This window comes from Saccharothrix mutabilis subsp. mutabilis (genome assembly GCF_039521145.1).
GTDB classification, from domain to species: domain Bacteria; phylum Actinomycetota; class Actinomycetes; order Mycobacteriales; family Pseudonocardiaceae; genus Actinosynnema; species Actinosynnema mutabilis.
Genome location: NZ_BAAABU010000026.1, coordinates 1 through 57,671 on the forward strand (window position 1 = coordinate 1; position 57,671 = coordinate 57,671).

Annotated in this window: 46 protein-coding genes and 1 pseudogene (1 of these 47 running past the window's edge); 16 read left to right on the forward strand and 31 right to left on the reverse strand. The window is 71.8% G+C overall.

Going from position 1 to position 57,671, the window contains the following annotated elements; genetic code table 11:
* Window positions 1–272 precede the first annotated feature (272 nt).
* Window positions 273–1,472 carry an MFS transporter gene (locus ABD126_RS33675; RefSeq protein ID WP_343938711.1) on the forward strand — a complete coding sequence of 400 codons (1,200 nt, stop codon included), beginning with the start codon at window positions 273–275 and terminating at the stop codon, window positions 1,470–1,472.
* A 238-nt stretch (window positions 1,473–1,710) separates the two neighbouring features.
* Here ABD126_RS33675 and ABD126_RS33680 read toward each other — a convergent pair whose 3' ends face one another.
* The 3 genes from ABD126_RS33680 to ABD126_RS33690 all read right to left on the reverse strand — a co-directional run bounded on the left by ABD126_RS33680 (window position 1,711) and on the right by ABD126_RS33690 (window position 5,262).
* Window positions 1,711–3,000, reverse strand: a complete 1,290-nt coding sequence (locus tag ABD126_RS33680) for a beta-propeller fold lactonase family protein (RefSeq protein WP_343938713.1) — start codon at window positions 2,998–3,000, stop codon at window positions 1,711–1,713.
* 121 nt (window positions 3,001–3,121) lie between these two features.
* Window positions 3,122–4,372: a hypothetical protein gene (locus ABD126_RS33685; protein ID WP_343938715.1), complete on the reverse strand. Its 1,251-nt coding sequence runs from the start codon at window positions 4,370–4,372 to the stop codon at window positions 3,122–3,124.
* A 29-nt stretch (window positions 4,373–4,401) separates the two neighbouring features.
* Entirely contained in the window at window positions 4,402–5,262 is an 861-nt protein-coding gene (locus tag ABD126_RS33690; RefSeq protein ID WP_343938717.1) for a glycosyltransferase, read from the reverse strand.
* 97 nt (window positions 5,263–5,359) lie between these two features.
* Here ABD126_RS33690 and ABD126_RS33695 point away from each other — a divergent pair, with 97 nt between their 5' ends.
* From ABD126_RS33695 to ABD126_RS33705, 3 genes are read left to right on the forward strand one after another with little or no spacing between them, the layout of a single operon-like run.
* Window positions 5,360–6,409: a glycosyltransferase family 2 protein gene (locus tag ABD126_RS33695; protein ID WP_343938719.1), complete on the forward strand. Its 1,050-nt coding sequence runs from the start codon at window positions 5,360–5,362 to the stop codon at window positions 6,407–6,409.
* Window positions 6,394–7,827, forward strand: coding sequence for a lipopolysaccharide biosynthesis protein (locus tag ABD126_RS33700; RefSeq protein WP_343938721.1), 1,434 nt, complete (start codon window positions 6,394–6,396; stop codon window positions 7,825–7,827). The genes ABD126_RS33695 and ABD126_RS33700 overlap by 16 nt, the downstream gene beginning before the upstream one ends.
* A gap of 2 nt (window positions 7,828–7,829) precedes the next feature.
* A complete protein-coding gene (locus ABD126_RS33705) occupies window positions 7,830–9,047 on the forward strand; it encodes a rhamnosyltransferase WsaF family glycosyltransferase (RefSeq protein ID WP_343938723.1) in 1,218 nt (405 codons plus the stop codon).
* Here the strand turns inward: ABD126_RS33705 and ABD126_RS33710 are convergent.
* Complete coding sequence (locus tag ABD126_RS33710; RefSeq protein WP_343938725.1) at window positions 9,044–9,997, reverse strand: TolB family protein; 954 nt, start codon at window positions 9,995–9,997, stop codon at window positions 9,044–9,046. The two genes, ABD126_RS33705 and ABD126_RS33710, sit on opposite strands and share 4 nt — an antisense overlap.
* 83 nt (window positions 9,998–10,080) lie before the next feature.
* On the opposite strand from ABD126_RS33710, the gene ABD126_RS33715 reads away from it, so the two are divergent.
* Complete coding sequence (locus ABD126_RS33715; protein ID WP_343938727.1) at window positions 10,081–11,199, forward strand: GumC domain-containing protein; 1,119 nt, start codon at window positions 10,081–10,083, stop codon at window positions 11,197–11,199.
* Entirely contained in the window at window positions 11,196–12,515 is a 1,320-nt protein-coding gene (locus ABD126_RS33720; RefSeq protein WP_343938729.1) for an O-antigen ligase family protein, read from the forward strand. Before ABD126_RS33715 ends, ABD126_RS33720 begins: the two co-directional genes overlap by 4 nt.
* 731 nt (window positions 12,516–13,246) lie before the next feature.
* Here the strand turns inward: ABD126_RS33720 and ABD126_RS33725 are convergent.
* The 9 genes from ABD126_RS33725 to ABD126_RS33765 form a co-directional block, all read right to left on the reverse strand.
* A complete protein-coding gene (locus ABD126_RS33725; protein WP_343938731.1) occupies window positions 13,247–13,804 on the reverse strand; it encodes an acyltransferase in 558 nt (185 codons plus the stop codon).
* Complete coding sequence (locus tag ABD126_RS33730; protein WP_343938897.1) at window positions 13,801–14,892, reverse strand: DegT/DnrJ/EryC1/StrS family aminotransferase; 1,092 nt, start codon at window positions 14,890–14,892, stop codon at window positions 13,801–13,803. The genes ABD126_RS33725 and ABD126_RS33730 overlap by 4 nt, the downstream gene beginning before the upstream one ends.
* Window positions 14,892–15,545 (reverse strand): NeuD/PglB/VioB family sugar acetyltransferase, encoded by a 654-nt coding sequence (locus ABD126_RS33735; protein WP_343938733.1) that lies wholly within the window; start codon window positions 15,543–15,545, stop codon window positions 14,892–14,894. The genes ABD126_RS33730 and ABD126_RS33735 overlap by 1 nt, the downstream gene beginning before the upstream one ends.
* 55 nt (window positions 15,546–15,600) lie before the next feature.
* Window positions 15,601–20,421 carry a DUF4082 domain-containing protein gene (locus ABD126_RS33740; protein WP_425542924.1) on the reverse strand — a complete coding sequence of 1,607 codons (4,821 nt, stop codon included), beginning with the start codon at window positions 20,419–20,421 and terminating at the stop codon, window positions 15,601–15,603.
* A gap of 239 nt (window positions 20,422–20,660) precedes the next feature.
* Complete coding sequence (locus tag ABD126_RS33745; protein ID WP_343938737.1) at window positions 20,661–21,776, reverse strand: DegT/DnrJ/EryC1/StrS family aminotransferase; 1,116 nt, start codon at window positions 21,774–21,776, stop codon at window positions 20,661–20,663.
* Window positions 21,773–22,747 carry an NAD-dependent epimerase/dehydratase family protein gene (locus ABD126_RS33750; protein WP_343938739.1) on the reverse strand — a complete coding sequence of 325 codons (975 nt, stop codon included), beginning with the start codon at window positions 22,745–22,747 and terminating at the stop codon, window positions 21,773–21,775. Before ABD126_RS33750 ends, ABD126_RS33745 begins: the two co-directional genes overlap by 4 nt.
* Entirely contained in the window at window positions 22,744–23,346 is a 603-nt protein-coding gene (rfbC, locus tag ABD126_RS33755) for a dTDP-4-dehydrorhamnose 3,5-epimerase (protein WP_343938741.1), read from the reverse strand. Before rfbC ends, ABD126_RS33750 begins: the two co-directional genes overlap by 4 nt.
* Window positions 23,343–24,404: a Gfo/Idh/MocA family protein gene (locus tag ABD126_RS33760; protein ID WP_343938743.1), complete on the reverse strand. Its 1,062-nt coding sequence runs from the start codon at window positions 24,402–24,404 to the stop codon at window positions 23,343–23,345. The genes rfbC and ABD126_RS33760 overlap by 4 nt, the downstream gene beginning before the upstream one ends.
* Before the next feature lie 50 nt (window positions 24,405–24,454).
* Complete coding sequence (locus ABD126_RS33765) at window positions 24,455–25,927, reverse strand: sugar transferase (RefSeq protein ID WP_343938745.1); 1,473 nt, start codon at window positions 25,925–25,927, stop codon at window positions 24,455–24,457.
* Window positions 25,928–26,521: 594 nt separating this feature from the next.
* Between ABD126_RS33765 and ABD126_RS33770 the strand changes: the two genes are divergently transcribed.
* Window positions 26,522–27,049, forward strand: coding sequence for a hypothetical protein (locus ABD126_RS33770; RefSeq protein WP_343938747.1), 528 nt, complete (start codon window positions 26,522–26,524; stop codon window positions 27,047–27,049).
* 179 nt (window positions 27,050–27,228) lie between these two features.
* Here the strand turns inward: ABD126_RS33770 and ABD126_RS33775 are convergent, their stop codons facing one another.
* Window positions 27,229–27,450: an RNA-binding S4 domain-containing protein gene (locus ABD126_RS33775; RefSeq protein WP_343938749.1), complete on the reverse strand. Its 222-nt coding sequence runs from the start codon at window positions 27,448–27,450 to the stop codon at window positions 27,229–27,231.
* A 186-nt stretch (window positions 27,451–27,636) separates the two neighbouring features.
* Here ABD126_RS33775 and ABD126_RS33780 point away from each other — a divergent pair, with 186 nt between their 5' ends.
* Entirely contained in the window at window positions 27,637–28,269 is a 633-nt protein-coding gene (locus ABD126_RS33780; RefSeq protein WP_343938751.1) for a DUF742 domain-containing protein, read from the forward strand.
* Here the strand turns inward: ABD126_RS33780 and mug are convergent.
* Genes mug through ABD126_RS33795 form a run of 3 tightly spaced genes read right to left on the reverse strand, consistent with a single transcriptional unit; the run spans window position 28,246 to window position 29,923 of the window.
* Window positions 28,246–28,755, reverse strand: a complete 510-nt coding sequence (mug, locus tag ABD126_RS33785) for a G/U mismatch-specific DNA glycosylase (RefSeq protein WP_343938753.1) — start codon at window positions 28,753–28,755, stop codon at window positions 28,246–28,248. The genes ABD126_RS33780 and mug overlap by 24 nt on opposite strands.
* A complete protein-coding gene (locus tag ABD126_RS33790; RefSeq protein WP_343938755.1) occupies window positions 28,752–29,357 on the reverse strand; it encodes a copper resistance CopC family protein in 606 nt (201 codons plus the stop codon). The genes mug and ABD126_RS33790 overlap by 4 nt, the downstream gene beginning before the upstream one ends.
* Before the next feature lie 11 nt (window positions 29,358–29,368).
* Complete coding sequence (locus ABD126_RS33795; RefSeq protein ID WP_343938757.1) at window positions 29,369–29,923, reverse strand: hypothetical protein; 555 nt, start codon at window positions 29,921–29,923, stop codon at window positions 29,369–29,371.
* Window positions 29,924–30,128: 205 nt separating this feature from the next.
* Between ABD126_RS33795 and ABD126_RS33800 the strand changes: the two genes are divergently transcribed.
* The 5 genes from ABD126_RS33800 to ABD126_RS33820 all read left to right on the forward strand — a co-directional run bounded on the left by ABD126_RS33800 (window position 30,129) and on the right by ABD126_RS33820 (window position 37,173).
* Window positions 30,129–30,857 (forward strand): response regulator transcription factor, encoded by a 729-nt coding sequence (locus ABD126_RS33800; protein ID WP_343938759.1) that lies wholly within the window; start codon window positions 30,129–30,131, stop codon window positions 30,855–30,857.
* Window positions 30,835–32,280, forward strand: coding sequence for a sensor histidine kinase (locus ABD126_RS33805; protein WP_343938761.1), 1,446 nt, complete (start codon window positions 30,835–30,837; stop codon window positions 32,278–32,280). Before ABD126_RS33800 ends, ABD126_RS33805 begins: the two co-directional genes overlap by 23 nt.
* 77 nt (window positions 32,281–32,357) lie before the next feature.
* Complete coding sequence (locus ABD126_RS33810; protein ID WP_343938763.1) at window positions 32,358–34,130, forward strand: ArnT family glycosyltransferase; 1,773 nt, start codon at window positions 32,358–32,360, stop codon at window positions 34,128–34,130.
* Complete coding sequence (locus ABD126_RS33815) at window positions 34,127–35,380, forward strand: bifunctional glycosyltransferase family 2/GtrA family protein (RefSeq protein ID WP_425542925.1); 1,254 nt, start codon at window positions 34,127–34,129, stop codon at window positions 35,378–35,380. Before ABD126_RS33810 ends, ABD126_RS33815 begins: the two co-directional genes overlap by 4 nt.
* A complete protein-coding gene (locus tag ABD126_RS33820; RefSeq protein WP_343938767.1) occupies window positions 35,377–37,173 on the forward strand; it encodes a glycosyltransferase family 39 protein in 1,797 nt (598 codons plus the stop codon). The genes ABD126_RS33815 and ABD126_RS33820 overlap by 4 nt, the downstream gene beginning before the upstream one ends.
* On the opposite strand, the gene ABD126_RS33825 is transcribed toward ABD126_RS33820, so the two are convergent.
* From ABD126_RS33825 to aspS, 4 genes are all read right to left on the reverse strand, one after another.
* Window positions 37,105–38,067, reverse strand: a complete 963-nt coding sequence (locus ABD126_RS33825; protein ID WP_343938769.1) for an SGNH/GDSL hydrolase family protein — start codon at window positions 38,065–38,067, stop codon at window positions 37,105–37,107. The two genes, ABD126_RS33820 and ABD126_RS33825, sit on opposite strands and share 69 nt — an antisense overlap.
* 135 nt (window positions 38,068–38,202) lie before the next feature.
* On the reverse strand, window positions 38,203–39,402 hold the full coding sequence (locus tag ABD126_RS33830) for a hypothetical protein (protein ID WP_343938771.1): 1,200 nt from the start codon (window positions 39,400–39,402) through the stop codon (window positions 38,203–38,205).
* Window positions 39,403–39,532: 130 nt separating this feature from the next.
* Entirely contained in the window at window positions 39,533–40,474 is a 942-nt protein-coding gene (locus tag ABD126_RS33835; RefSeq protein WP_343938773.1) for a DUF389 domain-containing protein, read from the reverse strand.
* A gap of 75 nt (window positions 40,475–40,549) precedes the next feature.
* Window positions 40,550–42,325 carry an aspartate--tRNA ligase gene (gene aspS, locus ABD126_RS33840; RefSeq protein ID WP_343938775.1) on the reverse strand — a complete coding sequence of 592 codons (1,776 nt, stop codon included), beginning with the start codon at window positions 42,323–42,325 and terminating at the stop codon, window positions 40,550–40,552.
* A gap of 284 nt (window positions 42,326–42,609) precedes the next feature.
* Between aspS and ABD126_RS33845 the strand changes: the two genes are divergently transcribed.
* The gene (locus ABD126_RS33845; RefSeq protein ID WP_343938777.1) at window positions 42,610–43,293 is read left to right on the forward strand and encodes a peptidylprolyl isomerase; all 684 of its coding nucleotides are present in this window, start codon (window positions 42,610–42,612) and stop codon (window positions 43,291–43,293) included.
* 293 nt (window positions 43,294–43,586) lie between these two features.
* Here ABD126_RS33845 and ABD126_RS33850 read toward each other — a convergent pair whose 3' ends face one another.
* The gene (locus tag ABD126_RS33850) at window positions 43,587–44,774 is read right to left on the reverse strand and encodes a S8 family peptidase (protein WP_343938779.1); all 1,188 of its coding nucleotides are present in this window, start codon (window positions 44,772–44,774) and stop codon (window positions 43,587–43,589) included.
* Between the two features lie 237 nt (window positions 44,775–45,011).
* Between ABD126_RS33850 and ABD126_RS33855 the strand changes: the two genes are divergently transcribed.
* Window positions 45,012–45,467, forward strand: coding sequence for a GNAT family N-acetyltransferase (locus tag ABD126_RS33855; RefSeq protein ID WP_343938781.1), 456 nt, complete (start codon window positions 45,012–45,014; stop codon window positions 45,465–45,467).
* Here ABD126_RS33855 and ABD126_RS33860 read toward each other — a convergent pair.
* From ABD126_RS33860 to ABD126_RS33870, 3 genes are all read right to left on the reverse strand, one after another.
* Window positions 45,453–46,565 (reverse strand): S8 family peptidase, encoded by a 1,113-nt coding sequence (locus ABD126_RS33860; protein ID WP_343938783.1) that lies wholly within the window; start codon window positions 46,563–46,565, stop codon window positions 45,453–45,455. The two genes, ABD126_RS33855 and ABD126_RS33860, sit on opposite strands and share 15 nt — an antisense overlap.
* Before the next feature lie 38 nt (window positions 46,566–46,603).
* Window positions 46,604–47,707 carry a S8 family peptidase gene (locus ABD126_RS33865; RefSeq protein ID WP_343938785.1) on the reverse strand — a complete coding sequence of 368 codons (1,104 nt, stop codon included), beginning with the start codon at window positions 47,705–47,707 and terminating at the stop codon, window positions 46,604–46,606.
* 69 nt (window positions 47,708–47,776) lie between these two features.
* Window positions 47,777–48,946, reverse strand: a complete 1,170-nt coding sequence (locus tag ABD126_RS33870) for a S8 family peptidase (RefSeq protein WP_343938787.1) — start codon at window positions 48,944–48,946, stop codon at window positions 47,777–47,779.
* Window positions 48,947–49,288: 342 nt separating this feature from the next.
* Here ABD126_RS33870 and ABD126_RS33875 point away from each other — a divergent pair, with 342 nt between their 5' ends.
* The gene (locus tag ABD126_RS33875) at window positions 49,289–50,251 is read left to right on the forward strand and encodes a hypothetical protein (protein ID WP_343938789.1); all 963 of its coding nucleotides are present in this window, start codon (window positions 49,289–49,291) and stop codon (window positions 50,249–50,251) included.
* Between the two features lies 1 nt (window position 50,252).
* On the opposite strand, the gene ABD126_RS33880 is transcribed toward ABD126_RS33875, so the two are convergent.
* The 6 genes and pseudogenes from ABD126_RS33880 to ABD126_RS33905 all read right to left on the reverse strand — a co-directional run.
* Complete coding sequence (locus ABD126_RS33880; RefSeq protein ID WP_343938791.1) at window positions 50,253–51,413, reverse strand: acyl-CoA dehydrogenase family protein; 1,161 nt, start codon at window positions 51,411–51,413, stop codon at window positions 50,253–50,255.
* Window positions 51,410–53,275 (reverse strand): acetyl/propionyl/methylcrotonyl-CoA carboxylase subunit alpha, encoded by a 1,866-nt coding sequence (locus ABD126_RS33885; protein WP_343938793.1) that lies wholly within the window; start codon window positions 53,273–53,275, stop codon window positions 51,410–51,412. The genes ABD126_RS33880 and ABD126_RS33885 overlap by 4 nt, the downstream gene beginning before the upstream one ends.
* An 8-nt stretch (window positions 53,276–53,283) precedes the next feature.
* On the reverse strand, window positions 53,284–54,879 hold the full coding sequence (locus ABD126_RS33890; protein WP_343938795.1) for an acyl-CoA carboxylase subunit beta: 1,596 nt from the start codon (window positions 54,877–54,879) through the stop codon (window positions 53,284–53,286).
* Window positions 54,876–56,030 carry an acyl-CoA dehydrogenase family protein gene (locus ABD126_RS33895; protein ID WP_343938797.1) on the reverse strand — a complete coding sequence of 385 codons (1,155 nt, stop codon included), beginning with the start codon at window positions 56,028–56,030 and terminating at the stop codon, window positions 54,876–54,878. Before ABD126_RS33895 ends, ABD126_RS33890 begins: the two co-directional genes overlap by 4 nt.
* Window positions 56,027–57,525: pseudogene (locus tag ABD126_RS33900) on the reverse strand (acyclic terpene utilization AtuA family protein). Before ABD126_RS33900 ends, ABD126_RS33895 begins: the two are co-directional and overlap by 4 nt.
* A gap of 56 nt (window positions 57,526–57,581) precedes the next feature.
* Window positions 57,582–57,671: the final stretch of a TIGR03084 family metal-binding protein gene (locus ABD126_RS33905; RefSeq protein WP_343938799.1), read on the reverse strand. 687 nt of this gene lie beyond the right edge of the window; the window shows 90 of its 777 coding nt (coding positions 688–777); its start codon lies off the right edge, out of view — the gene reads right to left on this strand; it ends in the stop codon at window positions 57,582–57,584.

The following is a 57,671-nucleotide window of genomic DNA, read 5'->3' on the forward strand; positions in this document are numbered from 1 at the left end:
TCGCAAAACTTTCGGCGTCACCCGGGGAAATCTGTGGTAGCCCTTCGGGCAGGTCATACGGTGGGGAACACGAAGGCCCCTTGTGGCTGGGAGCCCAGCCCGCCGCTGCGCGGCGGGACGCCGCGCTTCGCGCGAGCGGAAGACGCGTCGTTGGCGGTGGAGAGGGCGGGCGGCGGAGAGGCGAGGGTGGGCGGTGGAAAGGGTGGTGTGGCGATCAAGGCCACATCCGGCGCAACCCGGTAACGGCTACCAACGGTGACCGATAAGGGGGCATGTACGTCGCATCCGTCCGACCCACCAACCCCATCCGGGGCAAGGTCCCGGGCACCGTGGTGGCGTTGGGCACGGTCAGTCTGCTGACCGACGTCTCCGCCGAGATGGTGACCGCGTTCATGCCGGTCTACCTGGTCTTCACGCTCCAGATGAGCTACGCCCAGTTCGGCATCCTCGACGGTCTGTACACGGGTGCGACGGCCGTCCTCCGCCTGGTCGGCGGCCACGTCTCCGACAAGACCCACCGGCACAAGGCGGTCGCCGCGTGTGGTTACGGACTGTCCGCGGTCACCAAGTTGCTCTTCCCGCTCGTCGGCGCGAACGCGTTCGGCATCGGTGCGACCATGGCCGCCGACCGGGCCGGCAAAGGGCTTCGCACCGCTCCCCGCGACGCGCTGATCTCGCTCGCCACTCCCCCCGAGCGGCTCGGCGCGGCGTTCGGGGTGCACCGCACGATGGACACCATCGGCGCGCTTCTCGGGCCGCTCATCACCTTTCTGCTCCTGCACCAGATCGGGATGGTCGCGGGCCCGGTGTTCGTGGTCAGCGCGTGTTTCGCCGCGGTCGGGTTGATCGTGCTCGTCGCGTTCGTCCGGGAGAACCGCCGCGTCACGCGGCCCGGACCCCGGCCCTCTCTCAAGGCCGGGCTCGCGCTGCTCCGGCAGGCGGGCTACCGGAAGGTCGCCGTCGTCGCCGCCGTCCTCGGGTTGGCGACGCTGTCGGACGCGTTCGTGTTCATCCTCGTGCAGAAGTCCACCGACATCTCCCCCGGCCTGCTGCCCCTCCTGCCGCTCGGCACCGCCCTGGTCTTCCTGCTCGCGGCGACACCCGTCGGGTTGCTCGCCGACCGGGTCGGTCGGTGGCGGGTGTTCTTGGGTGGGCACGTGTTGTTGCTCGCCGTGTACGTCCTCCTGCTCACCCCTCGATCGGGGTACCTCGGGATGGGGATCGCGTTGGCGCTGCACGGCTTGTTCTACGCCGCGACCGACGGGGTTCTCTCCGCGCGCATCAGCACGCTCGTTCCCGAATCCTTGCGGGCTTCCGGGTTGTCGGTCATCCAGACGGGGCAGGCGCTCACCCGGCTGATCTCTTCCGTCGCGTTCGGCTTCCTGCTCCAGTTCGCGGCGTTCGGCACGGCGGTCTACAGCGCCATCGGTGCGCTCGTCCTTGCCCTGGTGGTTGCTTGGCGCATGGCCTGACCCCCACCCCTGAACCGATGTCGTGGACGCTTCACCGGGTTCGGGGAGGGACCAGCCACGAGAAGGTCGGCGACTGCGTGGGCTCGGCGCGGATGACCGTGACCCTAGTGCGCGGACCCCAGTGCGCGGACCCTAGTGCGCGACGGCCGCGAGGACGCGCCGCTGGAAGACCGGCTGTCCGGCCGCGAGATCCGGCTCGACCCGTGCCCCTAGAGCACGAGCCGAGCCGAACCACGGCCTACAGCAAGCCGATCGAGCCGTGCGCGACCGACGGGCCGTGGGTGATGTCACCCGGGTACGCCGCCGTGTAGCCCTGCAACAACGTCGCCAGCCCGACCAGCAGCGGCACGTTGGCGTCGCACGACGCGAAGCCGGACGCGTTGGTCACCGCCGTGCACAGCGCCTGGCCCTTGACCGTGCGGAACGCCACGGTCTTGCCCGCCACCGGCCTCCCGGTGTGCGACTCGGTCAACGTGGCGTCCATGCCGCGCACGGTGAACCCGAGCAGCCGCAGCTGGAGCGCGGCGTGCCCGCCGGCCAGCTTCGTCGGCGCGGGCGGCACGGCGTGGATGGCGATGCCGACCGGGTTGACGCCCACGGCGATCGTGTTGACCACCGACAGCGATGCAGTGTCCACAATGGACACGGAGTTGCCGTTGAAGTTCGTCACGTACGCCTTGGCGCCGTCCGGCGTGAGCGCCACGCTGATCGGCCGGTCACCCACCGGGACGGCCGCCACCGGCGCCATCGCGGGGATGTCCAGCACCGAAAGCGAGTCGGCCTCGCTGTTGGTCACGAACGCCCGCGTCCCGTCCGGCGAGACGGCCACGCCGTGCGGGATGAAGCTGACCGGGATCGTGCCGAGCACGGCGTGCGACGCGGTGTCCACGACCGCGACGTTGTTGGAGAACTTGTTGACCACCAGCAGCCGGCTGCCGTCGGGCGTCACCGCCACCGCGGTCGGCGTGTTGCCGGTCGAGATCTCGGCGACCTCGGCGTTGGTGAAGGTGTCCACGACGGACACCGTGCCCGCGCCGACCACGTCGTGCGCCACGAACAACTTCTTGCCGTCCGGCGTGATCGCGACGCCGTCCGCGTTCGGGCCGACGTCGATGGTCGCGGTGGCGGTCAGGGTCGCGGCGTCCACCACGGACACCGTGCCGCCGCGGTAGTTCGACACGTACACGTGGCCGCCGCTGGGCGACACCACCACGCCCGCCGGGCCGTCCCCGACCGGCACCGCGGCGTCGATGGTGTTGGTGGGCGTGTCGATGACCGTCAGCGTGTTGTTGCGGACGTTCGTCACATAGCCGCGCGCACCGTCGAACGCGACGCCGACCCCGTAAGGGGAATCGCCGCCCGCGTCGGACAGCGTGCTGGTCAGGGTGTCGGTCGCCGTGTCGAGGACGGACACGCCGCCCCCGTTGTTGGCGATGTAGCCCAGGACGCGGGTCGGCGCGGCCACGGCCGACGCGGACGGCACGAGCAGGGCGGCGCCCAGGGCTGCGGCGCCGCACAGCGCGGGCACCTTGCGAATCGGTCTGAGCCGTTCTGTTCCGGGCAACTTCGGCCTCCAAGTCGACTGGGATCCCGCATTGCCCCAATCGCCGTAGCGGCCCCGGCCGTTAGCCAGACCCGGAAGCCCGTTCCTAGAACCGGTACACGTGCACCTGGTAGGGCGCGAAGTCGTCCACGATCTTCCCGTTCTCGATGGGCACAGTGCGGTTCTCGTCCACGACGGTCGCCGTCCCCGACCGCACCGGCACGCTGATCTCCACCCGGGCCGCGCCGCTGCGCGGGACCGAGGTGTTGCCGTCGGTCTGCGCGATCACCCACTTGGCGTCTTGGGCCTGCTTGTGCAGCACCGACACCGGGATGCCGTTGTCGCTCTTGGCCGTCACGCCCGGCAGGCTCGCCGCGTTGAGCACCGGCGCGAGCGCCTGAAGCCGCGCGTTGACCGCCTTGACCTTGGCGGTGATCTCCGGTCGGGTCAGCACGCTGGAGTACTCGCCCTTGCCCTCGGTGTAGAAGCTGTGCGCGAAGTAGTTGATGCCGGTGGCCCCGTGGAGGATCGTGTTCCACACGGCGGACTCCACCTGGTCGGGCTCGATGGTCTCGCCGTGCGTGTGCGGGTGGCCGGTCTCGACGAACCCGTACAGCGGCTTGTCCGGGCCGCACCACTTGCGCATGGTGTCGATGACCTCGCCGTAGCTGAACGCGCCCACGCGGTCACCGCGGTCGGGGTGGGTCCACCCGTAGTAGTCCGCCGACGCGATGTCCGCCGCCGAGCAGTAGGTCTTCATGTCCTCTTCGTAGGACTTCTCGACGTACCCGTAGCCGACGCTGCCGCCGGGGGTGCCCATCCACACGCCGAAGTTGATGTAGGTGGGCCGGGACGGGTCCATGGCGCGGGTCTCGTTGGACTTGGCGAGGATCGCCGAGGGCTGCATCTCGGGGTGGAACACGTCGCCGTAGACCTTGTTCATGTCCGGTTCGTCGGCCACCAGGTAGCCGACGTAGTTGTGCTCGTGCCCCTGGTCGCCGAGCACGGCGTCCACGCGCTTGGGATCGACGTAGACCCGCCAGTCGGTCTGGATCAGCCCCTCCCGGCGCAGGTACCACCACTCGTCCTCCCACAGCCCGAGCCCGGTGCCGATGCCGATGCCGGGGTAGGCCTTGCCGAGCTTCACGCCGTTCTCGACGCCCGACGGGTCCTGCATCCACACGGTGATCGGGAACACGTTCGCATCGCCGGTCGGGTTCGGGCCGTTGGCCCACTTCTTGTAGTAGTCGACCACCGGGGCGGGTGGGGCCTGCGGCTGCGGCGGTGCGGCTTCGGCCTCGCACGCGACGGCGGTGAGCAGCAGAGCGGCCAACGCGAGGTGACGGGCACGAGCCATGTCGGTTGCCTTTGTTCAGCGAGCCGGGGTCAGCTCGACGAGGTGGCGCGGCCACGTGCGGCCAGCACCTGCTTGGCCTTCTCGAAGCCACCGGGTCCGAGGACGCGCATGGCTGTCGTCTTGGCCAAGTATCGGGCGGTGTCCCGGGCCACCCGCAAGGGATGTCCCACGAACCGGTCACGGACCAGCACGCGGCGGTCGGGCTCGGGCACGTCGTCCAGCGCTGCGCCGAACGCGGCGCGGTGCGGGGTCGGGGACACGAGCCGGCCCCGGGTGCGGTTGCTCACGTTCCCGCCGTGCACGACCTGGAGCCAGCCCGGCGCGCCGCCCACCGACACCACCTCGGCGTGCCGGTGCAACCGGTTGTGCCAGTCGGCCCAGCACGTGATCGGCGCGTCCCACGACTCCCGCACCGAGGCGAACGCGTTGTCGGCGTCGTGGTGGGCGTACAGCCCGGTCGGGCTCTTGACCAGGCCGTTCGCCAGGTACAGCGCGGTGCGCGGCGCGGTCGTGCGGACGGCTTGGAGGCGGGCGACGAAGTCCGCGGCCAGGCCGTCGTCGTTGTCGAGGTTGGTGGTCAGCAGGGCGTCGCCCCTGGTCGGGAAGAGCTTGGCGATGTCCTCCAGGAGCTCCTCGCGGCTGACCTGCTCGCGGAACACGGGCGTGTAGGTCCCGCCGTGCTCGCGGATGCGGTCCTTGAGCCACTCGGGGCTCTCGGGGTCGAAGTAGATGATCCACTTGAAGTTCGCGGACGTCTGCGCGCGCACCGACGGCAGGCAGTACCGCTCGAACAGCCCGACGCGCTCGGTCAACCACCCCTCCCGCGCCCGGACGACGCTCTCCGCGCCGACCGAGGGCAGGTTGAAGCGCGTCAGCACAACGTGGTCCATCGGAAGACCCCTTCCCGTCGACCGGTACATCGGGATCCGGGGCCGACCGTTATCGCCGCCGAGTTAACGATCCGTGCCCGGCCGCGATGTGTAGGACGTGACTGAAGCCCCGACACGACCCACGGTCGACGTCGTCATCCCCTGCTACAACTACGCGAGGTTCCTGCGGGCCTGTGTGCGCAGCGTGCTGGACCAGCCCGGCGTGGACGTGCGGGTGCTGATCATCGACGACACGTCGAGCGACGAGACGCCGCAGGTCATGGCGGAGCTGATGAAGGACCCGCGGGTCGAGGGCCGCCGCCACGAGGTCAACAAGGGCCACATCGCGACCTACAACGAGGGCCTGCTCGAATGGGCCAAGGCCGACTACACGGTGCTGCTGTCCGCTGACGACCTGTTGGCGCCGGGCGCGCTCGCCCGCGCCGCCGCGGTCTTCGAGGCGAACCCGAACGTCGGCATGGTCTACGGGCGGGTTGTCTACTACTCCGACCACGACGACCTGCCGAAGATCGTGACCCCGCCGGCGGGCACGACCGTGTGGTCCGGTGTGGACTGGATCGAGAACCGGTGCCGCACCGGGCAGAACGTGCTGTCCTCCCCCGAGGCCGTGGTGCGCACGTCGGTGCAGCAACGGGTCGGCGGCTACCGGCCGGACCTGCCGCACGCCGGCGACCTGGAGATGTGGATGCGCATCGCCGCCGTGTCGGACATCGGCTACGTGCGCGGCAAGCCCGCCGCGTACTACCGGGTGCACCAGCAGAGCATGTTCCGCACGCAGTTCTCGTCGGTGTTCGCCGACCTGGAGCAACGGCAGGCGGTGTTCGACCGGTTCTTCTCCGAGCACCCCGACCTGCCGCCGCGCCTGAAGCACCTGGCCAACCGGTCGATCGCGAAGGACGCCCTGTGGCGGGCCGTGCGCGCCTACGACCGGGACAAGCTGGCCGAGATCCCGGTCGAGGAGCTGGTGGAGTTCGCCCGGTCGGTCTACCCGCACGCCGAGCGGCTGCCGGAGTACCGGGCGCTCAAGCGGCGCAAGGCGCTGGGCGCGAAGCTGTGCAGCCGCACCCAGGTCTTCGTCGGCGCGCACCTGGTCAAGCGCGGTCGCGGCCTGGTCGGCAAGCAGGTCTGGAAGTGGCGCGGCCAGTGACCACGCTGGAGCGCAAGGTCAGCTCGGCGATCCGGTGGAGCGCGATCAACAGCCTGCTCCAACGGGTCTCCCAGGTCGGTGTCGGCGTCCTGCTGGCGCGGCTGATCGCGCCCGAGCAGTTCGGCGTGTTCGCGGTCGCCCTGGTGGTGCTCAACATCGTGATGAGCGTCAGCGAGATGGGCGTGAGCGTCGCGCTGGTGCGCACGGACGAGCCGGTGCACGAGATCGCGCCGACGGTGACCACGCTGTCGATCCTGTCCGGTTGCCTGTTGTGCGGCATTTGCGTGCTCGGCGCGCCGTTCTTCGCCGACGCGATGGGCACACCGCAGGCCACGGGCGTGATCCAGCTCATGTCGGTGGCGTTGGTCATCGCGGGCGCTTCGGCCGTGCCGGGCGCGTTGCTGCAACGGGAGTTGCGGCAGGACCACAAGTTCGCGGCCGACACGTCGGCGTTCGTCGTCGGCACGACCGTCGTGGTGGTGCTGGCCGTGCTCGGGTTCGGGGCGTGGAGCCTGGCGTGGTCGCGCATCGCGACCAACCTGACCGCGGCCGTGGTGATGTTCGCGTTCACCAAGGAGCGCTACCGGCCGGGGTTCGACCGGCGGCGGGCGCGCGAGGTGCTGGGGTTCGGGCTGCCGCTGGCCGGGGCGTCGCTGCTGATCTTCGGCGTGCTGAACGCGGACAGCATCATCGTGGGCAGCGTGCTGGGCACCGTGCCGCTGGGCTTCTACCTGCTGGCGACGAACCTCGCGAACTGGCCGGTGGGCGCGTTCTCACAGCCGGTGCGCAGCGTGTCGCTGGCGGCGTTCTCCAAGCTGCGCGACGACCCGGAGGCGTTCCAACGGGCGTTCGGGCGCGCTCTGGGGTTGTTGGCGCTGTTCACCGTGCCCGCGTGCGTGCTGTTGGCGTCGTTGGCTGACCCGTTGGTGCGCACGGTCTACGGCGAGCGGTGGGCTCCCGCGGCGGCGGCCTTGGCGGCTCTGGTGTTGCTGGGCGCGCTGCGGGTGGCGCTGGAGCTGGGGTACGACTACCTGGCCAGTGCCGGGCGGTCGCGGGCCATCCTGGTGATCCACGTGGTGTGGTTGGCCGCTTTGGTGCCGTTGCTGGCGCTGGGCGCGCACCTGGACGGCATCCGCGGTGTCGCTTTGGCGCAGAGCGTCGTGGTGCTGGTCTTCATCATGCCCGCTTACCTGATCGCGTTCCGGCCCTACGGGGTTCGGGCGCGGGCGTTGGGCGTGGCCGTGGCCCGGCCGGTGGTCGGCGGTGTCGTGATGGTGGCCGTGGCGCTGGGCGTGCAGTGGTTCGTCGCGGACCCGTTGTGGCGCTTGATCGTTGGTGGCGCGCTGTCGCTGTTGGCCTACACGGCCGTCGTCTTCCCGCTGCGCCACGAGGCGCTCGGCCTGCTGCGGAGGGGTTAGCCGTGAAGCCTGTCCAGGTGTTCCGACGTCGGGCGCACCAGGTGTCGCGCATCGTGCGGGACCAGGGGTTGCGCACGCTGAGCGCGCGGGCGTTGCGCACGGCGGCCAAGCGGCTGGGCGCGGACGCGGAGGTCTTCCCGGTGCGCCTGGAGGACGTGCGGGCGGCGGACGTGTCCGCGCGCAAGCCCGTCGTGGTGCCGCCGGTGCCGGCGGACGGGTCGCTGACCATCAACTGGATCAGCACGCCGCCCGCGCCGGGGTCCGGCGGCCACACCACGATGTTCCGGTTGATCCAGCACCTGGAGTCGCTGGGCCACACGTGCCGGCTGTACCTGTACGACGTGTACGGCAGCCGCGCGGTGGACCACGAGCCGGTGATCCGCGCGGCGTACCCGGGGTTCCGGGGCGGGGTGTTCGACGTCACGGAGGGGATGGCCGACGCGCACGCGGTCTTCGCCACGGCGTGGATGACCGCCTACCCGGCGTTCAACGACCCCTGCGCCGGCAAGCGGTTCTACCTGGTGCAGGACTACGAGCCGTGGTTCTTCCCGGTCGGCGGGCTGTCCGCGCTGGCGGAGAACACCTACCGGATGGGCTTCCACGGCTTCACCGCGGGCCGGTTCCTGGCGGAGAAGCTGCGGACCGACGTGGGCATGCCGGCGGACTGGTTCGACTTCGGCTGCGACGCCGACCGGTACCACCTGCGCGAGGACGCGGCGCGCGACGGCGTCGTGTTCTACGCGCGGCGGCTCGCGCCCCGGCGGGCGATCGAGATCGGCTTGCTGGCGCTGGAGGTCTTCGCCGAGCGGCACCCGGACGTGGTGATCCACACCTACGGCGAGAAGATCGGGTCGTTGGGGCCGAGGCACGTGGACCACGGCCTGGTCACGCCGGACGAGCTGAACGCCGTCTACAACCGTTGCTACGCCGGGTTGACGCTGTCGATGACCAACGTCTCGTTGGTGCCGCACGAGATGCTCGCGGCGGGGTGCATCCCCGTGGTCAACGAGGCCGGCCACAACCGGGTCGTGCTGGACAACGACCACGTGCGCTACGCGCCGGCGACCCCGCACGACCTGGCCCGGACGTTGTCCGATGTGGTCACCACGCCGGACTTCGACGCGGTGGCCCGAGCCGCGTCGGCGAGCGTGTCGGGCCGGTCCTGGGACGCGGCCGGGCACGAGCTGGAGAAGGTGCTGCGCCGCGAGCTGCTCGTCTAGATCGGCGAGGGCGAGGTGGCGTCCTTGATGATCAGGGTGGCGCTGCTCCGGCCGTCCGCGGGGACCGTGTGGATGGAGGCCAGCTTGGCGTCCTTGGGCACCGCGGAGAACGCCAGTCGGTCGTCGCCGAGCCAGGTGGCCTGGTCGTCCACGCCCGCCGTGCCGGGCAGGCGGCGTTCCTCGCCGGTGGCCAGGTCCAGGACGGCCAGGTCCCAGGGGCCCAGGCGGCCGATGCGCTTCTTGTAGGCCACCTTGGTGCCGTCGGGCGACAGGGACGGGCACTCGGCGTCGCGGCGCAGTGACGTGACGCGACGGTCCCGGAGGTCGCCCTTGACCAGCCAGGTGAAGCCGCCGGAGGCGAGGGTGGCGTAGAAGGTCCGGTCGTCGGCGGCGACGGTCAGGCCCCAGTAGTTGACGTCCTGGGCGGTGTGGGGCTTGCCCTCCACCTCGGCGGCGAAGCCCTCCAGGGACTCGACCACCTCGCCGGTCCGCAGGTCGAAGTAGCCGGTGCGGGTGGAGAAGCCGCCCGGGACCAGGTAGGAGTCGCCGGTCACGAACGACGTCCACGACACGACCTGGCCGGAGGCCGACACCTTGGCCCGGCTCGGCACGCCCGGCAGCGGCACGGTGCGGACCACGGCGCCGTCGCGGGAGATCTCCGCCGCGTAGGTGGGTCCGGGACCGGCCAGGCGCAGGCACACCGTGGTGCCGCCCGCCCGGTACACGCGCTGGCAGGCCAGGTCGGTGCCGTTGCGGGTGTCCGGGGCGGCCAGGGCGACCTGCTCCACGCGGCTGCGGCCGTCGGCCAGCTCCACGAACATCAGGTCGGCGTCCACCGCGGCCGTCGGCGCCGCGGGTTGCCCCCGGACGACCGTCGTCACGTACACCACGCCGGCCCCGACGACCAGTACGATGGCCAGGACGGCGAGCACCACGCGACGCGAGCCCAAAGTCCATCACCACCTGTAACGACCGGGCCGGAGTCGGCCGATTTCTACAGTAACAAGACCCTGCGGCACGCGACTCAGGGTGGATGCGGATCGGGGAGCGGATGGACTTCTGGGGTGCCGTGCGGACGCTGCGGAGGCGGTGGTACATCGCCGTGCCGTCGGCGTTCATCGCTGTCGCGGTGGCCATGGGCATCTTCATCTCGATCCCGACCCGCTACCAGTCCTCCGGCGTGATGGTGCTGACCACGCCGGCGGCCGGCGGCACGTTCTCGGAGAAGGTCACGCCGGAAGAGGCGGTGAAGATCAACCCGCTGCTGGCCTTCGACGGCAGCCTGGCCACGACCTCGCAGATCCTGTCCCAGATCCTGGCCGACCCGAAGACCCGCGAGAAGCTGGGCATCGTCAAGGACTCGCCGCTGAACTACACCGCGACCGGCGGCGGCCAGAACGGCCCGTTCCTGTTCGTCACGGCGGACAGCGACACCCCCGAGGCGGCCGAGAAAATGGTCACCACGGTGCTGGAGTTCGCCACGAAGGAACTGGACGACCAGCAACGCAAGCTCAAGGCGCCGGAGTCGACGTTCATCACCTCGCAGGTGATCGTGAACCCGACCGAGGCGGAGGCGCAGATCGGCGGGAAGGTGCGCTACGCGGGCGCGGCGTTCGTGCTGCTGATGCTGCTGACGACCGCGGCGACCTTCGGCTCGGACAGCATCCTGAACCACCTCCGCCGCCGCCGCGAAGCGGCAGCGAAGGCCGCCGGCGGCGGCGACGCCGACCCGAAGGCCGACGACGACGCCAAGCCCACCGACGAGCCCCGCCCCGAACCGCCCGCCCGCCCGACCGCCACGCCCGCCACCGCCCCCGCCGCCAACCCTGCTCCGCCCAGTGGGCCGGGTCCCGTCGGCGCACCGGGCCCGGCCGGCGCGCCCGGTTCCACTGGCGCACCGGGTCCCGGGTCCAACGGTCAACAGCGCCCGGTGGTCGGCGGTCAGCCCGCCACGCACCCCGGCCCCGGCCAGCCGGTGCCCAACGGCGCGCAGCGGCGCCCTCCGGGCCCGCCCGTGCACCGGCCCACGGCCAGTGAGCAGACGGTCAAGGTGCAAGCCCCCAAGGCCCAGCCGACCGCCAGCGAGAAGACGGTGAAGATCGCCGTGCCGCCGCCCAAACCGGCATGGCCGACCAACGACGACGGCTCTTGACCGCCCAGCAGACGCACGTCCGGCAGCGTGTGGACGGGGCCACGCTCGTCTGCGTCTACCTCCTCGCCCTGCTGATCATCCCGGCTCGCCTGGTGCTGTCGTTCGTGCCGATGACCCTGCCGCCGGCGCTCGTGGTGGCGTTGCTGCTGGGCGTGCTGTGGCTGTCGGCCCAGATGGTGGACACGCTCGGCATGGGCAAGGGCCGCAACATCGTCCGGTTCGCCATCGGGCTCTACCTGGCCGCGCACCTCGCGACCTACGCCGTGGCGACGCGGCGGTGGTTGCCGACCGACGAGCTGACCGTGGCGGACTCCAGCATCGTGCGGATCACCGCCACCATCGCGCTCGCGGTGTTCATCTGCGACGCCGTGCGCACCAAGGAGCGGCTGGACAAGGTCCTCAAGCTCATCCTCGCGTGCGCGGCGGTGATCGCGTTCGTCGGCCTGGTGCAGTTCGGGCTCGGGGTGGACCTGGCGAGTTACGTCAGCCTCCCCGGACTGCGGGCGCAGGAGAACGGCTACGCGGTCATGGAGTCGCGGTCGATCTTCCGCCGGCCCACCGGCACCACCAACCACCCCATCGAGTACGGCCTGATCTGCGCGATGGCCGTGCCCCTGGGCGCGCACTACGTCTTCCGGGCGAGGGACGAGGGCACGCCGTACGTGCGGTGGCTGGCGTGCCTGGCCCTGGTCGGCCTGGGCGCGATGACCGCCTTGTCGCGCACGGCGATCCTCGGCATGACGGTCGCCGGGGTCATCATGGTGATCACCCTCCCCCGCCGGCAGCGCGTCACGGCGGCGATCGTGGGCGGCGGGTTCTTCCTGGGCGCGGCCGTCGCGGTGCCGGGGCTGTTCGGCACGCTGCGCGGCATGTTCTCCAACATCGAGGACGACCCGAGCGTGAAGGCGCGGACGGCGGACTACGCGGCGGCGGCCGAGCAGATCGACCTGAACCCGTGGCTGGGCAGGGGTTTCGGGACCTTCCTGCCGACGAAGTACACGATCCTGGACAACCAGTTCCTGCTGACGTTGATCGAGAACGGGTACCTGGGGCTGTTCGCGCTGATCGGGATGTTCCTGGCGGCGGCGTACGCGGTGGTGCGGGTCCGGATGATCAGCAAGGACGAGCACCTGCGCGGGTTGGCGGCGTGCGCGCTGTCGGCCGTGCTGGCAGGCGGGATCGCGTCGATCACGTTCGACCTGTTGGGGTTCGGCGTGGCGACCGGGCTGGTCTTCGCCTACATCGGACTGGCGGGAGCGATGCTGCGAATCGCCCGCGAGCAACGAGCGAACGAGACCCGATCCCCCGCACCCTGAGCACCACCGCACCCCTGAGCACTCAGCCGCGCAGCGGCACGCTTTTCGCCGCGCAGCGGCACGCTTTTCGCCGCGCAGCGGCGGTTTTGGGTTGGGCTCCCAGCCACAAGGGGCCTTCGTGTTCCCCACCGTATGACCTGCCCGAAGGGCTACCACACTTTCCCGGGGTCGGGCCAAAAAGTTCGCGAGGAACGAGCGAAGTTTTTCGACCGACCCCGGGAAAGTGTGGTTGGCTCCGCCAGGTCATGCGGTGGGGAACGCGCAGGCCCTTCCCCCCACTGGAGGCCTCCCGGCCGCTTTTAAGCTTTAGAGCGCTTCGCGCAACGCGCGAAGCGCTCCCAAGCGCGAAGCGCGTTCATCCCTAGTTAGCGCGGAGCGCGTCGCGTGAAGACCCGCGAAGCGTGGGCTTGAGAGCGACAGCGTGAGTTCAAAGAGTAAAAGAGCCTCGCCGGCGGGCGAGCCACCGAAGATGGACACAACTGCCAAAGCGGGGGCTTCTTGCTTGTGCCATCTCCGCATGACCCGGCAAAGCCGACCACATTTTCCCGGGGTTGGTCGAAAAACTTTTGCTCGTTCCTCGCAAAACTTTTTGGCCCAACCCCGGGAAAATGCGGTAGCCCTTCGGGCGGGCCATACGGAGATGACACAAGCAAGAAGCCCGGCTTGGGTTGTGTCCCCTTCGGTGGACTGCCCGCTGGCGGCTTCGCCGCTTTGGGGCGCGCTGTGCGCGGTCAGGCTGGGGTTAGGCCCTTGTCGCCCTCGGCGTACTGGTTGCCGCATTCCGGACACCTCAGGGTGGCGTCCAAGCGGTGGCCGCAGGCGCAGACCCAGCCCTTGTGGACGGCCGGGTTGCCGGCTACGAACGAGTGTGCCGCCACGTCTCGGGTGACGACCGCGCCCGCGGCGGCGAAGGCGTACTCACCGATCTCCACGCCGCACACCACGACGGTGCCCGCACCCAGCGAAGCACCGCGTCTGACCACAGTGGACAGCAGGTCGTCCCCGGTCTTGCGGATCGCCGCGCGCGGACGCAGGTCGTTGGTGAACAACACGTTCGGGCCCAGGAAGACCTCGTCCTCGCACACCACGCCGTCGAAGACCAGCGTTCCGTTCTTCACCGTCACCCGGTCGCCCAGGACGGCCCGGCCCTCGATGAAAGCGCCGTCGCAGATGTTGCAGTCGCGGCCGACCCTGGCTCCCGGCAGGACGTGCGCGAAAGCCCACACGCGCGTGCCCTCGCCGACGTCGTCGCTCTCGCACAAACCCTTCGGGTGGACGTGGACGGTCATCGGACGGCCTCCGCCAGCGCTTCCACGACGCGCTCCTGCTGAGCGGGCGTGATCTCCGGGAACAACGGCAGGGACAGGATCTCACCCGCGACGGCCTCGCTCACCGGGAAGTCGCCGCGCGCGTGGCCCAGGGAGTCGAACGCGCCGGTCAGGTGCACGGGGGTCGGGTAGTGGATGCCCGCGCCGATGCCGGCCGCGTGCAACGCCGCCAGGACCCGGTCCCGCTCGGCCACCCGCACCACGTACAGGTGCCACACCGGCAGGTTCCCCTCCAGGACCTCCGGGAGCACCACCCCGGGGACGTCGGCGAGCAGCCGCGAGTAGCGGTCGGCCGCCGCGCGGCGGCGGGTGTTCCACGCCTCCAAGCGGCGGAGCTTGGCCGAGAGCACCACCGCCTGGAGGGTGTCCAGGCGGCTGTTGAAGCCCAGGACCGTGTGCTCGTACTTGCGGGGCGAGCCGTGTTCGCGCAGCAGCCGCACGGCGGTGGCCAGGGTGTCCGAGGACGTCAGGACCGCGCCGCCGTCGCCGTACGCGCCCAGGTTCTTGCCGGGGTAGAAGCTCGTCGCGGCGATGTCGCCCAGACCGCCCACGGCCACGTCGAACCGCCGTGCGCCCTGCGCCTGGGCCGCGTCCTCCACGATCGGCAGGCCGAAGGACCGCAGCTCCTCGACGGGCGCGGCCTGGCCGTACAGGTGCACCGGCAGGATCGCCTTGGTGCGCGGGGTGAGGGCGTCGCCGACCAGCTTCGGGTCGATCAAGCCGGTCGACGCCACGCAGTCCACCAGCACGGGCGTCGCGCCGGTGCGGGCCACGGCCTCGGCGGTCGCGATGAAGGTGTTCGCGGGCAGCACGCACTCGTCGCCCGGCCCGACCTCCAGGGCGCGCAGCGCCAGCTCGATCGCGTCGGTGCCGTTGCCGACGGCCACGCAGTGCGCGACCTCCTGGTAGGCGGCGAACTCCGCCTCGAACTCGGCGACCTGCGGACCGCCGATGAACGCGGTGTTCTTCAGCACCCGCGCCCAGCCCTCGGCGACCTCGTCGGCGACCTGCTCGTGCTGGGCACGCAGGTCCACCAGCGGGATGTCGATCACGAACCGTTCCCCTCTCGCAGTCTCCGGGCGGGGTTCCCCACCCAGACCTCACCAGCGGGCACGTCCGTGAGCACCACCGAACCCATGCCCACGACCGCCCCCGCGCCGATCGTCACGCCTTCCCGGACGCAGGAACCCTGCCCCAGGTAGGCGCTCTCGCCCACGCGCACGGCCCCGCCCAGCGCCGCGCGGCCGGCGAACGTGACGCCGTCGCCCACCTCGTCGTCGTGGGTGACCAGCACGTGCGGCATCGCGACGACGTGCGCCCCCAAGCGCAGCGGTGTCGTCACGACGGTCCCGGCGAGCAGGACCGTGCCGGGCCCGAGGGCCGCGCCCTCGGGCACCGACGCCGCCGGGTGCACGACGGTGGCGTACCGGTCCTCCGGCAACGCCAACCGCCGCACGACGTTCATCCGCCCCAACGGCCGGCGCGCGCTGGCGATGCACACCAGCACGGCCGCGTCGGGCATCTCGTGCACCACCTCCGACCCGCCCAGCACGGGCAGACCGTCGAGGTCCGCGCCGTGCCGGGCCGGGTCGTCGTCCAGCGCCCCCACGGGCTTCCACTCCCCCGGCAGGAGCCGGACCGCGGCGAGCACCTCGCGCGCGAGCCCGCCCCCGCCGACCAGCAGCAGTGGCCGTGGCGTCATGTCGTTCCCCTCGGTGCGGAGCCGGCCGGGCCCGGTGTGGACCCGGCCGGCGGTCTCAGCTCGTCGTGAAGACGACGTCGACCCAGTAGTGGTTGCCCTGGTAGCTGTTCGTCGGGAACCCGCTGCCCACCGCGTACAGGCCGTTGGGCGCGCCCTCGGCGGTGGCCGGCGCCGACAGCGGCGGCGAGGTCGCGGTGTAGCCCGCGAAGTAGCCGTGGTTCACCGAGTAGCGGCCGTTGGGCACGGTGTAGGAGGCCACGTACGTGGTCCCCGCCGTGACGTTCAGCGGCGTGTCGAACGTCAACGTCTGCCACCCGGTCGCGGTCTCGTTCACGAACGTCCCGGTCTTGAGCGCCACGCCGTCCGCCGACCAGATCGTGCCGGTGTGGGTGCCGGTGTTGCCCGCGCCCTTGTAGAACTTCACGCCGGTGATCTGGCCGTTGACCGAAGGCGTGAACCGCACGCCCATCTCGTACGCGCCGCCGTCGTCCGCCGACGGCACCGTGGGCACCGTCGCCGAGCTGAACAGCGAGCACGGGCAGGTCTGCGTGGAGGTCACCGTGAACGACCAGGTGACCGGCGCGGCCATGATGTTGCCACCGGTGTCGGCCGCCCGCACGCTCGCGGTGTACCGGGTGCCGGCCGCCAGCGGCGCGGCGGGGGTCCACAGCAGCGTCCGCTGGTCGCCGGAGCGGGTCACGGCGCCGTCCAGCTTCGCGCCGCCCGGGTCGCTGACCGTGAACTGCGAGTTGGTCGTGTCGACCGGCTCGTCGAAGGACGCGGTCACCTGGGTGGTGCGCGAGACGTCCACCGCGTCGGTCAGCGGCGTGTGCCCGGAGTGCGCGGGCGGGCTGGTGTCGCTGTTGGGCGTGTAGACCACGTCCACCCAGTAGTTGTTGCCCTGGTAGGACATCGTCGGGAACCCGCCGCCCGGCATGAACACGCCGTTGGGGTTGCCGTCGCCGGTCTGCGGCGCGGTCAGCGGCGGCGCGTTGACCCCGGTGGCCTGGAAGTAGCCCTGGTCGATCGAGTAGCGGCCGTTCGGCGCGTAGTACGACGCCGTGTAGACCAAGCCCGGCGAGACGGTGACCGGTGTGGTGAAGGTCAGGGTCTGCCAGCCCGAGGCGCTCTCCCCGCTGAACGTGCCGGTCGCGAGCCGCACGCCCGCGGAGGACCACAGCGACCCGGAGTGCGTGCCGGTGTTGCCCTCGCCCTTGTAGAAGCGGACGCCGGTGATCTGGCCGCTCTGCGTGGGGCTGAACCGCACGCCCAGCTCGTAGGACCCGCTGTCGTCGGCCGACGTGGTGGTCGGCACGGTCGCCGTGCTGAACAGCGAGCACGGGCAGGTCGCGGTGGTGGACGTGGTGAACGACCACACCGCCGTGGAGGTCATCGCGTTGCCGTTGACGTCGGCGAGCAGGACGCTGGCCGTGTAGCGGGTGTTCGGCTTCAGGGCGCCGTTCGGCGTCCACGTCACGGTCTTCTGGTCACCCGAGAGCTGGACGGCGCCGTGGAGCTTCCCGCCACCCGGGTCGGACAGCCAGATCTGGGTCGAGGCCGGGTCCATCGCCTCGGAGAAGCCCAGCGACAGCGACGAGTTCAGGCCCACGCCGGTCGCGTCCGGCCCCGGCGTGCGGGTGTCCAGCGTCGGCGGCGTGGTGTCGCCGTTGAGGCCGTTCTTGTAGATGACGTCGACCCAGTAGTTGGCCGCGTTGTGGGACGACGTCGGGAACCCGCCGCCGCTGCCGTAGCGGTAGACGCCGTTGGGGCCGTCGGTGCCGTTGGACAGCGCCCGCATCGCGCCGTAGCTCGCGCTCTGCCCGTTGAAGTAGCCGGGCGTCACCGAGTAGTGGCCGTTGGGCGCGTAGTACGACACGACGTAGGTGGTGTTGGCCTGCACGACCACCGGCGAGCTGAAGTTGAGCGTCTGCCAGCCCGAGGAGGTCTCGTTGCTGAACGTGCCGGTGGCCAGCAGCAGACCGGTGGAGGACCACAGCGAGCCCTTGTGGGTGCCGGTGTTGCCCGCGCCCTTGTAGAAGCGGACGCCCAGCACCTCGCCCTTGCCGTTGAACCGGACCTTCACGCCCAGCTCGACGGGGTTGTTGTCGTCGGCGCTGTTGGTGGCGGGTGCGGCGAAGTCGTCCCACACCGTGCACGGGCACGTGGCGGGCCGGTTGTAGCCGGTGGTGAAGGACCAGTTGTGCTGCACGGTCTCGTTGCCCGCGGCGTCCTTGACCTTCACCGAGGCGGTGTAGGTGGTGCCGGTGGCCAGGGCCGCGTTCGGGGTGAACTGGGCGGTCTTGCCGTGGCCGGTGACCGAGGACGTGCCGGCGACCGCGCCGCCGGGGCCGGTCAGGGTGAACTGGAGCGTGCTCGGGTTGACCGCCTCGTCGTAGGTCGCGGTCAGCGTCGGGTTGAGGGTGACGCTGTTCGCGCTGGACAGCGGGTTGGTGCCGACCAGTTCGGGCGCGCGGGTGTCGGGGCCGGGGTCCGGCGCCCACACCACGTCCACCCAGTAGTTGCTGTCCTGCGAGCTGCGGTCCGGGAAGCCCGGCCCGGAGCGGAACACGCCGTTCGCGCCGGACACGCCGCCGGTCTGCGGCGCGGTCAGCGGCTCCAGGTAGCGCGAGGAGCGGCTGAAGTACTCGGTGTCCACCGAGAAGTGCCCGGTCGGCGACAGGTAGGACACGACGTAGGTGGTGTTGCCGGTGACCGCCACGGGCACCGGGAACAGCAACGTCTGCCAGCCCGACGCCGTCTCGTTGACGAACGTGCCGGTCGCGAGCTGCTGACCGGTGGCGGTCCACAGGGTGCCGGTGTGCGTGCCGGTGTTGTTCGGCCCCTTGTAGAACTTGACGCCGCGGACGTAGCCGTCGGTGTTGGCGCGCCACTTGACGCCCAGCTCCAGGGCGGAGCCGTCGAGGATGTCCGGCGTCTTCGGGGTGTCGTTGTTCGTCCACAGGCCGCACGGGCAGGTCCGGGCGTTGACGCCGGGCGAGGCCGTGGCGGGCGAGGACAGGTTCAGCGAGTCGTCCACCGCGCGGACCCGCAGCTGGGCCGGGCCGGACGCGGACGGGGTGTAGGTGTGGGTCCAGGCGGTCTGCCCGGCCTGCCAGGTCGCCGGGTGCCAGCGCACGCCGCCGTCGGTGGAGACCTCGACGCCGGTGACGCGGCCGGCGGCGTCGGTGACGGTGCCGGCGAACGTGTACGGCTGGCCGACCGTGGACGTCGGCGGGACGGTGGTGTAGGTGACGACCGGCGGGGCGGTGTCGGTGGAGGCGGTCGCCTGCACCAGGCCCGGCATCAGGGTCGTGGCCTGCACGCCCATGTCGGCCAGGAAGTTCACCGTCGCCTGCTGCATCCGGATGTCGGAGGTCGGCGTGTTGGTGAGGAACGCGTGCTCGTCGTCCACGCCCCACGCCCACTGCACCGTGCCCGCGCCGAACACCAGCGCGCCGGAGGAGTGCTTGTAGTAGGTGATGGCGTGGGTCTTGGTGTCGGGCGTGTAGTAGTCGCCGTGGTTCTGCAACACGTACGGGCCGTCGAGCATCGCGACCGTGGTGCGGGAGAACTGGCCGACGCCCGGAGGCTGGTAGCCGTTGTCCTCGACCGTGTTCCACTCGTAGCCCAGCGTGCCCGGCTGGAACGTGTAGGTGGTGCCGCTGCTCATGTTCTGCAACGAGGTGTGCCGCCACAGCCGCATCCGGCCGTACTCGGCCGGGACCTGCAAGGAGTCGTCGCGGCGGCCGTTGACGGTGAAGATGTTGCCCAGCAACGCGTTCTCCGGCCGGCCGCCGTCCTGCGGCGGGCTGTAGCGCGGGTCGCGCCAGGTGCCGGTCCAGTCGTTGAGGCCGTCGTTCTGGGTGCCCTTGGTCTCCTTGTAGCACGCGACGGTGCGCCAGTCGGTCTGGGAGGAGTCGATGCTCTTCTCCCAGCGGGTCTTCCAGAAGATCTCGTTGCCGGTGAGGAACGCCAGGTGCACGCCCGCGTCCCGGGCGGCCTCGACGTTGGCGCGCTGCTCGTTGGACCAGTACTCGTCGTGGCCGACGGCCATGAACACCTTGTGGTTCTTGATGAGGTGGCCGCGGCGCGCGCTGTCGACGTCGGTGGTGTAGCTCAGGTCGTAGCCGTTGCGCTCCAGGAAGCGCAGCATCGGGTACTCGGCGTTGAAGATGAAGTTCTCGTCGCCGTCGCCGCCGGTGTACGGGCGGTTGTAGCTGACCTTGTAGGCCTGGCCGCCCTGGCCGGGGCCGTCGCCGAAGTACAGCGAGTTGCCGCCGTAGCGGTTGTAGGCCACCCAGGTGGAGTCCGAGGTCTGGAACAGGATCTTCGACGTGCTGGTGTCGTCGCGCACGACGAACGCGATCTCGTTCTTCAGCTGGTTGTCGTTGCGCGTGACGCGGGCGTAGTAGATGCCCGACACCGCGTCGGCGGGGACGTTCCAGGTGACCGAGACGGCCCAGTTGCCGCAGTCGATGAGCGCGCTGGGGGTGTCGCGCAGGCACGGCGGCTGGTTCTGCGGGGTGTTGCGCGAGACCGAGCCGATCTGCCGCGCGCCGACACCGCCGTACCAGCCGAGCCGGAAGATGTCGATGGTGTACGAGGAGGCGTTGGTCAGCATCTTGAACGCGACCTGGCCGCCCGGCGTGGTGCTGATGTCGGTGGTGTAGCCCAGGATCGAGTCGTCCCGGGAGGTCACCTGCCAGTCCGGCGTGCCGGGTTTGGTGTTCTCGCACGCGACTTTGTTGACCACCGGGACGTCACAGGGCGCGGCGTTGGCCACTGTGGCGTTGAGGAGGACAAGGGGGGTGACACAACCGGTCACCATGAGCACAGCACACAGGGTCCTGACAAGACGTCTCACCGGCGACGCCATCGAGCACTCAACTCCTCGAACGCACTCCGTAGTGCGGCAGTCACTACTCCCCGTAGTGCAACCTTGTTGCTCCGAAGGTCGCCATTCACAGTGAACCTGTTACTACAGTGGAGATCTCAATTGGATGACATCGCGCAGTCGGAACCCGTAGTCACTGTGCGTAGTCAGTCGAGACATGGCGGTACCCGGTGGCCGGGCCCTGCCCCCGACCACCGGGTTCCGCGAACGTCCGCTCCGCGCTAGGCGGTGGCGGCGTTCAACGCGGCGACGACCTCGTCCTGCTCCTCGTCGGTCAGCCCGACGAAGTGCGGCAGCAGGATGTGGTCCGCCGCGACCCTTTCCGTCACCGGGAGCGACGGGGTCGCGTCGCCGGCGTGGTAGACGGGTTCGAGGTGGCACGCGGTGATGCGCCTGGTCGCGACACCGCGCTGGGCCATCGCGTTCATGACGTCGATGCGGGTGTGGTGCTTCAGCCGCACCAGGTACGACTGGTAGACGTGCCCGAAGCCCGCCGGTTCGTAGGGCAGGACCAGGGAGCCGTTGCCCGCCAGCAGCTCGTCGTAGCGGGCGGCCAGGGCGCGGCGCACCTTCACCACGTGGTCCAGCTTGCCCAGCTGCACCACGCCGACCGCGGCCTGGATGTCGGTCATCTTGTAGTTGAAGCCGACCTCGTCGTAGCTCTCCGCGATCACCGCGGTGGACGTGTGCCGGGCCAGCGTGGAGATCGAGGCCGCGTGCGCGCGCAACGCCTTGAGCTTCGCCGCCACCTCGGCGTCGTCCGTGGTCACCACGCCGCCCTCGCCGGTGGTGAGGATCTTGCGGGCGTCGAAGGAGAACACGGTGATGTCGCTGATGGTGCCCAGGCGGACACCGTCGATGGTCGCGCCGTAGGCCGGCGCGGCGTCCTCGACCAGGTGCAGGCCGTGCTTGCGCGCGATCGCCTTGAGGGCGTGCAGGTCCGCGGGCAGGCCGATCTGGCTCGCGGGCATGATCGCCTTGGTGCGCGGCGTGATCAGCGTCTCGACGTGCGCGGGGTCGATGTTGTAGGTGCGCTCGTCGATGTCGGCGAACACCGGCGTGGCGCCGGTGTAGCGGATGGAGTTCGGCGTCGCGATGAACGTGAACGACGGGCAGATCACCTCGTCGCCGGGGCCGATGCCCAGCGCCGCCAGCGCGAGGTGCAGGCCGGTGGTCGCGCTGTTGACGGCCACCGCGTGCTTCGCGCCGACCTGCTCGGCCACCAGCTCCTCGAACTTCGCCGCGCGCGGGCCGACCGACAGCCACCCGGACAGCACCGCTTCCGCGGCGGCGTCGGCCTCTTCCTGGCCGACGTACAGGCGGGTGATGGGGATCATGCCTTCGCTCCCTGGAGTTCGTTCTGCCACCACGACACGAGGTCGCGCAGTCCGTCGTGCAGCGACACGCTCGCCTCGAAGCCGAGCTTCTCGCGGGCGGCCTCGGTGCTCGCGAGCCGGCGCGGCACGGCGTTGACCTTGCGCTCGGGGCCGTGCTCGGGGCGCAGGTCGGTGCGGCCCATGACCTCCAGCAACGCGTCGGCGAGCTGGGCGAGGCTGGTCTCCACGCCGGAGGCCACGTTGAACACCTCGTCGGAGACGTCGCTCTTGGCCGCCAGCACGTTGGCGCGCGCGATGTCGGTGCTGTAGACGAAGTCCATGGTCTGGCTGCCGTCGCCCAGGATCAGCGGCGGGGTGCCGGCGGCGATGCGCTCCATCCAGCGGACCAGGACCTCGGTGTAGACGCCGAAGACGTCCATGCGCGGCCCGTAGACGTTGAAGTAGCGCAGGGCCACGTAGTCCAGGCCGTACATCTCGTTGAAGCTGCGCAGCAGGCCCTCGTTGTAGACCTTCGCCGCGCCGTAGAGGGTGCGGTTGGCGTAGGCGTGGTGGTTCTCCTCGGTGGGGAACACCTCCGCCAAGCCGTAGACCGACGCCGAGGACGCGGCGACGACCTTGGTCACGTTCGCCTGCACGGCGGCCTCCAGCACGTTGAACGTGCCGGTCGCCAGCACGTCGTGCGCCAGCCGGGGCTCTTCCGCGCACTGCGTGATGCGGATGGCGGCCTGGTGGAACACCAGGTCGACGCCGTCCATGGTGGACCGCACGGCGTCGAGGTCGCGCAGGTCGCCTTCCACGAACTTCACCGCGCCCGCCTTGATGGGGCCGGCGAGGTTCTCCAGCCGGCCGCGCACCAGGTTGTCCAGCACGACGATCTCGGCGACGCCCTCGTCGAGCAGGTGGTCGGCGATGGTCGAGCCGATCAGGCCCGCCCCGCCGGTGATCAGGACACGTGCGTCACGCAGGTTCACGCCTGGGCTCCAAAGGTGAAGGCCGGGTTCTCCAGGTACCGGGCCAGCGACGGGTTGGTGCTGTCCTTGGCCGACAGGATCGGGTCGGTGATCGGCCAGGCCACGCCGACGTCCGGGTCGTCCCAGGCCAGCAGGCCCTCGGCCAGCGGGTTGTGGAAGCCGGTGGTCTTGTACTGCACCTCGGCCACGTCCGAGAGCACCGCGAAGCCGTGCGCGAACTCCGGCCCGATCAGCAGCTGGGTGCGGTTCTGGGCGGTCAGCTCGATGCCGTACCACTTGCCGAACGTCGGCGAGCCGACCCGCAGGTCCACCACGACGTCGAAGATCGCGCCGACCGTGCAGCGGACCAGGCGGTGCTGCGGGGCCAGGGCGTTCTGGAAGTGGAACCCGCGCAGGACGCCCTTGCTGGAGCGGGAGTGGTTGTCCTGCACGAAGTCCAGCGACAGGCCGTGCTGCTCCCAGCGGCGCTTGCTGTAGGACTCGAAGAAGAACCCCCGCTCGTCCTCGAACCACTCGGGCTGGATGACGAAGACGCCCTCTAGCTCGGTGGGTGTCACCGTCATGTCCATGCCCTGCTTCGGGGCCGCTACCCCAGTCATGCAACCGCCTCTTCCAGTTCCGCGGGACGGACGTCCCGCACCGTGACGAACTCGCCGCCGGCGGCCAGGCTCGCCGACGCCGCTTCCAGGATCGCGAGCACCCGCAGGCCCGACCAGCCGTCGGTCAGCGGCGCGCGCTTCTCGGTGATCGCCGCGGCGAACTCCGCCATGACGCCGCGCAGCGCCTCCCGCTCGGGCAGGGCGGGCGCGACGGTGTCCCCGCGCCGGTAGGAGATGATGGCCTGGGTCCGCTCCTCGTCACCCTCGATGACGTCCGCGCCCCGGTCGTGCACCGAGATCCGCTGCACCACGTTCAGGTCGTCCCAGACCACCGTGCGGCGCGAGCCGCCCACGATCATGGTGCGGATCTTGGTCGGGGACAGCCAGTTCACGTGCACGTGGGCCATCACGCCGTCGGTCAGTTCGAGGGTGAGGTGGCCGACGCACGCGCGGCCGGCGCCGATCGGGTCCGAGCCGTGCGCCGAGACGCGGCGGACGGCGACGCCGTCGGGCAGGACCGCGTCGAAGATCGACAGGTCGTGCGGGGCGAGGTCCCAGAACACGTCCACGTCCGGCTGCACGAGGCCCAGGTTGACCCGCACCGAGTCCAGGTACTGGACGGTGCCGATCTCGCCGCTGCGCACCAGGTGCCGCAGGTGCTGCACGGTCGGCGTGTAGACGAAGGTGTGGTCGAGCATGAGGGTCAGGCCGCGGGCCTCCGCCTCCTCGACCAGCTCCAGCCCGGCGGCGTACCCGGCGGCGAGGGGCTTCTCCACCAGCACGTGCTTGCCCGCCCGCAGCGCGGCCAGCGCGACCGGCAGGTGGGTGGCGGCGGGGGTGGCGATGGCCACCGCGTCCACCGCCGGGTCGGCCAGCACGTCGTCCAGGGAGCCGGACACCCGCACCGTCGAGTAGTCGCCGAGCACGCGGCGGGCCCGCTCGGTGTCCAGGTCGCACAGGTACCGCAGCTTCAGCCCGGGGGTGGCCTGGGCGTTGCGCACGAGGTTCGGCCCCCAGTACCCGGCGCCGATGACGGCGATGCCGATCGGCTGGTCCATCTCCAACTCCTTGTCGCCGCCTCCGCTGGGAGACGTACGTCGGCGGTTCATCAGTAGGCCCCGTGGCCGCCGAAGACGGCCCGGAAGGTCTTCCACAGGATCAGCGCGTCGAGGGCGAGCGACCAGTCCTCGACGTAGCGCAGGTCGAGCCGGACGGACTCGTCCCAGCTCAGGTCGCTGCGGCCGGAGACCTGCCACAGGCCGGTCAGACCCGGCTTGACCAGCAGGCGCCGCCGCATCGCGGGCCCGTACTTCGCGCTCTCCTCCGGCAGCGGCGGGCGCGGCCCGACCAGCGACATCGAGCCCGCCAGCACGTTGAACAGCTGGGGCAGCTCGTCGAGGGAGTAGCGGCGCAGGAACCGGCCGACGGTGGTGACCCGGGGGTCGCGGCGCATCTTGAACAGCACGCCCGCGCCCTCGTTGACCTGTTGCAGCTGGTCGCGCAGCGCGTCGGCGTTGGTGACCATCGTCCGGAACTTGATGATGGTGAAGTGCGCGCCGTCCTTGCCGACGCGGCGCTGCTTGTAGAGCACCGGACCGCGGGTGTCGACCATGACCGCGACCGCGCAGGCCAGCAGGACCGGGGCGAACAGGACGAGCAGGACGAGCGACCCGACCCGGTCCACGGTCGCCTTGACCACGCGGCGGAAGCCGGTGAACGACGGTTCGCTGACCCGCAGCAGCGGCATGCCCAGCACGCCGGTGACGTGCAGCCGGGGCCCGGCGAAGTCCATCAGGGCGGGGGCGACGACCATCTCGGTGCCGGTGCCCTCCAGGTCCCAGGCCAGTTGCTGGAGCCGCCGCGGCGTCCAGTAGGCGTCCGGGGTGACCGCGACGATCCGGTAACCCCCGCGCCGCACCTGCTCGGCGACCTCGGCGAACCGGCCGACGACGGCGATGCCGTCCAACTCGGCGCCCAGGTCGACGCGACCGTCCACAGTGCACACCGCGTCCACGCGCCACCCCAGGTGCGGGGCGCGCCGGGTGCGGCTGATCAGGTCCTTGACGGTGTCGACGTTGCCGGCGGCGAGCACCGGCAGCAGGCACCTGCCCTCGCCGCGGGCGCGGTGCAGCGGGCGGCGCAGCAGGTAGCGGGTGGGGAAGGCGACCAGCGCGATGGCCGGGCCGACCACGAACACCCACAGCCGCGCCTGCGGCAGCCCGGCGGCCAGCGCGCCCAGGCCCAGTGCGACGACCGAGGCGAACAGGCCGCGGCCGAGCCGGCGGAACTCCTCGGCGCCCTGGCCGAGCACCGACGCGTTCCAGACGCGGTTGAGGTAGAGCGAGCCCAGGACGACGGCGACGGTCACCGCTTCCAGGGCCAGCAGCGGGAGTGGGCCGAACGAGTTCGCCGACAGCAGCAGACCCGCCAGCACCACGACCAGGACGGTGCAGACGGTGTCGGCGGCGATCACGCCGTACCGGTACGCGGGCTCCCAGCTGCCGACCGTCGGGTGGGTCGTGCGGTTGGTCGCCGGATCCGCCGCCGGTCTGCGGCGCGTGGATCTGACCTGCTCTCTCATCGCTCTCGCTCCCCGGTTGGGCCGGTTCGGACGTGCAACATCGCAGGGCATCCCCGACGAACCCGCGTGTGGTGTGTTCGCAAATGTGCCTCCGGCGCTTTCCGCGTCTCGGCAAACCGTCATTCGCTGAACCGGGCCGGCGCGTTACACACGCAGTTGCGACGGATTCCGGCGCACTCCCCCGGGACCGGGCACGCGACGGGTCCGCGAGGTGACGACGGGTCACCACCGCTTCGTTGCGGAAAGCCTGCGAGCGCTCCCGGAAATAGGTCCACTGTGGCCGGTGGTGCGGTGGACGTGCCGGTCTCCCCAGGTCGCGCGCACGCGCGGGCACATCCATCGATCGCGGGGCGGCGCGCGTTACAGGACCTTTTCGACTTCGGTCGAAGCACGGCGCGAACAGTCCAAAAAGGGTCGAAAGACCCCAACCGTCCTGGGCTGTCCGGTGGCGGCACGCGGTCACCCATTCACAGACCGGAAGCAGCTATTCGGCGCAACGGCCCGGCCACTTCCCGTCACGGGCCGTCGGGAAATTCAACGGCCGGCCGGCGAACGGGCGTGACCCACTTCACCGGGCGCGCCACAATGTGGGACGTGGAAGTCGCGTTGGCGGCCGGCGCGGCGCTCGGGGCGCTGCACGCCGGCTGGGCGTGGCGCGCCCGGCTGTACCCGCGGTCGGCGCGCGGCCGGCTGGCGGCCGTGATCGACTTCACGTGGAGCCTGCCGAACACGGCGGCCGGCGTGGTGTTCCTGGTCTACGCGCTGGCCAGGGGCAACGAGATCGACTACGAGTTCAGCCGGCACCGCGGTGTCCTGGGCCTGCGCGAGGGCGTGATCAGGGGCTTCGCCACCACCGTCGGCCCGGTCCAGGCGGGCGTGGCGCTCGGGGTGGACGAGCACGAGGCGGTGCACGTCCTGCAAGCCCGCCTCTTCGGCCCGCTGTACCTGCCGCTGGTGGCGGCGAACTGGGTGCTGGCCACGGTCCTGCCGTACTGGCTGCTGTACCACGACCGGCGGAGGGCCCCGATCGACAGCGTGACGGCGTACTTCCAGCGCGGCGTGTACCCGCACTGCTGGCACGAGGAGTGGGCGTACCGGGTCCAGGGCACGCCACCGGCCTGACGAGCCGTCTTTGTCGTACCCCGGTGGGACGATGGAGACGGGGGCCGGAGGCCGGCACTGGACGCAAGCGCACCGCGCGGTGGACGCGGCAACGGAACGGACGCGGCAACGGGACGGGCGCGCGGGCGCAGCGGCGGGGCGGGCCGGTGCCCGGTGCGGCGGAACCGCGTGTGGGCCGTTCAGGCGTTGGCGACCAGGCGGACCTTGTCCGGGCCGACCGCCACCACGTCGCCGCCGTGCAGTTGCTTGCCCCGCTGGACCTCGACGCGGCCGTTGACCGTGACCTCGCCGTCCTCCACCAACTCCCGCGCGTGCGCGCCGTTCTCCGCCAGGCCCGCCAGCTTCAGGAACTGCCCCAGCCTGATCATGTCGTCGGAGATCTCCACCTCGCGGATGCGCATCGTGCCATCATCGCCCAACCCGTCACCGCCGGCTGCACGTGCATCCGGTAACCAGGTCTGCACGAGGTTGAAACACGGCCGACACGAGCCGGCCGCCCGGAGGTCTACGGTTCCCGAGGTGTGAGCACCGCCGGCTCTGACTCCCCCGACGCGGCCCCCGGGCGCCGCCGGTCCCCGCGCGGTGAAGTGGGCACGACCGGGGCCCGGTTCGGGTCGCCCGCCCTGCGTCGGAGCCTGGAGGAACAGCCGGTCGAAGCGCCACCGCCGCCCCGGAAGCGCCGGTCCCCGCGCGGGGAGGTCGGGGCCACCGGGGCGCGGTTCGGGTCGGCCGCCCTGCGCCGCAGCCTCGAAGAGGAGCCGACCGAGCCCGAGCAGCCGGAGGAGCCGACCGCGCCCGAGCGGCCGGAGGAGCCGCACGAGCCGGCACAGACCGCGCCGTTCACCGGGCACTTCGAGGACGAAGAGGTCCCCGCGCTCGAGTGGAGCGGGCCGCTCGTCCGCCCCTACGCCTGGACCCGCGGTCGCACCTCCTCCCAGCACGACCTGCGCATCGAGACCCTGGTCTCCCTCGAAGAGCACGGCATCGCCAAGGCCGTGCGCGACACCACCCCCGAGCAACGCGCCATCGTCGAGCTGTGCGCCGCCACCCGGTCGGTCGCGGAGGTCTCCGCCCTGCTCACCCTGCCGCTCGGCGTCGTCCGCGTCCTGCTCGGCGACCTGATCGACATGGGGGTCGTGGCCGTGACGTCCGTCAACGCCGCCGCGGGCCCCGACCTCGCGCTGATGCAACGCGTCCTACACGGCCTCCGCAACCTCTGACCGCAACCGCCGGAACACCTCCGCCAGGTCGTCCAACCGGTAGTGCGCGTTCAACCCCGAAGGGTTCGGCAGCACCCACAGCCGCGACGACGCGATCGGCTCCGGCTGCGGCCCGACGACGGCCCGGGGCCGGCCGAACGCCGTCCGGTACGCGGTGATCCCCACGACCGCCACCACCCGGGGCGCGTGCTCGGCCGCCAACGACGTCAGCCGGACCCCGCCCGCCCGCAGCTCCTCGGCGGTCAGCTCGTCGGCCTTGGCCGTCGGCCGGTCGGACAGGTTCGTGATGCCCAGGCCGAACTCCAGCAGCTCCTCCTGCTCGGCCGGCGACAACCGGCGCGGCGTGAAGCCGGACAGGTGCAGCGCCGGCCAGAAGCGGTTGCCGGGGCGCGCGAAGTGGTGGCCCGTCGCGGCCGACAGCAGGCCCGGGTTGATCCCGCAGAACAGCACGTCCAGGCCGGGTCGGACGAGGTCGGGCAGGTTCACCCCGACCGGCCCCGCAGCCGCAGCGCCAACGCCACCCCGGCCGCGACGACCACCAGCGCGCCGACGACCCACCCCCAGACCGGGAACCCGCCCTCCTCGGCGGGCACGGCTCCGGCCGTCGACGACGTGGTGGCCACCGGGCCGGCCGTCCCGGTCGGCGTGACCGACGACGAGGTGGCGGCGGGCGGCGCGGAGGTCGCCGGCGCGGCGGAGGTCGTCACCGCGGGCGGCGCGGGCGGCGCGCCGGCCAGCGTGAACGTGGTCTTGCCGCTGACGAAGTCGCCGTCGAGGCTCTCCACCTGCCAGCTCACCACGTACTGCCCGGCGGGCGACGCGCCCGGCGTCACCGGCACGGCCAGCGTCGCGCCGGACGCGGACACCTCCCCCACGGTCCACGCGGTGCCGTCGGGCGCGGTCACGGTGACGGTGGCGCTCTCGGCCGGCACCGGCTCGCTGAACGTCAGCGTCAACCGGGTCGGCGGTTGGGGCAGGCTCGCCCCGTTGGCCGGGTCGCTGCCGATCAGTTCGGTGTGCGCCCACGCCGCGGGTGCGGCGGCGAGCAGGCCCAGTGCCACGAGTGCCGAGAGCGCCAGTCGCTTCATGCCTGACAGTTCTACCGGGTCGGCGGCGCCTGCTGCCCGTCGCCCGGCCGCTGACCCGGCTGTCCCGGCGTGCCCGCGCGCCTGCCGGCGTCGGCCTGGAAGTCGCCCGTCATGATCGACTTGGCCACCCCGTCCTGGGCGACCACCATCACCTTGTCGCCGGCGGCGAGGCTCCCGGTGTCCCCCTTGGCCCCGCTGACCTCGGTCTTGTCGTCCAGCTCGTAGGTCCGGCTGAACCCGTCGGCGCTCTTGACCGTGACGGAACCGTCGGCGACCGCGGTGATCTCGCCGGACTGGAACTCGCCGTGCGCGGTGTCACCGAACGGGCCGGGCCCGCCCATGATCCGCAGCCCGCCGCCGGGACCGCCGTAGCCGCGCGGCCCGCCCATCATCTGGGCCGCCTCGGAGTTGCTCGCCGCGTAGATGACCCCTCCGCCCACGGCGGCGATGCCGACGGCGATCGCGACCGCGACCAGGGTCTTGCGGCCGGACCAGCGCGGTCCGGGAGCATCGGCCCGGGGCGGCGGGTCCTCGCCCCAGGTCGGGTTCTCGGTTTCGGTAGTCATGGCGCCCACCGTGTCGGCGGAGCCTGTGCGTGGGCTGTGCGCGCGTTGGGTGTCGGCTGTGGCTTGCGCGAGGGCGGCTTGTGCGGCAGCGGCTTGTGCGGCGGCGACCCTGTGCGGCGCGGCGGCGGCTTGTGCGGCGGCGGTTCACAGGTGGTACACAGGGTCGGCACAGGGTGGGCTCAACCACCCGGCGGACGATCGGACCATGCGTGCGGTGACTTCCCCCGAGATCCGTCGACCGGACGGCAGCCCGGTGCGGGTGCTGGTGGTCGACGACGAGTCGACGTTGGCCGAGCTGATGTCGATGGCGCTGCGCATGGAGAAGTGGGAGGTCCGCACCGCGCTGGACGGGACCGCGGCGGTGCGGGTGGCCCGCGAGTTCCGGCCGGACGTGGTCGTGCTGGACGTGATGCTGCCCGACTTCGACGGGCTGGAGGTGCTGCGCCGGCTGCGCGCGGACGCGCCCGCCCTGCCGGTGCTGTTCCTGACCGCGAAGGACGCCGTCGAGGACCGGATCGCGGGCCTCACGGCGGGCGGCGACGACTACGTGACCAAGCCGTTCAGCCTGGAGGAGGTCGTGCTGCGGCTGCGCGGGCTGCTGCGCCGGACCGGGATCGCGGCGGCGTCGGCCGGGACGGAGCTGGTCGTGGGCGACCTGGTGCTGGACGAGGAGACCCGCGAGGTGCGCCGGGGCGGGCGGGCCGTCGAGCTGACCGCGACCGAGTTCGAGCTGCTGCGGTTCCTGATGCGCAACCCGAAGCGCGTGCTGAGCAAGGCGCAGATCCTCGACCGGGTGTGGAGCTACGACTTCGGCGGGCAGGCCAACATCGTGGAGCTCTACATCTCGTACCTGCGCAAGAAGATCGACGCCGGGCGCGCCCCGATGATCCACACGATGCGGGGCGCGGGGTATGTCCTCAAGCCTGCACCCTGAGCGGTGGCCGCTGCGCACCCGGCTCATCGTGGAGCAGGTGGTGCTGATCGCGGTCGTGTGCGCCGGGATCGGCCTGGTGACGGGGTTCGCGTTGCGGGACTTCCTGATCGGCAAGCTGGACGACGACCTGCGCGACGCGGCCGGCCGGGTGGAGCGGGTGCACGGGCTCCCCGTGCCGGGCCCGCTGCCCGGTCCGCCGAAGAACCCCCTGGACGGGCCGGGTTTCGGGCAGGGCACGGTCGTCCTGATCACCTACGGCGACCTGGTCCAGGACGCCGACCGGTTGCTGGGCCGGGAGACCGAGAACCTGCCGACCGACGAGCAGGACGCCCTGCTGGCCGTGCCCGCCGACGCCCAGCCGCGCACGACGGCGCTGGGCGAGTCGGGGGACTACCGCGTGCTGTCGTTCCGGGCGCGGGACGGGGCGAAGATCGTCACGGCGCTGCCCATGGCGCAGGTGGACGACATCGTCTTCCAGATGGGCCTGATCCTGGGCGGGGTGGCGCTGGCGGGTCTGGTGGCGGTGAGCATCGCCGGCGCGCTGATCATCCGGAAGACGTTGCGGCCCTTGGAACGCGTGGCGGCGACCGCGTCGAGGGTGGCGGAGTTGCCGTTGCACGAGGGGAAGGTGGCGCTCGCCGAACGCGTGCCGGAGGAGGACGCCGACCCGCACACCGAGGTCGGCCAGGTGGGGCTGGCGCTGAACAAGATGCTGGGGCACGTGGGCAGCGCCTTGGAAGCACGGCACGAGAGCGAGACCCGGGTGCGGCAGTTCGTCGCGGACGCGAGCCACGAGCTGCGCACGCCGCTGGCCGCGATCCGGGGCTACGCGGAGCTGACCCGCCGGTCGCCCGACGAGGTGCCCGAGCAGGTCGCGCACGCCATGCGGCGGGTGGAGTCCGAGGCCGTGCGGATGACGTCGTTGGTGGAGGACCTGCTCCTGTTGGCGCGCTTGGACGCCGGGCGTCCCCTGGCGCGGGAGCGGGTGGACCTGTCGCGGGTGGTGGTGGACGCGGTGAGCGACGCCCGCATCGCCGGCCCGGACCACGACTGGCGCCTGGAACTGCCCGCGTCGCCGGTGGTCGTGCGGGGTGACGAGCACAAGCTCCAGCAGGTCCTGGTCAACCTGCTGTCCAACGCCCGGACCCACACCCCGCCCGGCACCACCGTGACCACGGCCCTGTCGGTGCGGGGTTCGCGCGCTTCCCTGAGGGTCACCGACGACGGTCCCGGCATCCCGGCGCAGTTGCAGCCGGAGGTCTTCGAACGCTTCGCCCGCGGTGACACGTCCCGGTCGAGGGCGGCCGGCAGCACCGGCCTCGGCCTGTCCATCGTCGCCGCGGTGGTGGCCGCCCACCAGGGCGAGGTGGCGGTGGACTCCCGGCCCGGCCGGACCCGCTTCACGGTGCTCCTGCCCCGCTGACCCGGCACCCCTTGGTGCACAGCCGGTTCACAGGATCGGCACATGGGGTGCCCAGGGTTCGTGGGCAGGGTCGCCGTATGCGAGCGCGACTTCCCCTGTTGCTGTTGCTGGCCGGAACGGCCGTCCTGTACCTGTGGCGGCTCGGCGACTCCGGCTGGGCGAACGCCTACTACTCGGCCGCCGCCCAGGCCGGTGCGGAGAGCTGGCGGGCGTGGTTCTTCGGGGCCACCGACCCCGCCGGGTCGATCACGGTGGACAAGACGCCGGCCTCGGTGTGGGTCATGGGTCTTTCCGCCCGGCTCTTCGGGGTGAACGCCTGGAGCATCCTGGTGCCGCAAGCCTTGATGGGCGTGGCCGGCGTGTGGTTGTTGCACGCCACCGTGAAGCGCACGGCCGGGGAGGCGGCCGGCCTGGTCGCGGGCGCGGTGCTGGCGTTGACGCCGGTCGCCGTGTTGATGTTCCGGTTCAACAACCCCGACGCCCTGCTGGTGCTGCTGCTGGTCGCCGGCGCGTACTGCGCGGTGCGGGCGACGGAGACGGCGTCCTGGCGGTGGCTGGCGCTGGCCGGCGTGGCGGTCGGGTTCGGGTTCCTCACCAAGATGTTGCAGGCGTTCCTGGTGCTCCCGGCGTTCGGGCTGGTCTACCTGCTCGCCGCGCCCGCCGGGTGGGGGCGCAAGGCCGTGCACCTGCTCGGCGCGGCGGCGGCCGTGGTGGTCGCGGGCGGCTGGTGGGTGGCGGCGGTCGAGCTGGTCCCCGACCGGCCCTACATCGGGGGGTCGCAGCACGACAGCGTGCTCGAACTGACCCTCGGCTACAACGGTCTCGGCCGCCTGACCGGTGAGGAGATCGGCAGCGTCGGCGGCGGGCGCGGGTGGGGGTCCACCGGGTGGAGCCGCCTGCTGGGCGCGGAGATGGGCGGTCAGATCGCCTGGCTGCTGCCCACCGCGCTGGTGCTGCTCGTCGCCGGGCTGTGGGCGGGACGGCGGCGGGAACGCGTCGGGCTCGGGCTGTGGGGCGGCTGGCTCGTCGTCACGGCGGCGGTGTTCAGCTTCATGAACGGGATCATCCACGCCTACTACACGGTCGCGCTGGCCCCGGCGATCGGCGCGATCATCGGCACCGGCGCGGTGGTGCTCTGGCGCCGGCGGCACGAACCCGTTGCGGCGGCGGCACTGTCGGGAGCCTTGGCGGTCACGGCCCTCCAGTGCTACCTGCTGTTGCTGGGCTGGTCGCCCGCCCTGGCCACGGTCGTGCTCGTGCTCGGCCTGCTGGGCGCGGTCGGGTTGTTCCTGTCCGCCGCCGCGCCGCCGGCGCTGGTGGCGCCGGTCGCGGTGGTGGCGGCGTTGCTCGGGCCGGGCGCGTACTCGGTGGCGACGGCCGCGACGCCGCACTCCGGCGCGATCCCCAGCGCCGGACCGGCCGACGGCCGCGGCGGCGGGGTGGTCATGTTCAACGGCGGCGGCCCCACCCCCGGCGGCATGGGCACGTTGCTCAGCGCTCCCACGCCCGGACCGAACCTGGTGGAACTGCTGCGCGGCAACAGCGGCCGGTACACCTGGGCGGCGGCTGCGGTCGGGTCGAACAACGCGGCGGGCTTCCAGCTGGGCAGCGGCGTGCCGGTGATGGCGGTCGGCGGGTTCAACGGCACCGACCCGGCGCCGACGCTGGAGCAGTTCCAACAACTGGTCCACAGTGGACGGGTCCACTACTTCCTCGGCGGCGCGGGGATGCCCGCCGAGACCGGCAGCGACGCCTCCGAGCGCATCGCCGAGTGGGTCGAGGCGACCTTCCAAGCCACCACGGTCGACGACGTCACCGTCTACGACCTCACAGCGGGGGCACAGGGATGACACACGAACCACCCAGCACCGCGCCCGAGGGTGGGGCCATGACACTCGCGACGCTCACGACGACCCCCGTGCTCGACGTGGTGGTCCCCGTGCACAACGAAGAACGCGACCTCGCCCCGTGCGTGCGCAAGCTGCACGCGGACCTCACCCAGACCTTCCCGTACCGGTTCCGCATCACCATCGCCAACAACGCCAGCACGGACGGCACCCGCGGGGTCGCCGACGCGCTCGCGGCGGAGATCGAGCAGGTCGAGGCCGTCCACCTGGAGCAGAAGGGCCGGGGCCGGGCGCTCAACGCGGTGTGGTCGGCGTCGGACGCCGCCGTGCTCGCCTACATGGACGTCGACCTGTCCACGGACCTCGCCGCGCTGGCCCCGCTGGTCGCGCCGCTGATCTCCGGGCACTCCGACATCGCGATCGGCACCCGGCTCGCGCGCGGCGCGCGGGTCGTGCGCGGCCCCAAGCGCGAGATCATCTCCCGCTGCTACAACCTGATCCTGCGCGGCGCGCTGGCGGCCCGGTTCTCCGACGCCCAGTGCGGGTTCAAGGCGATCCGGGCGGACGTGGCGCGGCGGCTGCTGCCGCACGTCGAGGACACCGGCTGGTTCTTCGACACCGAGCTGCTGGTGCTGGCCGAACGGGCGGGCGCGCGCATCCACGAGGTGCCGGTGGACTGGGTGGACGACCCGGACAGCCGGGTGGACGTCGTCGCCACCGCCGTCGCGGACCTCAAGGGCATCGCCCGGGTCGGGCGCGGGCTGCTGACCGGCCGCATCCCGGTCGGCGAGCTGCGCGCCCAGCTCGGCCGCGCCCCGCTGGAACCGGCCACGCCGGGCGTCCCCGCGGGCCTGTTCCGGCAGCTGGTCCGGTTCGCCGCCGTCGGCGTCGCCAGTACCCTGGCCTACCTGCTGCTGTTCGTGCTGCTGCGCGGCGGCCTCGGCGCGCAGGGCGCGAACCTGGTGGCGCTGCTGGTCACCGCCGTGGCCAACACCGCCGCGAACCGCCGGTTCACCTTCGGCGTCCGGGGCCGGCCCGGCGCGGGCCGCCACCAGTTCGAGGGCCTGCTGGTCTTCGGCCTGTGCCTGGCGCTGACCAGCGGCGCGCTGGCCCTGCTGCACCACGTCACCGACCCGGGTGGCGGGGCCGAGCTGGCCGCCGTCGTCGGCGCGAACCTGCTCGCCACCGTCCTGCGCTTCCTGTTGCTGCGCAACTGGGTCTTCCGCAACCGTCCCCAGGAGTCCACCTCATGACCGCCACCCTGACCGCCCCCTCCCCCGGTACCGCCCCGCCGCGCGCCGACCGGCGGTGGACCACGCCGGCGCTGGTCGTGCTGCTGGCCGGCACGGCGGTGCTGTACCTGTGGAACCTCACCGATTCCGGGTGGGGCAACGAGTACTACGCCGCCGCGACCCAGGCGGGCAGCCAGAGCTGGACGGCGTGGCTGTTCGGCGGGCTGGACGCCGGCGGCGTGATCACCGTGGACAAGCCGCCCGCGTCGCTGTGGGTGAGCGGGCTGGTCGCGCGGGTCTTCGGCTTCTCCAGTTGGACCGTCCTCGCGCCGCAGGCGGTGGAGGGCGTGCTGGCGGTGTGGCTGTTGTACGCCACGGTGAAGCGCACGTCCGGCCCGGTGGCCGGGCTGCTGGCGGGCGCGGCGCTGGCCGTGACGCCGGTGGCGGTGCTGATGTTCCGGTTCAACCTGCCGGACGCGTTGCTGGTGCTGCTCATGGTGGCCGGCGCGTACTGCACGGTCCGGGCGCTGGAGAACGCTTCCTTCAAGTGGCTCGCGCTGGCGGGTGTGGCGGTCGGGTTCGCGTTCCTGGCCAAGATGGGGCAGGCGTTCCTGGTCCTGCCCGCCTTCACCGCCGCCTACCTGCTCGCCGCGCCGACCTCGCTGGGCAAGCGCTTGCTGCACCTCGCCGGCGCCGCCGTCGCCGTGGCCGTGTCCGCGGGGTGGTTCATCGCGCTCGTGGAGCTGTGGCCGACGGGGTCGCGCCCGTACATCGGCGGCTCCACCAACGACTCGCTGTGGCAGCTGGCCATGGGCTACAACGGGTTGGGCCGCATCTTCGGCGGCGGCTCCGGGCGCGGCATGATCGCCGGCGCGGCGAACGCCAACCTGGGTTTCGGCGGTGAGACCGGCATCGGCCGGCTGTTCGGGGCCAGCATGGGCGCGGAGATCTCGTGGCTGCTGCCCGCCGCCCTCGTCTCGCTCGCCGCCGGTCTCTGGTTCACCCGCAAGGCGCCGCGCACCGACCGCACCCGGGCCGCGCTGGTCCTGTGGGGACTGTGGATCGTCGGGAACGGGGTCGTGTTCAGCTTCATGAGCGGCATCACGCACCCGTACTACACGGTCGCCGTCGCGCCGGGCGTCGCCGCGGTCGTCGCCATCGCCGGCCGCGAGCTGTGGCGGGGCCGGGCCCACCGGCCGGTCCGGATCGCGCTGGCGGTCGTGGTGGCGGCGGCAGGGTTCTGGGGGTTCGTCCTGTTGGCGCGGTTCGGCGACTGGCAGCCCGCCATCCGCTGGACCGTCCTGGTGCTGACGGTCCTGCTCACCACCGCGATCGTCATGGGGGCCAAGCGGATCGCCGCCCTGACCGCCGCCACCGCGCTGCTGTCGTCGGCCGCGTTCGGGGTGGCGACGGCGGCCACCCCGCACGGCGGCTCGATCCCGATGTCCGGTCCCGCCGACTACGCCTCCGACCTGGGCGGCGGCCTGCGCGGTCCGGGCACGTCGTCGCAGGTCGCCGACCTGTTGCGGGCCACCACCGGCACGTGGGCGGCGGCGACGGTGAGCGCGCAGTCGGCCGCGAGCCTGTCCCTGGCCAGCGGCAAGGCCGTCATCGGGATCGGCGGCTGGAGCGGCGGCGACCCCGCGCCGACGCTGGAGGAGTTCCAGCGGTACGTGGCCGAGGGCCGGATCGGCTACTTCGTCGCCGGCAAGCAGGTCGGCCCGGACCGCGGTGACGACGACATCTCACGCTGGGTCGCGGCGAACTTCGAAGCGACCACCGTGGACGGCGCCACCGTCTACGAACTCGGCTAGCGCGCTGGTGGCCCGCGACCGGGCGGTGGCCGCTCCCGCCGCCCGGGCCGGGGTCGTCGGCTGGGTTGGGGTGGTCGGCCGGGCCCGGGTCGTTGGCTGGGTCAAGGTGGTCGGCCGGGTTGGGGTGGTCGGCTGGTCCTCTGGAGCGAGCCAGGAGCGCCACACGATCGACGCCGCGTAGGGCAGGAAGTCCTTGCCCCGCCGCCACAGCCACGGCACGCCCTTGAACACCAGCCAGGCGGCGTGGTGCAGCGGCGTCACCCGCAACCCGCCCGTGCACACCAGGCTGACCGGCCGCCCGACCGCGCACCCCTGCTCCGCCAACCGCTCCGCGAACGCCGCGGCCAGCTTCCGGTGCCCCAGCTCGGACGGGTGCAACCGGTCCACCGCCCACGTCTCCAGCGAGTACGCGCCGTCCAGCCCGTCCAGGTCCACGCAGCCGACGCCGTGCCGCCGCACCACGGCGTCGATCACCTCGTTCAACTCGGCCACCCGCGCCGACAACGCCCGCCGCAGCGGTCCGGGCAACCGGAACACCCGGCTGTGGTCGTGGAACCGGACCGTCACCACCCGCGCCCCGGCCCGCGTCAACTCCCCCACGACCGCGTCGAGGTCCTCGTGCACCCGGACGGGGTCGAAGTCCGACCGCAGCGTGTCGTTCATCCCGACCAGCACCACGGCCGCGTCGGGCCGCGCCCGCAACGCCACCGGCAACTGCTCGAACCGGACGGACGCCACCCGGGCGCCCTGGAACGACGGGTTCACGTACCGGGCGCCGGGGAACGCCGCCGCCAGCAACGGCCCGACACCCCGCCACCCACCCCGAACCGGATCACCGACGCCCACCGTGGTCGAGTCACCCAGGACCACCAGGCTGCGCACCACATCGGCCACCCGACGACCATCGCGCAACGACGTGTCCACGCGGGAACAGCGGGCGGAACGCTTCCGTAAGCCCTCAGAGCTTTTGCGGAATGCCGGGTGGAACATCAACGGAACGCCGAGAGCTTCAACGGAATGCCGAGAGCTTCAACGGAACGCCGGGTAGAGCGGGAGCTCCGCCGAGGCGTGCCCGTACCGGCCCACCAGGGCGTCCACGACGGCCTCGGCGTGCGCCGCCACCGGCTTGACGCCCAGGGCCAGCGCGTCGGCCCGCAGGCGCACCCACCGCGAGGCCAGCACCGTGCTGCGCGGCGGCGAGTCCAGCGGCCGGTGCCCCGACGGCAGCGCCAGGTCCAACCGGGGCAGTCCCCGCCAGGTGGACAGCCACACCCACAGCAGCTGCGCCTCCAGCAGCTTGGGCAGGAAGATCGCGTCGTCGTCCAGGTCGGGCCACACGCCGCCGACCTCGGCGCGCCACGCCGCGACCATGGCCTCCGACATGCCCGCCGGCAGCCCGTACGGGCACCAGCAGGACGGGAACGGCACCCGCAGGCACGCCGCGTCGAACACGATGTCGCGCACGCACCCGCCCTCGAAGTCCAGGAACCGCACGCCCTTGCTGGTCACCAGGTGGTTGTCCGGGCAGGACGTGGACGGCGAGAACGCCCGCCGGCGCGAGGTGCCGAACCCGCGCACCGCCTGCTCGGCGAACTCGACCACGGGGCCGGGCGTGTCGACGTCCCAGGCCTCCGCCAGCAGGGTCGGTAACCCGGCCAGCGCCGCGTGCACGTCCACCGCGATCGGGTCGGCGCAGCACTGGCTGCCCTGCCGGCGCATCAACGCGTCGAAGTCGGCGTCCCGCCCCGCCGTGGTGGCGTGCAGGCGACCCATGGCGTGCGCCCACGACAGCAGGCCGCGTTCGGCGGCGCGGGCGTCGGACCCGAGCAGCTTCTCGGCCAGCCGGGGCGCCTTCCCCAGGTCCTCCAGGACCACCAGCCGCTCGGCGGAGTCCTGGGCGACCAGCTCCGGGGTCAACCGGTCCTCGCCGGGCAGCGCGGTGAGCAGCTTGTGGCTGACGGCCTCGTGGGCGAACGGGTCGCGGTCGGCGACGGCGGAGGGGTAGCGCTTGACCACGAGCGTGCGCGGCAGGGAGAACGGCGTCGCGGCGACCCGCACCCGCACGACGACGGACCGGCCCGCGCCGCCGAGGCGTTCGGGGTCGGCCAGTCTGACCTGCGCTCCGAACCGCCCGCTCAGCACGGACTCGGCGGCGGCCACCGCCGCGAGCAGGTCGGAGTGGTCCGCGTCGTCGACGTCCGCTGGGCCGGCGGTGATCTCCACGCTCATCTCCTCCGACCCTACCCCGGTGGCCACCGACCTGACAGAACCCGTCCGGGCACCGTGACGGTAGTGCTCATATGCATGGTTGGACCACCATTTGTCGATAACGGAACCGACCAACTGGTGGAACTGCCGCCTACCCGTTGGACAGGGGCCGGCCGGTGGCGGCCATCCGGCCGCGTCGCCGGCGCAGCGCCAGCACCACCGAGGCGGCCACCACGATGCCCACCAGGTTGACCGCCAACTGGAGGACCGACTGCCCGCAGATGGCCCACTCACCCAGCACGGCGGCGATCGCCGCGTACCCCGCGGCGGGCACGGTGGTCACCGAGATGAACACCCCGACCAGGGCCGCCGACTTCGCCGAGGTCATCGACAGCATCCCCGCCGCGCCCGCCAGCAACGCCACGATCAGCGAGAACGGGCCGACCTGGAAAACGAAGTCCACCTGGTGGGCGGCCAGCACCATGTCCCGGTCGAACAGGCCGGTGTAGGAGCCGACGACGGCCGCCGCGAAGGTGATCACCATCGCCAGCGGGAAGCCGATCGCCAGCGCCGCCGACGCGCGGCGCACCAGGTCCCAGCGGCGCAGCACCGACCCGACCGCGATCGCGGCCAGCGGCCCGAACTCGGGGCCGACCACCATCGCGCCGACGATCGTGACCGGCGAGTTCGTCACCACGCCGACCGCCGCGAGCAGGCACGCGATGGTCAGGAACGACTGGAAGGTGGCGTTGAGCCGGGACTCCTCGCCGGTGCGGGAGATCAACTCCTCCCACACCACGGCGTCCGCCGCCTCGCCCGGCGCGGCCTCCTCGGCGCGGTCCGCCGCGTCGGACAGGGCGGTGTCGATCTGCTCCAGCGTCACGCCGCCGGTGCGGTCGATGCCCAGCCCGCACAGCGCGGCGACCACCTCGTCGGTGGCCTCCCGGGCGATGTCGGCCTCGACCACGTCACCGGCCGGGTCGATGGCCGCGCCCCGGAGCAGCACGACGTGCGTGACGCCGGGGTGCTCCTTGAGCGCGGCCAGGACCTGGTCGGTGTGGTCGACCGGGCACACGGCACGCAGGTGCAGCATGGCCACAACTGTGCCCGATCTGTTCGGTTACCGCGTGTGTGTGGGTGTGTGGTGTGGGTTGTCTGTGGGCGTTTCTTACTGCTTTTGCTGCGGCTTGGCGTCGACGCCGGCTTCCTTGCGCTGCTGCGCGGTGATGGGCGCGGGGGCCGCGGTCAGCGGGTCGTAGCCGCCGCCGCTCTTCGGGAACGCGATGACCTCGCGGATCGAGTCCGCGCCCGCGAGCAGCATGGCGATGCGGTCCCAGCCGAACGCGATGCCGCCGTGCGGCGGAGCGCCGTACTTGAACGCGTCGAGCAGGAAGCCGAACTTCTCCTGCGCCTCCTCCGCGCCGATGCCCATCACGTTGAACGCGCGCTGCTGCACGTCCGCGCGGTGGATACGGATGGAGCCGCCGCCGATCTCGTTGCCGTTGCAGACGATGTCGTAGGCGTAGGCCTTCGCGTTGCCCGGGTCCTCCTCGAAGCGGTCGATCCACTCCGGGGTCGGCGAGGTGAACGCGTGGTGCAGCGCGGTCCACTTGCCGCCGCCGACCGCCACGTCACCCTCGGCGAGCTTGTCGGTGGCCTCGAACATCGGGAAGTCCACGACCCACACGAAGGACCAGGAGCCCTCCTCGATCAGGCCGATCCGGTGCGCGATCTCCACGCGCGCCGCGCCGAGCAGGGCGCGCGCGCCGTCCGGGTCGCCCGCGCCGAAGAACACGCAGTCACCGGGGTTCGCGCCGACCGCCTTGGCCAGCCCGTCGCGCTCGGCGTCGGAGAGGTTCTTGGCGACCGGGCCGCCGAGCGTGCCGTCCTCCTGGACCAGCACGTAGGCCAGGCCCTTCGCGCCGCGCTGCTTGGCCCACTCCTGCCACGCGTCGAGCGTGCGGCGCGGCTGCGAGGCGCCGCCGGGCATGACCACCGCGCCCACGTACGGCGCCTGGAAGACGCGGAACGGGGTGTCCTTGAAGTACTCGGTCAGCTCGGTCAGTTCGAGGTCGAAGCGCAGGTCCGGCTTGTCCGAGCCGTACTTCGCCATCGCCTCGGCGTAGGAGATGCGGCGGAACGGGGTCGGGAGGTCGTGGTCGGCGAGGTTCTTCCACAGCGCGGTGATGATCTTCTCGCCGAGCGCGATCACGTCGTCCTGCTCGACGAAGCTCATCTCGATGTCGAGCTGGGTGAACTCCGGCTGCCGGTCGGCGCGGAAGTCCTCGTCCCGGTAGCAGCGGGCGATCTGGTAGTACCGCTCCAGGCCGCCGACCATCAGCAGCTGCTTGAACAGCTGCGGCGACTGCGGCAGCGCGTACCAGGAGCCGGGCCGCAGGCGGGCGGGCACCAGGAAGTCGCGCGCCCCCTCGGGCGTGGAACGGGTCAGGGTCGGCGTCTCGACCTCGACGAACTTCTCCGCGTGCAGCACCTCGCGGGCGATCCGGTTGGCCTCGCTGCGCAGCCGCATCGCCTTGGCCGGGCCGGAGCGGCGCAGGTCGAGGTAGCGGTGCTTGAGGCGGGCCTCCTCGCCGACCTCCAGGTGCTCGTCGAGCTGGAAGGGCAGCGGGGCGGCCTCGTTGAGGACCTCCAGCTCGGTGGCGTAGACCTCGATGTCACCGGTGGGCAGGTCGGGGTTCTCGCTGCCCTCGGGACGGCGGGTGACGTCGCCGACGACCTTGATCACGAACTCCGAGCGCAGCTTGTGGGCGCGCTCGGCCATCTCGCCCTCGCGGAAGACGACCTGGGCGACCCCGGAGGCGTCGCGGAAGTCGATGAAGATCACGCCCCCGTGATCGCGCCGGCGGGCGACCCACCCGGTCAGGGTGACGGACTGCCCGGCGTGCTCGGCCCGGAGCGTCCCGGCCTCGTGCGTGCGCATCACGGGTACTGCTCTCCTCGTGCTAGCTGAACGGCGACTGGTCGTCAAGGCTAGCCAACGACCCCCGGGAGCACGCCGGCAGGTTTCCCGATCGGGGGCGGGCGGGGGCGACGGGAGGGGGGCGACGGGAGGGGGGCGACGGGCGGGCAGGGGCGGCGGGAGCGGCGGGTGGGACGTTGAGGGGCGGGGAGGGCGGCGGGCGGGGCGTTGAGGGGGGAGGGCGCTGGATGAGGGCGCGAGGTGGTTCTTCCGCCAAGGTCCGCCTAGGTCCGCCTAGGATCGCCGTTGTGGCCAGACGTCTGGTAGTCCGGGTGGTCTTGTCGGTGGCAGTGTCGGGGTTGCTGGCGGGCTGCACGGCGGCCGTGCCGGGGCGCCCGGTGGCCGGGCCGCTGCCCGTGGTGCCCACCGTGACCTGCGACTACAGCCTGCCTGCGGACGGCCCGAAGAAGGACGTGGACCCGCCGTCGGCGAAGGCCGAGTCCGAGGGCACGGTGGTGGTCGAGGTGAAGACCAGCCAGGGTGACCTGGAGTTCGAGTTCGACGCGGCGAGTGCCCCGTGCTCGGTGCACAACTTCCGGCACCTGGTCGAGGAGAAGTTCTTCGAGGGAACCGCCTGCCACCGGCTGACCGTGGACGGCCTGTGGGTACTCCAGTGCGGCGACGCCACCGAGACGGGTCAAGGCGGTCCCGGGTACCACTTCGACGACCCGGACGCGAAGACCGGCGGCTACGACCGCGGCGTGATCGCGATGGCCAACCGGCAGCAGGCCGGGACCAACGGCAGCCAGTTCTTCATCGTCCACAAGGACAGCTCGTTCGACCCGGACTTCCCCGTGCTGGGGCGGGTGGTCGAGGGGATGGACGTGATCGACAAGGTGGCGGCGGGCGGGGTTGTGCCGGGGACCGGGTTTTCGGAGACCGATGGTCGGCCTGTTCTGCCTCTCAAGTTCGTGACTTTGAGCGTGAAGTGATGCGCTTCGCGCTCTGAAGAGCGAAGAGCTGAAAAGCGGCGCTCGCCGCGCGGCAGGCCCCCGGGGGGTGGAAGGGCGTCGGTTCGTTCCCCGTACGGCCTGCCGGAGGCAACCACCCTTCGCTCCTCTTTGCAACCGGTAGAGCGTGGTTGCAAAGAGGAGCGAAGCGCGGTTGGGCTGCGCCCAGGCCGTACGGGGAACGAACCGAGGCCCTTCCTGTGCTTGGCAGCCCGTGGCGCCTGCGGCGCGGAAGGGGGCCGCCTCTGCGGAGGCGGCCCCGCTTCGTGCGCTTGTCAGGCGGTCGGGGCCAGGTAGAGGAGGCGGTTCGGGGAGCCGGTGCCCGGGCTGGTCACCTTGCTCGGCGTGGACTGGCCGGTCAGGTAGGTCGCCACCTGGGCCGGGGTGGCCGCGCGGTTGTTCTGCAGGTAGCGGGCTGCTGCGCCGGCGACGTGCGGGGTGGCCATCGACGTGCCGGAGATGGTGTTGGTGGCCGTGTCGCCCGTGTGCCAGGCGCTCGTGATGGACGAGCCCGGCGCGAAGATGTCCAGGACCGAGCCGTAGTTCGAGTAGCTCGCCCGGGCGTCGGTGTTGGTGGTCGCGCCGACCGTGATGGCCTCGGTCACGCGGGCCGGGGAGTAGTTCGACGCGTTCGCGTTGCTGTTGCCCGCCGCGATGGCGTAGGTGACGCCGGCGGAGATCGAGCGGCGGACCGCGCTGTCGATCGTGGTGGACGCGCCGCCGCCCAGGCTCATGTTCGCGACGGCCGGCTTGACGTGGTTCGCGGTGACCCAGTCGATGCCCGCGACGACGCCGGCGGTGGTGCCGCTGCCGGAGTTGTTCAGCACGCGGACGCCGTAGATGGTGGCGCCCTTCGCGACGCCGTACTGGCTGCCCGCGATGGTGCCCGCCACGTGCGTGCCGTGGCCGTTGCCGTCCTGGGCGACGTTGTCGTTGTCGACCGCGTCGTAGCCGTTGCGGGCCCGGCCGCCGAACGTGCTGTGGCTGATCCGCACGCCGGTGTCGATGACGTAGACGTTCACGCCCGACCCGGTCGAGGTGTAGCTGTAGGACGAGTTGAGCGGCAGGTTGCGCTGGTCGATGCGGTCCAGGCCCCACGACGGCGGGTTGGTCTGCGTCGCCTGGACGTGGAACACCTGGTCCTGCTCGACGTACTCGACCGCGGGGTTCGCGGCCAGGCGCTTGGCGGCGGACTCGGGCAGGCTGACGGTGAAGCCGTTGAGCGCGCTGCGGAACACGCGGTCGACCTTGCCGCCGTACTGGTTCGCCAGCTTCTCGGCGGAGGCGGCGGAGCCGTCCTTCAGCTTCACGATGAAGCTGTTGTGCACCTTCTCGGCCGCGTCGGCGGCGCGGATCTCGCCCTCGGCCGCCTGGGCGGGGGACGCCAACAGGGAACTCGCCGCGGCGACGATCGCCGTCGCGCCGACACCGGCCAGGAACCGGACCTGTCGTGACTGTCGCATGGGTCTTCCTTCTCGCTGACGGTGGCTCCGTCACCCCCGAGTGGGACTCGACGCAGGGGCTCGGGCGTGACGCTGGGCCACCTTGCCCTCGCTGACAGTCACCAACGCTAACGGGACGTCCGTACTGCCGGAAGTGTGAAAGATTGCCAGTTATCACACTGCGTGAAGAAATCCCTGGACGTGGGCTTTCCCGTATTCCGGGAGACCTGCTACGGGCCTCGGCGCTACCTTCCCCGCATGCGCCTGGAACCCGTCACCGAGGACAACTACCGCGCGGTCGTCGACCTGGAGGTCCACGAGGAGCAGCGCGGCTTCGTGGCCACCAACCTCAAGTCGATCGCCGACGCGTGGGTCTACCGGCCCAAGATGCAGCCGCTCGCCCTGTACGCCGGCGACGAGCTGGTGGGCTTCACGTTGCTCCACCGGGACCAGCCGCACGACCTCCACATAGTCCGGTTCATGATCGACCGGAGGGCGCAGGGGCGCGGGCTCGGGCGCAAGGGGCTCGCCGCCATCGCGGAGGTCGCGCGCGGCGAGGGCCGGACGCGCTTGACCCTGAGCCTGGTGCCGGGCAACGCCGTCGCGCACGGCCTGTACGCGGCCTTCGGCTTCAAGGAGACCGGCGAGAAGGACGGGGACGAGATCGTCATGCGGCACGACCTCGCCCCCGCCCGGCACTCACCGCAGGGGTGACCAGTACAGGAGCTTGCCCCACGACAGCGGCGTGGCCTCGCGGACCAGTTCCGCCTGCACCTGGGCCGGCGTGGCGCTCCGGTTCAAGTGCAGGTACCGCAGCGCCACACCGGTGACGTACCCGGTGGACATCGACGTGCCGCTGATCGTGTTGGTCGCCGTGTCACCGGTGTGCCAGGCGCCCAGGATGGAGACGCCGGGCGCGTAGAGGTCGACCACGGCGCCGTAATTGGAGAACGTCGCCTTGGTGTCGGTGGTGGTGGACGAGCCGGACGTGATCGCCTCGACCACCCGCGCCGGGGAGTAGTTCGCCGCGTTCGCGTTGCTGCCGCCGGCCGTCACCGACGCGCTGACCCCGGAGGCGATCAGCCGCCGCACGGCGTCGTCGATCACCGTGGACGGCCCGCCGCCCAGCGACAGGTTCGCCACCGCGGGCTTGACGGCGTTGCGCGCCACCCAGTCGATGCCCGCGACGACGCCGGACGTGGTGCCGCTGCCCGTGCCGTTGAGCACCCGGACGCCGCACACCCGCGCCTGCTTGGCCACGCCGTAGGTGCGGCCGGCGATCAGGGACGCGATGTGCGTGCCGTGCCCGTTGTCGTCCTGGGCGATGGCGTCGCCGTCCACCGCGTCCCAGCCGTTGCACGCCCGGCCGCCGAACTCGGTGTGGGTGACCCGGATGCCGGTGTCGATCACGTACGCCGTGGTGCCCAGGCCGGTGGACGTGTAGCTGTACTTGCCGTCCAGCGGCAGCGCGCGCTGGTCGATGCGGTCCAGGCCCCACGGCGGGTTGTACTGGGTGGCGTGGGCGCGCACGACCTGGTCCTGCTCCACGTACTCCACCGCCGGGTCGGCGGCGAGCCTGCGGGCCTGGGCGGCGTTCAGCCGCACCGAGAAGCCGCGGAACGGTCCACTGTAGACGCGGTCGGGGGTGAGCGCGGCGGGGGTGGTGGCGTTGTCCTTGAGCTTGACGATGTAGCTGCCGGGGATGGCGCTCGGGGAACCGGCGTGCAGGACGGTTCCCTCGGCGTGGGCCGGGGTGGCGAGCATGGTGGCGGCCAGGGCCGCTATCGCCGCGCCGGGGATGAGCTTGCGCATGGGTGCGTTCCTTCGCAGGGGGGTGAACGAGGCAGGGGTCAGCGGGCGGGGTTCCAGTAGAGCAACTTCCCGCCCCACGGCAGCGGGGTCGCCTCGCGCACCAGTTCGGCGTGGACCTGGGCGGGTGAGGCGGTCGGGGTGAACTGGAGGTAGCGGGCGGCCACCCCGCTGGCGAAGGCGGTCGCCATCGACGTGCCGCTCAACGTGTTGACCGCCGTGTCGCCGGAGTTCCACGCGGACCTGATGTTCACGCCGGGCGCGAACAGGTCCACGCCGGGGCCGTAGTTGGAGGAGGAGGCCCGCGCGTCGGTCTGCGTGGTCGCGCCGACCGTGACGGCTTCCGCCACCCGGGCCGGCGAGGTGTTCACGGTGCCGCTGCCGCTGCTGCCCGCCGACACCACCACCGTGACGCCGGACGCGATCAGGCGGCGCACGGCGTCGTCGAGGGCCGTGGACGCCCCGCCGCCCAGGCTGAAGTTCGCGACGGCGGGCTTGCGGGCGTTCGCGGCCACCCAGTCGACCCCGGCGATCACGCCGGAGATCGTGCCGCTGCCCGACCCGTTGAGCACGCGGACGCCGTAGACGTCCACGGCCTTGCCCGCGCCGTACGTCTTGCCGGCGATGATGCCGGCCACGTGCGTGCCGTGGCCGTTGTCGTCCTGGGCGACGTTGTCCCGGTCGACCGCGTCGTAGCCGTGGAAGGCGCGCCCGCCGAACTCCTCGTGCGTGGTCCGGATGCCGGTGTCCACGACGTAGACCGAGGTCGTCGCGCCGGTCGAGGTGTAGCTGTAGGTGGTGTCCAGCGGCAGGGAGCGCTGGTCGATGCGGTCCAGCCCCCAGGGCGCGTTGAACTGCGTCGCGTTGGCCCGCACGTGCTGGTCCTGCTCGACGTAGGCGACCGCCGGGTGCGCGGCCAGCCGCCGGGCCTCGCGCGCGCCCAGCCGGGCGGTGAACCCGCCGGCGAAGGTGCGGTCGGCGGTGACGGCGGGCGCGGTGGCGCCGGGCTTGAGCTTGACTATGTAACTGCCGGGCACCGCCGTGGGGGAACCGGCGTGCAGGACCGTGCCCTCGGCGGCGGCCGGCGTGGCCACGACGGCGGCGGTGAGCACCGCGGCGGCCAGGCCGGGTAAGAGAGTGCGCATGGATGTCGTCCTTCGCAGGGGTGGGACCCCGGCGCGGGTCGCGCGCCGGGGTCGGGGTGGAGGTGACCGTCAGGCCGTGGGGGCCCAGTGGAGGAGTCGGTTCGGGGAGCCCGAGCCGGGGTTGGTGACCTTGCCGGTGGTCGCGGCGTTCACGACCGCCGCGTGCGCCTGCGCGGGCGTGGCCGCCCGGTTGGCCTGGAGGTAGCGGGCCACGACGCCGACCACGTGCGGGGTCGCCATCGAGGTGCCGGAGATGGTGTTGGTGGCGGTGTCGCTGGTGTGCCAGGCCGAGGTGATGGACGAGCCGGGCGCGAACACGTCCACCAGCGAGCCGTAGTTGGAGAAGCTGGAGCGGGCGTCGGTGTTGGTGGTGGAGCCGACGGTGAGCGCCTCGCCGACGCGGGCGGGCGAGAAGCCCGACGCGTTGGCGTTGCTGTTGCCCGCCGCCACGCCGTAGGTGACGCCGGCGGTGATCGACCGGCGCACCGCGCTGTCCAGCGTGGTGGACACGCCGCCGCCCAGGCTCATGTTGGCCGTGGCGGGCTTGACGTGGTTGCGGGTCACCCAGTCGATGCCCGCCACGACGCCGGCGGTGGTGCCGCTGCCGGAGTTGTTCAGCACGCGCACCGCGTAGACGGTCGCGCCCTTGGCGATGCCGTACTGGCTGCCCGCGATGGTCCCGGCGACGTGCGTGCCGTGGCCGTTGCCGTCCTGGGCGACGTTGTCGTTGTCCACGGCGTCGAACCCGTTGCGGGCCCGGCCGCCGAACGTGGAGTGGCTGATCCGCACGCCGGTGTCGATGACGTAGACGTTCACGCCCGACCCGGTGCTGTTGTAGGTGTAGGACGAGTCGAGCGGCAGGTTGCGCTGGTCGACGCGGTCCAGGCCCCACGACGGGGGGTTGCTCTGCGTAGCCGCGAGCCGGACGACCTGGTCCTGCTCGACCCGCTCGACGGCGGGGTCGGCGGCCAGCCGGCGGGCCGCGCGCTCGGACATCGTGGCCGAGAAACCGTTCAACGCCGTGGAGAAAATGCGGTCGACGCGCCCGCCGAAGCGCGCCGCCAGGGAGTTGGCATCCGCTGTGGAGAAATCCTTCAGCGTGACGATGTAGCTGTTCGGGATGGCGTCCGGGCTCCCGGCCGACAGGATGGTCCCTTCGGCCGCTTGGACGGGGGTCGCGGTGACGGCCGCCACAGCGGCGCTCACGCCGACCGTGGCGATCCAACTGAGCTTGCGCATACCTTGTCCGTTCTTCGCAGGGAACGGCGCGCGGCGCCCGTGTTGCGGCAAGGGAGGGGCCGCGAACCGCGTTGTGTGGGCTGCATCACCCCACGTACCCGAGGCTATGGGGCGGTTCGCGCACCGGGAAGCGGCCGGTTGACCCAGCGGCCCTGCGACGATCGCGGGGAGGAGGCACCTTCACACCCGGGCTGTTAATGAGAATTCAAACATTCCATGGCCGAGGGGGATTTTGCCCGCCGATTCGGTTAAATTCACGTCGGGAAACCCGATCGGCTGTACCGCCGGGGCGATTTCGCACGATAACGTCGCTCGCCTTGTCCTCGGGAGAACGGAGTGGAGATGCCAACGCCAGTCGTCGGGCCGGATTCGCGGGTGCGCGAACCCCGACGGATCGACGGAGGAGCAGACCCCTTCGCGGACGCACTACGAGCGGCGATCCGGGCGAAAGGACTGAGCCTGGAGCGCATCCAGCACAAGCTGCGGTCACGCGGCGTGGCGGTCAGCATCGCCGCGCTGAGCTACTGGCAGTCCGGGCGACGCCGCCCGGAGCGACCCGACTCGCTGGCCGCGGTCGGGCACCTGGAAGAGATCCTCGACGTCGGCGAAGGAGGCCTGAGCACCCTGCTGGGACCACCGCGTCCGCGCGGCAAGGCGCGACCGCGGTCGCGCCTGAGCGGCCCGGAGGGGTGGGTCCACCGCAGCGACTACGAGACGATGGCCGAGCTGCTCGCGGACGTGGACACGAGCACCGACCAGGACCTCACCCGGCTCAGCCTGCGGGACCAGGTGGAGCTGGCGATGGACGGCAGCACCCGGCGGGTGCGTTCCCGGCAGGTGCTGCGGGCCGAACGGGCGGGCGTGGACCGCGTCCTGCTCGGCTACGACACGCGGCTGCCGGGCGACCCGCTGCCGGTGATCGGCACGCTGCGCTCGTGCAGACTGGGGCGGGTCTCCGCCGACCCGCGCAACGGCCTGATGATCGCCGAGCTGCTGTTCGAACGACCGTTGCGCCGCGGTGAGCGGACCGCGGTGGAGTACGAGCTGATCCACATGGCTCCGCACCACCCCACGCACGACAACACCTACTCGCGCCGGTTCCGCCACGCGGTCCGGGAGTACGTCCTGGAGGTCAGGTACGACTCCCGGTGCCGCCCGGTGCGGTGCGAGCAGTTCACGACGGACCTGTCCGGCGGCGAGCCGTCCGAGGTCCGCGAGACCCCGGTGGACACCTGGGGTTACGCGTACGCGGTGGCCCTTGACTTCGGTCCGGGCGTCGTGGGACTGCGCTGGAACTGGACGTGATCTAGTACGAGCGCGGCAACCGCAGGGTGTGCTGCGCGACGAAGTTCAGGATCATCTCGCGGCTGACCGGAGCGATGCGGGACAGCCGCGACGCGGCGAGCAGGGCCCCGAGGCCGTACTCGGAGGACAACCCGTTCCCGCCGTGCACCTGGATGGCCTGGTCCACCGCCGCCGCCACCGCCTCCCCCGCCGCGTACTTGGCCATGTTGGCCGCCTCGCCCGCAGCCCGGTCTTCTCCAGCGTCGTAGAGAGCCGCGGCCTTCTGGGTCATCAGCCGAGCGAGCTCGACCTGGATCGCGCATTGCGCCAACGGGTGCGCGACGCCCTGGTGCGCGCCGATCGGCTTGTCCCAGACGGTGCGGGTGCGGGCGTACTCCGACGCCTGGTCGAGCGCGCGGCGGGCCATGCCGGTGGCCAGGGAGGCCGCCATGACCCGTTCCGGGTTGAGCCCGGCGAACAGCTGGGCCAACCCGGCGTCCTCCGCGCCGACGAGCGCGTCGGCGGGGAGGCGCACGTCGTCGAAGAAGCAGGTGAACTGCTTCTCCGGCGACACGATCTCCATCGGGATGTGCCGGAAGGTGAACCCTTCGGCGTCCGTGGGAACGATCATCAACGACGGTAGGAGGCGGTTGCCGGTCGAGTCGACGTGCCGCGCCACGACCAGCACCGCGTCCACCTCGTCCACGCCGGAGATGTAGTACTTGCCGCCGGACAGCACCCACTCGTCGCCGTCGCGGCGCACGGCCGTGGCCAGCTTGTGGGAGTTGGAGCCGGCGTCGGGCTCGGTGATGGCGAAGGCCATCTTGGTGGTGCCGTCGGCGAACCCGGGCAGCCACCGCCGCTTCTGCTCCTCGGTGCCGAACCGGGCGATCACGGTGGCGCAGATGGCCGGTGACACGACCATGAGCAGCAGCGGGCAGCCCGCGGCGGACAGCTCCTCGCACACCGCCGCGAGGTCGCCGATGCCGCCGCCACCGCCGCCGTACTCGGCCGGGACGGCGACCCCGAGGTAGCCGAGCTTGCCCGCCTCGGCCCACAGCTCGTCGGTCTTCTCGCCGGCCCGCGCCTTGGCGACGAAGTACTCGTGCCCGTACTTGGCGGCCAGGTCGGCGACGGCCCGGCGCAGCGCCCGCCGCTCGTCGCTCTCCACGAAGTTCGTCATGACCCCTCCACAACGGCGAGCACGTCGCCCGCATCGACCTGGTTACCGGCCTGCACAAGGACTTCGGCGACCGTGCCACCGGTCGCGGCGAGCACGCGGTGCTCCATCTTCATGGCCTCCAGCACCAACAGCTCCACGCCCGCCGCGACCACCTGGCCGGGCTCGACGGACACGCGCACGACCGTGCCCGGCATGGGCGCCACGGTCGCGCCCTCGGCGACCCTGGACGTGGGCTCGGGGAACCGCGGGAGCACGCGCAGTGACCACCCGGCGACCTCGACCCGGTCCCCGTATACGGCGACGGGGTATGTGACCTGCACGCCGTCACTTTCCAGCGTCACAGAATCTTCAGCGGCGCGCACGACTTCGAGTTCCGGACTGCATATGACTCCATCGCGCGTGTGGCGATAGGTCACGACGACCGTTTCACCGTCGAATTCGAACTCCGCTTTTTGCGGCTGCGCGGGCACATTGCGCCAGCCCAGCGGTAGGTTCGTCCGACGATTCTCCGCCAGGGCCAGGGCGGCGGCCAGCGCGGCGGGGCGGACGTCCGCGTCGGGACGTTTTGTCAGGCCGTGCTGGTCGAGGAAGCCGGTGTGGGTCTCGCCCGCCGCGAAGGCCGGATGGCGCAGCGTGCGCACCAGGAGATCGCGGTTGGTGACCAAGCCGTGCAGCTCCGCGCGGTCCAGCGCGTTGGCCAGTTTGCGCACGGCCGCCGCGCGCGTCTCGCCCCATGCCACGACCTTGGCCAGCATGGGGTCGTAGTGCACGCCCACGACGCTGCCGTCCTCGACACCGCTGTCCACGCGGACGCCGTCGGGGACGCGGAACCGGTGCACCGTGCCGGAAGCCGGTCGCCAGTCGTGCGCCGGGTCCTCGGCGTAGAGGCGGGCCTCGACGGCGTGGCCGTTCGGCGTGGGCGGTTCGGCGGGCAGTCGCGCGCCCTCGGCGATGGCGAGCTGCCAGGCCACCAGGTCCAGGCCGAACACCTCCTCGGTCACCGGGTGCTCCACCTGGAGGCGCGTGTTGACCTCCAGGAAGTGGAACCGCTGGTCGTCGGTGAAGAGGAACTCGACCGTGCCCGCGCCGACGTACCCGATGGCGCGGGCGGCGGCGGTCGCGGCGGCGAAGAGGCGCCGGCGCGCCTCGGGTTCGACGGCGGGGCTGGGCGTCTCCTCGATGATCTTCTGGTGCCTGCGCTGGATGGAGCACTCCCGCTCCCCCAACGCCCACACCGTGCCGTGGGTGTCGGCGAGGACCTGCACCTCGACGTGCCGGGCGTTCTCCAGCAGCGGTTCGCAGAACACCGTGCCGTCGCCGAACGCCGACTCGGCCTCGCGGCGGGCGGCGGCGACGGCGTCGGCCAGCTCGTCGCGCGTCCGCACCACCCGCATACCGCGACCACCGCCGCCGGCGGACGCCTTGACCAGCAACGGGAACTCCGTCGCGGTCTCGGGGTCCAGCTCGGGCAGCACCGGCACGCCGGCCTCGGCCATGCGCTTCTTCGCGGCGACCTTGGAGCCCATCGCCTCGATGACGCCGGGGTCCGGGCCCACCCAGGTCAGGCCGGCGTCGAGGACGGCGCGGGCGAACCCGGCGTTCTCGGACAGGAACCCGTACCCGGGGTGCACGGCGTCCGCGCCGGCCGCTTTCGCCGCCGCCACCAGCGCGTCCACGCGCAGGTAGGTCTCGGCGGGCGCGGCGCCGGGCAGCCGCACCGCCGCGTCGGCCTCCCGGACGTGCGGCGCGTCGGCGTCCGGGTCGGAGAACACCGCCACCGGGCTGACCCCGACCGCGCGGCACGTGCGCGCGACGCGGCGGGCGATCTCGCCCCGGTTGGCGATCAGGAGCCTGCTGATCACGGGTGACCTCACATCCGGAAGACGCCGTAGCCGTCGGCGCCCTTGATCTGTCCACTGTGGATCGCCGACAGGCACAGGCCGAGCACCGTGCGGGTGTCGCGCGGGTCGATCACGCCGTCGTCGTAGAGCCTCCCGGACAGGAAGGCGGCCAGGGACTGCTGCTCGATCTGGCCCTCGACCATCTGCCGCATGGCCGCGTCGTGCTCCTCGTTGTACTCCTGGCCCTTCGCGGCGGCGGCCTGCCGCGCCACGATCGACAGCACGCCCGCGAGCTGCACCGGCCCCATCACGGCGGACTTGGCGTTGGGCCAGGTGAACAGGAAGCGCGGGTCGTAGGCCCGGCCGCACATGCCGTAGTTGCCCGCGCCGTAGGAGGCGCCCATGACGACGGTCAGGTGCGGCACGCGGCTGTTGGACACCGCGTTGATCATCATCGCGCCGTGCTTGATGATGCCGCCCTGCTCGTACTGCGCGCCGACCATGTAGCCGGTGGTGTTCTGGAGGAACAGCAGCGGGGTGTCGGTCTTGTTGGCCAGCTGGATGAACTGGGTGGCCTTCTGGGCTTCCTCGCTGAACAGCACGCCCCGGGCGTTGGCGAGGACGCCGATCGGGTAGCCGTGCAGGTCGGCCCAGCCGGTGACCAGGCTGGTGCCGTAGTCGGGCTTGAACTCGTCGAACCGCGAGCCGTCCACGACGCGGGCGATGACCTCGCGCGGGTCGAACGGGACGCGCAGGTCGGTGGGGACCAGGCCGAGCAGGTCCTCCTCGTCGTGCAGCGGCGGTTCGGACGGTTTCGGCTTCGGTCCGAGCTTGCGCCAGTTCAGGCGGGCGACGACGCGGCGGGTCAGCCGGATCGCGTCCACCTCGTCGGCCGCCACGAAGTCCGCCAGGCCCGACGTGGTGCCGTGCATCCGCGCGCCGCCCAGCGACTCGTCGTCGGACTCCTCGCCGGTGGCCATCTTCACCAGCGGCGGGCCGCCGAGGAACACCTTGGAGCGCTGGTCGATCATCACCACGTAGTCGGACATGCCCGGGACGTACGCGCCGCCGGCGGTGGCGTTGCCGAACACCGTGCTGATGGTCGGGATGCCGGCCGCGCTCAGGCGGGTCAGGTCGCGGAACGCCCGGCCGCCGGGGATGAAGATCTCGCTCTGGCTCGGCAGGTCCGCGCCGCCCGACTCGACCAGGCCGATCAAGGGCAGCCGGTTCTGCAAGGCGATGTCGTTGGCGCGGAAGGTCTTGCGCAGCGTGTACGGGTTGCTCGCGCCGCCGCGCACGGTCGGGTCGTTGGCGACGATCACGCACTCGACGCCCTCGACCACGCCGATGCCCGTGACGACGCTCGCGCCCACCGGGTAGTCGGTGCCCCACGCGGCCAGCGGGGACAGCTCCAGGAACGGGCTGTCCTGGTCCACCAGCAGCTCGATGCGTTCACGGGCCAGCAGCTTGCCGCGCTTGTGGTGCCGCTCGGTGTACTTCGGCCCGCCGCCCGCGAGCGCCTTGGCGTGCTCTTTCTCCAGGTCGGCGAGCTTGGCCAGCAGCGCCTCGCGGTTCTCGTGGTACTCCACCGCCCGCGTGTCCAGCCTCGTGCCCAACGTCGTCATGCCGTGAACCCCAATCGCTTCGCGGCCAGTTCCACCATCACCTCGGTGGCGCCGCCGCCGATGCCGAGGATGCGCGCGTCCCGGTAGTGCCGCTCCACCTCGCTGTCGCGCAGGTAACCCGCGCCGCCGTGCAGCTGGACCGCCGCGTCCACCACGAACGAGCAGGCCTCCACGGCGGCGTTCTTGGCGAAGCACACCTGTGCCACCGCTTCTTCGCCGCGCGCCACCTTCACCGCCACCTCCCGGGTGTACGTGCGGGCGAGGTCCACGCGTTGCGCCATCTCCACCAGCTTGTGCCGCACGACCTGGCGGCCCATCAACGGGCGGCCGAACGTCTCCCGCTGCCGCGCGTAGGCGATCGCCAGGTCCAGGCAGCGCTGGGCCGTCGCGTACGCCTGCACGGCCAGCGAGATCCGTTCGACCTGGAACTGGCGCATGATCAGGCCGAACCCGCCGTTCTCCGCGCCCACCAGGTTGGCGACCGGCACCCTGGCGTCCGCGAAGGACAGTTCGGCGGTGTCGGAGCAGTGCCAGCCCATCTTGTCCAGGCGGCGGTCCACGGTGAAGCCGGGTGTGCCCTTCTCGACCACCAGCAGGCTGATGCCCTGGTAGCCCTCGCCCCCGGTGCGCACGGCCGTGGTCACGAAGTCCGCGCGGTCACCGGAGGTGATGAACGTCTTGGACCCGTTGACGACGTAGTGGTCGCCGTCCCGGACCGCCCTGGTGCGCAGGGCCGCCACGTCCGACCCGCCACCGGGCTCGGTGACCGCCAGCGCGCCGATCAGCTCGCCCTCCAGCGTGGGGCGCGCGAACCGGTCGACCAGGTCGGGGCTGCCCGCGTCCACGATGTGCGGGAGCGCGATGCCGTGCGTGAGCAGCGCCGCGATCAGGCCGGACGACCCGCCCGCCTGGATCAGCTCCTCGGTCACCACGACGGTGTCGAGCAGGTCGCCCGCGCCGCCCACGTGCTCGGGGAACCCGATGCCCAGCAGGCCGATCTTCGCCGCCGTCCGGTGCAGCGCCCGCGGCACCTCGCCGGCGCGCTCCCAGTCGTTGATGTGCGGCACGATCTCCTGCTCGGTGAACCGCCGCACGGTGGCCCGCAGGTCGCGGCGCTCCGGTGTGTCGAACAGGTCCGAGGTGGTGTTCACAGCAGGTCCTCCGGGATGTCGACGTGCCGGGACCGCAGCCACTCGCCCAGCGCCTTGGCCTGCGGGTCGAACCGGGTCGAGGACGCCACGCCCTCGCCGAGCAGGCCGTGCAGGACGAAGTTCAGGGCCCTGAGGTTGGGCAGCTCGTACCGGTCCACCTCGCCCGCCTCGGGCAGCAGCTCCTTGAGCCGCGCGACGGTCAGCTCCTCGACCAGCCACGCGTACTGCGCGTCGGTGCGCACCCACACGCCGAGGTTCGCGTCACCGCCCTTGTCACCGGACCGCGCGCCCGCGATCGTGCCCAACGGGAGCCTCATACGTCGATCACCTCCCCGTCGGGCAGGACGGCCTGGTGGCGCACTTCGTTCCGGTTGACGTACGCGGCCTTGTAGACGCCGTACGGTGTTCCGTCGCCCGGTGGCGCGGTGACGTGGAACCCGGGGTAGGACGCCAGCGCCAGCTCGATGCCCGCGCGCGAGAACGCCTTGGCCCGCTTGGGGTCCGCGGTCCTGATCGTCGCGTGGAGGAGGGCGGAGGCGGTCTCCTCGGTGTCGGCGTCGGCGTGGTCGGTGCGGGCCAGGGTCCAGGTCAGGCCGTCGTCGCCGATCGCGTCTTCGAGCTGCCGGCGCACGAGTTCCGCCTTGCGCTCGATGTCGAGTCCACAGAGGACGAACGTGGTGGAGTTGCGGAAGCCGCCCAGGTGGTTCAGGCACACCTTGAGCGTGTCCGGCGGCGGTGAGCCCTTCGTGCCGGAGATGCGGACGCCGCTCGGGTGGTCCTCCAGCCGGATGGTGTCGAAGTGGCTGGTGACGTCCGGGCCGAGGTAGGCCGGCGCGCCGATCTCGTAGAGGAGCTGGGCGGTGACCGTGTCGACGGTGACCGCGCCGCCCGTGCCGTCGTGCTTGGTGATCACGGCCGAGCCGTCCGCCTCGACCTCCGCGATCGGGAAGCCGGGACGGGTCGCGTCGATCTCGGCGAAGAACGCGTAGTTGCCGCCGGTGGCCTGGGTCCCGCACTCCAGGACGTGCCCGGCGACCGTGGCGCCGGCGAGCTTGTCCCACTCGTCGCGGCCCCACCCGAAGTGCGCGGCGGCCGGGCCGACGACCAGGGACGCGTCCGTGACCCGCCCGGTGACCACGACGTCCGCACCGGCCTTCAGACACTCCGCGATGCCCCACGCGCCGAGGTAGGCGTTGGCGGTCAGGGCCTCGGGGAAGCGGGGCCGCAGGTCATCGCCGGTCACGTAGGCGACTTTGGCCGGCAGGCCGAGCTTGTCGATCGCCTTGGCGAGTCCGGCGGGGTTGAGGCCGCCCGCGTTGGAGACGATCTTCACACCGCGTTCGAGGGCGAGACCGAGGGAGTCTTCGAGCTGGCGCAGGAACGTGCGGGCGTAGCCGAGGTTCGCGTCCTTCATGCGGTCGCGACCGAGGATGAGCATGGTCAGTTCGGCCAGGTAGTCCCCGGTGAGGACGTCGAGGTGCCCGCCCTCCAGCATCTCGCGGACAGCGGAGAACCGGTCGCCGTAGAACCCCGACGCGTTGCCGATCCGGATCACGCCGAACCCACCCCGCCCGGTGCCGGCGACTGGCCCTTCGCACGGCCCGGTCCGGGCGGGCCGGCGAAGGCCTGCGCGATGGGCAG

Excerpts from the sequence above, each read along its gene's own strand:
- ABD126_RS33725 (WP_343938731.1), bottom strand. The coding sequence starts at position 13,804 with ATGACCGTCCACGTCCACCCGAAGGGTTTGTGCGAGAGCGACGACGTC.
- ABD126_RS33685 (WP_343938715.1), bottom strand. The coding sequence starts at position 4,372 with ATGGCTCGTGCCCGTCACCTCGCGTTGGCCGCTCTGCTGCTCACCGCC.
- ABD126_RS33890 (WP_343938795.1), bottom strand. The coding sequence starts at position 54,879 with ATGACGACGTTGGGCACGAGGCTGGACACGCGGGCGGTGGAGTACCAC.
- ABD126_RS33760 (WP_343938743.1), bottom strand. The coding sequence starts at position 24,404 with ATGGACCAGCCGATCGGCATCGCCGTCATCGGCGCCGGGTACTGGGGG.
- ABD126_RS33715 (WP_343938727.1), top strand. The coding sequence starts at position 10,081 with ATGCGGATCGGGGAGCGGATGGACTTCTGGGGTGCCGTGCGGACGCTG.
- ABD126_RS33675 (WP_343938711.1), top strand. The coding sequence starts at position 273 with ATGTACGTCGCATCCGTCCGACCCACCAACCCCATCCGGGGCAAGGTC.
- ABD126_RS33870 (WP_343938787.1), bottom strand. The coding sequence starts at position 48,946 with ATGCGCAAGCTCAGTTGGATCGCCACGGTCGGCGTGAGCGCCGCTGTG.
- ABD126_RS33800 (WP_343938759.1), top strand. The coding sequence starts at position 30,129 with ATGCGTGCGGTGACTTCCCCCGAGATCCGTCGACCGGACGGCAGCCCG.
- ABD126_RS33860 (WP_343938783.1), bottom strand. The coding sequence starts at position 46,565 with ATGCGCAAGCTCATCCCCGGCGCGGCGATAGCGGCCCTGGCCGCCACC.
- ABD126_RS33735 (WP_343938733.1), bottom strand. The coding sequence starts at position 15,545 with ATGACGCCACGGCCACTGCTGCTGGTCGGCGGGGGCGGGCTCGCGCGC.
- ABD126_RS33745 (WP_343938737.1), bottom strand. The coding sequence starts at position 21,776 with ATGATCCCCATCACCCGCCTGTACGTCGGCCAGGAAGAGGCCGACGCC.
- ABD126_RS33820 (WP_343938767.1), top strand. The coding sequence starts at position 35,377 with ATGACCGCCACCCTGACCGCCCCCTCCCCCGGTACCGCCCCGCCGCGC.
- ABD126_RS33875 (WP_343938789.1), top strand. The coding sequence starts at position 49,289 with ATGCCAACGCCAGTCGTCGGGCCGGATTCGCGGGTGCGCGAACCCCGA.
- ABD126_RS33805 (WP_343938761.1), top strand. The coding sequence starts at position 30,835 with ATGTCCTCAAGCCTGCACCCTGAGCGGTGGCCGCTGCGCACCCGGCTC.
- ABD126_RS33765 (WP_343938745.1), bottom strand. The coding sequence starts at position 25,927 with ATGAGAGAGCAGGTCAGATCCACGCGCCGCAGACCGGCGGCGGATCCG.
- ABD126_RS33790 (WP_343938755.1), bottom strand. The coding sequence starts at position 29,357 with ATGAAGCGACTGGCGCTCTCGGCACTCGTGGCACTGGGCCTGCTCGCC.
- ABD126_RS33775 (WP_343938749.1), bottom strand. The coding sequence starts at position 27,450 with ATGCGCATCCGCGAGGTGGAGATCTCCGACGACATGATCAGGCTGGGG.
- ABD126_RS33835 (WP_343938773.1), bottom strand. The coding sequence starts at position 40,474 with ATGCTGCACCTGCGTGCCGTGTGCCCGGTCGACCACACCGACCAGGTC.
- ABD126_RS33850 (WP_343938779.1), bottom strand. The coding sequence starts at position 44,774 with ATGCGACAGTCACGACAGGTCCGGTTCCTGGCCGGTGTCGGCGCGACG.
- ABD126_RS33830 (WP_343938771.1), bottom strand. The coding sequence starts at position 39,402 with ATGAGCGTGGAGATCACCGCCGGCCCAGCGGACGTCGACGACGCGGAC.
- ABD126_RS33855 (WP_343938781.1), top strand. The coding sequence starts at position 45,012 with ATGCGCCTGGAACCCGTCACCGAGGACAACTACCGCGCGGTCGTCGAC.
- ABD126_RS33815 (WP_425542925.1), top strand. The coding sequence starts at position 34,127 with ATGACACACGAACCACCCAGCACCGCGCCCGAGGGTGGGGCCATGACA.
- ABD126_RS33690 (WP_343938717.1), bottom strand. The coding sequence starts at position 5,262 with ATGGACCACGTTGTGCTGACGCGCTTCAACCTGCCCTCGGTCGGCGCG.
- ABD126_RS33810 (WP_343938763.1), top strand. The coding sequence starts at position 32,358 with ATGCGAGCGCGACTTCCCCTGTTGCTGTTGCTGGCCGGAACGGCCGTC.
- ABD126_RS33880 (WP_343938791.1), bottom strand. The coding sequence starts at position 51,413 with ATGACGAACTTCGTGGAGAGCGACGAGCGGCGGGCGCTGCGCCGGGCC.
- ABD126_RS33740 (WP_425542924.1), bottom strand. The coding sequence starts at position 20,421 with ATGGCGTCGCCGGTGAGACGTCTTGTCAGGACCCTGTGTGCTGTGCTC.
- rfbC (WP_343938741.1), bottom strand. The coding sequence starts at position 23,346 with ATGACTGGGGTAGCGGCCCCGAAGCAGGGCATGGACATGACGGTGACA.
- ABD126_RS33865 (WP_343938785.1), bottom strand. The coding sequence starts at position 47,707 with ATGCGCACTCTCTTACCCGGCCTGGCCGCCGCGGTGCTCACCGCCGCC.
- ABD126_RS33795 (WP_343938757.1), bottom strand. The coding sequence starts at position 29,923 with ATGACTACCGAAACCGAGAACCCGACCTGGGGCGAGGACCCGCCGCCC.